A 54024-nucleotide genomic window follows, 5' to 3' on the forward strand; every position below is an offset into this window, starting at 1 on the left:
CAGGGCCCAGGCCGTGAAAGTGGAAGGCGGAGCGGAGATTGCCCCCCAGGTTCGCGCCATGACGGCCTCGGGCATCCCCGTGGTGGGCCACCTGGGGCTTACCCCCCAGCACGTGGCGGCTTTCGGGGGGTTCCGCGTGCAGGCCCGCACGGCGCGCGACGCCCGCAGGCTCCTGGACGACGCCCTGGCCGTGGCCCGGGCGGGAGCGTTCGCCCTCGTGCTGGAGTGCGTCCCCCGCGAGGTGGCCCGGATCGTGACTGGGCGCGTGGACGTGCCCACCATCGGCATCGGCGCGGGACCGGATTGCGACGGCCAGGTGCTCGTCTACCACGATCTCCTGGGCCTGGGAGGCGGCTTCTCCCCGCGCTTCGTCAAGCGCTACGACGACCTGGGCGCGCGCACGCGGGAAGCCCTTTCGCGGTTCGCCGCGGAGGTGCGCGACGGAACGTTCCCTGGGCCGGAACACGGCTTCGCCATGAACGAGGCCGAGTGGGAGCGCCTTGCCTCAGATCTGGAAGAATCCTGAGGCGGCGTCGACGGACGGTCTCCGGTCTTCCTCCCGCAGGCCCTGGCAGTGCACGCAGAGAGTGGCCATGGGCTGGACAGCGAGTCTGGCCGGCGCGATGTTCTCGCCGCAATCCTCGCAGATGCCGTACTCCCCGGCCTCGATGCGGGCCAGGGCTTCGCGGATGGCTTCCAGGGCCTGGCGGTCGCGTTCGCGCATGAGCAGGGTGAAATTGCGGCCGGACTCCATGCTGGCGCGGTCCGCGATGTCAGGCGGAAGGCCTTCCGCGTTGGCCAGCGCGTCCACGGACGAGCGTAGCTTGTCGGTTGTGTGGGCCATCATGGCGTTGAGGGTGGCGGCATACGACTGGAGCATCTGGGCTGTCATGGTTTCCCTCCCGTTTGATGCGGTCGGCGCGGAGGGGCCGCGCCGGACTTCCTTGCCGTGTGCCGTATGCCCTGGCGGTGTTTCGCCGCTGTTTCGGGTGAGTGACAATGCCGGGACGCTCGGGGAATTCGCCTTCCGGTGGCCCGGCGGTCTTGATTTTTTCGGCTCGTCATTTCATGAGAAGGCGTCGGCGAAGTTCCCGGAGTTGCATGGGAGCTTCAATCCGCATCCGAGGTGGTATTTGGAATGAACGTTAAAGTCTACGACGAGGATGTCCGGGAATTTATCCGGCAGCAGCGCGGCGTGTTTCTGGTTCTCTCGCATGATCCGCATTTCAACAAAAACCTCCGCAGCACGCTGCTCAGGCATTTGCACGTCAAGGATGATTGCGTGTTCAACGTGGTCAATCAAGAGCAGCTGTACAAAGAACTGAGGCAGCTTACAGGCCAGAGCTACAGGGTCGTCTTTTTTGTAGAGCGCGAGATCAACGGAAAATTCTGCAACGATCTCGTTCAATTCATCAAGAATCAATATCCCGAGGTGCTCACCATCATCCTCACCAACGAGGTTGCCCGGGAGATCCTCATCTATCTGCATGAGATCGGCGCCAACAACGTGATCACAAAGCCCATCTCAGCAGACATGCTCATCGAGAAGATCGCCTTCACCATCAAGCCGCGCGGACAACTGGGCGATCTCATCGATACAGGTAAGAAACTCAACGAAAACGGAAAGTTTGAAGAGGCGCGGGCCATTGCGGCCAAGATTCTCGAGATCAAGCCCGGCAGCCCTGCAGCCCTGCTGCTCCTGGGCGACGCCTACAAGGGGCAGGGCAGGATGGAGGAGGCCCTGGGCGCTTTCACCGAAGCCGCCAAAAACGGCAAGCTCTTCCTGGACCCCATCAAGAAGATCGCCGACCTCCACAAGGAGACCGGCAACGTCAAGGAAGAAACGAAGTATCTCGAAAAACTCGATAAATTGTCGCCGCTCAACGTGGACCGCAAGATCGCCATCGGCGACAACTACATGGCCCTGGGAGAACGCGACAAGGCCGTTGGCATCTTCGACGACGCCATCAAGCTGGCCACCAAGGAGGCCATGGCCCAGGTGGGGCGCGTCACCCGCACCATCGCCGACCGCTGCATCGCCAGCGCCCCGGAACTCTCCGAGAAGTACCTGCGCCAATCCCTGGAAGCCAAGAAGGGCATGCTCGACAAGTCCGACATCGAAACCTTCAACCGCCTGGGCATCACCCTGCGCAAGCAGGGCAAGTGGGACCACGCCGTGGAGGAATACCGCAAGGCGCTCAAGATTTCCCCCAACGACGCGGGCCTCTACTACAACATGGCCATGGCCCACGGCGAAGGACGCCAATTCCAGGACGCCTACAACTTCCTGGACAAGGCCCTGCGCATCAATCCCGATTTGTGGAGCGCCAACGAAACCGTCTGCTTCAACATCGCCATGATCTACTACCGCGCCGCCAAGAAGGAACAGGCCGCCGATTTCCTTCAGAAGGCGTTGTCCATCAATCCCAATTTCGAACGGGCCAAGGCCATGCTCCGCGAAATGCAGTAACCGCCCGCGCCTCGAGGAACAGATGATCATCCATCCCGATTTTGACCCCGTGGCCCTGCGCCTGGGGCCTCTCCAGGTGCGCTGGTACGGCCTGATGTACCTCTTCGGCTTCGCCGTCGGCTGGCTGCTGGGGCGGCATCGGGCCGCGCGGCCCGGCTCCGGCTGGACCCCCCTCCTGGTGGACGACTACATCACCTGGTGCGTGCTGGGCCTCGTGCTCGGCGCGCGCCTGGGCTACGTGCTCTTCTACGACCTGCCCACCTACCTGGCCGACCCCCTGGCCGTGCTCCAGGTGTGGCACGGGGGCATGAGCTTCCACGGCGGCCTGCTGGGGCTGTGCGCGGTCACGTGGTTTTGGGGCCGCAAGCACGGCAAGGGCTTTCTGGACATCGCGGACTTCCTCTGCCCCCTGGCCCCGCCGGGGCTGCTGTTCGGGCGCATCGGCAACTTCGTCAATGGCGAGCTTTGGGGCGCGCCCACGGCGCTGCCCTGGGGCGTGGTGTTCCACGAGGCCAGGGCGGGCAGCCTGCCGCGCCACCCCTCCCAGCTCTATGAAGCCGGTCTGGAAGGCCTGGCGCTCTTCGTCATCCTATGGATCTACTCGTCGCGGCCCAGGGCGCGCGGGCGCGTCACGGGCCTCTTCCTGGCCCTCTACGGGGCCTTCCGATTCCTGGTGGAGTTCGTGCGCGAACCCGATCCCCAACTGGGCTATCTGGCCTTCGGCTGGCTGACCATGGGCCAGATCCTCTGCCTGCCCATGCTGGCCGCCGGGGCCTGGCTGCTGCTGCGCGCCTTGCCGGGGGAGGCCGGCCGCACGCCCTGAGGCCCATACCCTGAAGGAGGCGCTTTTGAGCAACGCCTTCGCATGCTGCCCCGGTCCGGGACCGGACCTGCGCCTGGAGGACTGCGAGACCCAGCTTGAGATCATGGAGAGCTGGTTTCGCGGACACTTCGAGTACCCCTCGGCCCGCACCCCCTACGACCAGGACCAGGGCCGCCACCAGTGGATCTGGGGCGGTCCCTACAGGGCCTGCGACGTGCTGGCCGGACACTTCGGGGGGATTGTCCCCGACGATGCCATCCAGGACCTGGCCGCGCTCCTGGACGCCGAATGCCCCGAGTGGGCCCCGCGCTGGGACGCCGACGGGCTCGACGCCTACCTGGCCCGGGATGTCTGTTCCATCGCGGACTGCCTCCCGGTATGCCTGGACGCCATCGACTCCGCGGCGGAACTCGCCCGGCAGGAGGCCGCAGCCGCCAGCCCGGCGCTTTGCCGCGCCCTCTACGTGCAGCTCATGGCCTCCCTGGAGACCTACCTGGCCGACGCCTTCCTGGGCATGGTCATGCGGCATACGGAGCTTTTGCGCCGCTTCGTGGAGAACCATCCGCCGTTTCAGGCCGAAACCATGCGCCTTGCCGACGTGTTCGCGGAGTACGAATCCATCCGGGAGCGGGCCAGGACAGCCCTCTACGACATGGGCTGGCACAACGCGGAGCGCGTGCGCCTGCTTTACAGGAACGTTCTGGGCCTAGTGTTCCCCACGGAGCAGGCGGAGCTTCTGCGCGCCGTGCGCCGCCGCCACGACATCCTGCACCGGGGCGGCGCGGGCAAGGAAGGCGGATTGCCCGCCGTGGGGCCTGCCGAGGTGGCCGAGCTGGCCGGGCTGGTCCGGGGCCTGGCCCTCCATGTGGACGAGGGGCTCCAGCGCATCCACGGCCAACTCGCCCGTGGCGAGGGCCGCGCGCGCCTCTGAAGGATCGTTTCCGTCCCGGAGTTGCGCTCGCCCGAAGCCGCGTCCTCCGCCGGGTTGCGTCTGCCGTGATCCTGACCCGCGTGACGTCAGGATCGGCCCGGGATGCGCGGGCCGCTTTACGCATCCCAGCGCCGCAAGGCCTGAAGGCGTTACCGGGGGGCGGCGTCCACCGTCTGAGCCGGGTCCTGGGCATGGTCGGCGTCATCCCGAAGCATGGCCAGGAGTCTGGCCGGGTCCTCCACCGGCGGCTCGCAGCGTCCACGGCGGCAGACGAAGGCCTGGGCTCGGCCCTCCGGCGCGTTCATCGCGGCCGTGTGCGGGGCCAGCCCTGCCAACAGGCCCCGGGGGTCCGCCTCCGGGCAGGCCAGGGCGACGAGGACGCCCGGCAGCCACGCGCCGCGCAGGGCCTCCAGCAGGGGACGCGCGTCCTTCCGGCTCCGCGCCGCCACCACCACTTCCGTGCCGGGGTGTTGCAGCAGGTCCAGGCCGCAGAGAAGCATGGTGAACCCGGCGGGATATTCCTCCAGGGGCCGGCCCGCCGAGCGGGCCAGCGCCTCGGCGCGCTCCGTCAGGTCCGGCCGGGCGCACAGCCGCCCGAGACGCTCCAGCACCAGCAGGGCCGCCGAGTTGCCCGAAGGGATGGCCGCATCGTAGTACTGCTTCTGGCGCGTGAGCGGCGTGCCCGCGTCGGCGGCGCTCAGGTGGAAGCCGCCGTCCGAGGGGTCCTGGAAGCGTTCGATCATGGCCTCGGCCAGCTCCAGGGCAGCCCGGAGGCGGCCGGGGTCGAAGTCCGTGAGGTAGAGTTCAATGAGGCCCCAGGCCAGGAAGGCGTGGTCGTCCAGGGTGGCGGGCACGGCGGCCTGGCCCTCGCGCCAGCGGTGCAGGAGCGCGCCGTCCGGGGCGCGCAGGTTCGCCAGCGCGAAGTCCGCCGCCCGCGCGGCCGCCAGGGCCATCTCCGGGGCGTCCAGGGCGCGCGACGCCTGGGCCAGGGCGGCGATCATCAGCCCGTTCCAGTCGGTGAGCACCTTGTCGTCCTTGTGGGGGTGCACGCGCCGGTCCCTGGCCTCCAGCAGACGAAGGCGCAAGGCTTCGAGGCGCGCCGACTCCTTCTCGCCGGGGTCGCGTTCAAGGTGCGGGATGTTGCGCCCCGTGGCCTCGCCGGTGGCCTCCTCCAGGTAGTTGCCCCCGGGCGCGAACCCGAAGCGCTCCGCCCAGAAGGCGGCGTCCTCCACGCCCAGGGCGTCGCGGAGCTCCTCCTCGGTCCAGACGTAGTAGCGGCCTTCCTCGCCCTCGCTGTCCGCGTCTTCGGCGCAGAGGAAGCCTCCGTGATCCCCGGTGAGTTCGCGGGCAACGTAGTCGGCGATCTCGCGGGCGGCGCGCCCGAGGAGCGCGTCCCCGCAGGCCTGCCAGGCCTCGGTGCAGGCCATCAGGAGCATGGCCTGGTCGTAGAGCATCTTCTCGAAGTGGGGCAGGAGCCATCGCCTGTCGGTGGCGTAGCGGTGGAAGCCCAGGCCCACGTGGTCGAAGAGGCCGCCCAGGCGCATGGCGCGCAGGGTCTCCCGGGCCATGACCAGTGCCTGGGGGTCGACGGTGCGGGCGTGGCGACGCAGCAGGAAGACAAGCTGGTGGGGCGAGGGGAACTTGGGGGCCTGGCCGAAGCCTCCGTGCAGGGGGTCATAGCTTGCGGCCAGCTGCTCCCGGGCCTTTTCCTGCACGCCTTCGCCGGGCAGCGCGTCCGAGGGCCTGGCCTCGCTGCGTCCGGCCAGGGCGTCCCGCACGCCCATGGCGGCCTGGTGCACGTCGGCGCGCCTGGTCTTCCAGGCCTGGGCGATGGCAGGGAGCAGGTCCATGAGCCCCCTGCGGCCCAGGCGCGTGCGCTTGGGAATGTAGGTGGCGGCGAAGAAAGGGCGCAGTTCGTGGTCCACGAAGAGCGACAGGGGCCAGCCGCCGGAGCCGGTCATCATCTGGCAGGCGGCCATGTACACGGCGTCCAGGTCCGGGCGCTCCTCGCGGTCGATCTTCACGGGCACGGTGACGGCGTTGAGTAGCGCGGCGGCCTCCTCGTCCTCGAAGCATTCGCGCTCCATGACGTGGCACCAGTGGCAGGTGGAGTAGCCGATGGAGAGGAACAGGGGCAGGTCGCGCTCCCTGGCGGCGGCGAAGGCCTCCTCCCCCCAGGGGAACCAGTCCACGGGGTTGTGGGCGTGCTGGAGCAGGTAGGGACTTATTTCCCCGGCGAGACGGTTGGCGCGCGCGGCCATGAAACCTCCTGAGGGGTTGTTTCGGCAGACTGGTGAGACAAAAAGAAACAGAACTCTTCGTGTTTCTCTCCTGGTGGAGGAAACAGATCTACTGTAAGAATGACTTAAGGTTTAGGAAAGATGAAACTCAGCACCAAGGCCTCATTGCTTTTGACGGCACTCCTCCTGCTGGTGGTCGCGTCCACGGGCTTGTTCGTGTTCGTCACCCAGCGGAGCGCCGTGCTGAGCCTGGTGCGCCAGGACATGGAGTCCATCGCCGAGTCCGTGGCAACGGAGTTGCGGGCCTTCACCCGCGACAACCTCCAGAACCTGGCGGCCGTTGCCGGGAACCTCCCCGCCGATGCCCTGGAACAGGGCGACCGGGAGGCCGTGGAGCGCTACTTCAAGCGTCAGTTGGAGTTCTTCCCCAAGTTCGAGAACGGATTCTTCCTGCTGGACGCCCAGGGCCGCTTCGTGGCCGACTACCCGGCCCATCCCGATCTGGTGGGGCAGTCCTTCGCCCACCGCGAGTACTACCAGAGCACCGTCGCCCGCGACACGGGCGTGGTGGGCACGCCCTACATCTCCGCCCGCACCAACCTGCCCGTGATCACCTTCACCTGGCCCGTGTTCTCCCGTCAGGGCCGGGTGGAATACGTGGTCTGCGGATCGCTCAACCTGCTGTCGGCGCACGCGCTGGGCGAATACCCCAGGCGTCGCATCGGCAAGACGGGCTTCCTCTACGTGGCGGACAGGGAGCGCACCATCATCGTGCACCCGGACAAGGCCCGCATCCTCAAGGATGTGGAACAGGGCCGCAACGTCTTCCTGGACAAGGTCGTCAACGGCCTGGAGGGATCGGCCGAGACGGTGGATTCCGGGGGCGTGTCCATGGTGGCGGGCGCGCGCTTCATCCAGGACCCGGGCTGGGCCGTGCTGGCGCAGATTCCCTCGGCCGAGGCCCTCGCGCCGCTCCACGAGGCGCTCTATGCCCTGGGTTCGTTCTTCCTCGGGGTGCTCCTGCTGGCGCTCCCGCTGGGTCTCCTGGCCATGCGTCGCCTCACGCGGCCCCTGGACAGGCTCGAAGAGGCCGTGCAGGTGGTGACCCGGGACCTGGGCGAAAACGGAGGCAAAACCGCGCGCCCCTTCGCTCCCCAGGCCCTGGAGGCCCTGCGCTCCATGCGCTCCAACGACGAGATCGGCATGCTGGCCCGGGCGTTCTTCCAGCTCTCCCTGCGCCTGAAGAAGACCCTGAGTTCCCTCAAGGCCTCCGCCGATGATTGGGAGCGCACCTTCGCTTCGGTGCAGGAGGCCCTTCTGGTGCTGGACGGCGAGGGCCGGGTGCTGCGCCTCAACAGCGTGGCCCAGGGCCTTTTGCGGTTGCCCAAGGGGGCGGGCGTCTCCCGGCACTGGCGGGAGATGCTCTCGGGCGGCTTTACCCCCCCAGGGGACTGGCCCTCGGACGAAAGCCTCCAGTACTCCCCCCGCTACCGGGCCGTCACCCGACTTCCGGGCCGCAAGGGCCGTTTCGAGATCGCCTTCGCGTCCATCCAGGGACGTGGCGCGGGCTCCACCGGAATGCTGCTGGCCATCACCGACGTGACCGAGAAGCTCCAGGCCGAGGAGCGCATCCGCGAACTGGCCTTCAAGGACGCGCTCACCGGGCTGCCCAACCGCGTGCTCCTGGCCGACCGCCTGGACCAGGCCCTGGCCACCTCCCGGCGCAACGCGACGCGCACGGGCGTGTTCTTCCTGGACCTGGACGACTTCAAACGCGTCAACGACACCCTGGGACACGACGCCGGGGACGAACTGCTCGTCCAGGTGGGGCGCAGGCTCTCGAACTGCCTGCGGGCCAACGACACCCTGGCCCGCTACGCGGGCGACGAGTTCGTGGCCGTGCTCATGGACATCAGGAGCCCAGAGGAGGCCGCCGAAGTGGCCGGGCGCATGCTCGAAAGCCTGAAGGACAGCTTCCTGGTGGCGCGCGGCGAGGCTACCATAGGCGCGAGCATCGGCATCGCGCTGTACCCCGACCACGGCGAGAGCGCCCATCAGCTGCTCAACCACGCCGACACGGCCATGTACCGCGCCAAAGGGCGCGGCAAGAACAGCTTCCGCTTCTCCCCGGCCCTGGAGGCTTCCGCCCCGGACGGCCTTCCCAGACAGTAGCCCGTCCGGACCGCATCCTCAGGATTCGGTCTTACGGATTGTCGCGGCGGGTCTTCCAAACCATCCCATGGTGAAGAACGCTTCCCGTTGACCAGCAGCGCGAGGCTATGGTCGGGATATGGTTTTGGTTGCTTGCCTTGACAACCCCTAGGGAGGGATTTTGAGGCCGCGACACTAGCGCGGGAACGAGCCGTTGTTGAGGTCGATGCACACGCCGTTGATGTATTCCGGACTCTCCAGGGCCAGCCAGGCGATGGCCGCCGCCACCTCGTCGGCGCGGCAGAAACGCCCCGTGTAGACCGCCTCCAGCACCGCCTTGCGCCTGGGCTCGGGGATGGTGTCCAGCATGTCGGTCTCTGCCGGGCCGGGGGCCACGGCGTTCACCACCACGCCCCGGGGACCAAGCAGGCGCGCGAAGCTCTTGGTGGCGTTCTTCAACCCGGCCTTGGAGATGCCGTACCATACGTCGGGGTGCCCCGTGTGGGCCGCCAGGGAGGCGTTGTTCACGATGCGCCCCGCGCCGCGCTCCGCCATGCCCCGGCCCGCCTCGCGCATGAGGGCCAGCGGAGCCTCCAGGTTGACGCGCAGGAGCGTCTCCATTTTCTCGCGGGGATAGGCGTCCCAGGGCAGGGCGTGCATGATCCCGGCGTTGTTCACCAGGATGTCGATCTCCCCGATCTCGGCCACAAGGGCGGGGATGTCCTCCACGCGGGACAGGTCGAAGGGGACGGCGCGCACGCGCGCCTCACCGGCCAGGGGAAAGCCGGTGAAATCCCTCGCCACCACGGCCACTTCGCAGCCAGCCTCCAGAAGCCTTCTGGTGGTCGCCAGGCCGATGCCCTTGTTGCCGCCGGTCACCACGGCAAGCCTGCTCATGCGTACTCCTCGCGGCGGTAGCCCGCCTTGTCGGCGCGTTGTAGAAGTCGTTTCGTGCGGTCGGTTTCCCGATTCGTCGGCATGACGCGGGGAAAACCCAGAATCCGGGCGTGGCCCCCCGCCGTGAGGGGCTGGAGTCTTGCCCGCGACGCGTCCGACGAGGAGGCTCCGCAGGCTGCTAGTGTCGCGATGTTGAAAAACATGAAGATGCTTTCCAGAATGAAATTCAATGATGTTAGTTAGTTGCCCTGACAGCACGTATGGGCGTGTTTTGAGAACGCAACCCTAGCCCCGTGCTGCCCCGGAGCGGAAGCGCCCGCCCAGTTTGTAGAAAAGGATCTTGGGCAGCTCCAGCAGCACCATGCGGGCAGACTCCTGGTCGGACCACCATGCGGGCTGGAGACGCTCCGTGGGCGCGCCCACCACGCGCACGTCCCAGCCGGGGAGGGCGTCGCGGAAGATCATGCCCGCGCGGCGGGTGTGGTAGGGGGACGTGACCACCATGATCGAGCCCGGCCCGGGGCCCAGATGCGCGGCCAGGGCCTCGGCCTCCTGGGCCGTGGAGAGCAGTTCGTCCCCGTAGTATTCGATGGCTTCGGCGGGCACGCCCTTCTTGCGCAGGAGGGCGCGGAAGGTCTCTTCCTGGCGGGGATAGGGCACGTGGCTTTCGTCCAGGAGGCGTTCGCCCCGGCTGCGGTAGGCCCGCCCCACGTAGACCTTCTTGGCCAGGCCCAACTGGTGGAGCTCGGCCGCGTAGGCCGGGCGGCTGAAGTTGCCGCAAAGCACCACCAGGGCGTCGCAGGTGGCGGGCGGGTCGCTGGCCTGGAGCCAGAACCCCGCTGTGACGAGCAGCCCCAAGAAGATCACCGCGCCTGCAAGGAGCAGGTGCTCGGCCACGTGGAACAGGGCCTTCACGCCGGGTTTCATGTCGCCTCCGCCGGTTGGAAGATCTCGCGGAACCGGGCCTTGTAGACCTCGAAACGGCCGTGCGCCACGGCTTCGCGCGCTCCTGCCGCCAGATCCAGAAAGAAGCGCACGTTGTGGATGGTGTTCAGACGGTAGGAGAGCAGTTCCTTGGCCACGTAGAGGTGTCGCAGGTAGGCCCGGGAAAAGTTACGGCAGGTGTAGCAGGAGCAGGCCGGGTCCAGTGGCTCGTCGTCCTCGCGGTACTGGGCGCGCTTGATGTTCACCTGCCCCTGGCTGGTGTAGAGGGTGCCGTTGCGGGCGTTGCGCGTGGGGAGCACGCAGTCGAACATGTCCACGCCGTGTTCGATGCCCTCCAGGATGTCCAGGGGCTTGCCAACGCCCATGAGGTAGCGGGGTTTATGGGCCGGGAGCAGGGGGGCCGTGTGGGCCAGCAGGTCGTACATCTCGGCCGTGGATTCGCCCACCGAGAGCCCGCCGATGGCGTGGCCCTCGAAATCCATGGAACAGACGGCCTCGGCGCTTCGCTCCCGCAGATCCTTGAAGAAACCGCCCTGCACGATGCCGAAGAGCAGCTGGCCGTTGCGCCCCGGCGCGTGGTTCTCCCGGGAGCGCGCGGCCCAGGCGTGCGTAAGGTCCAGGGACTTGAGGGTGTAGGCGTGGTCCGCGCCGTAGGGCACGCACTCGTCCAGGACCATCATCACGTCGGAGCCCAGGTTGCGCTGGATGTCCAGGACCTTCTCCGGCGTGAACAGATGCTTCGATCCGTCGATGTGCGAGCGGAACTCCACGCCGTCCGGGGTGAGCTTGCGAAGCCCCGAGAGGGAGAACACCTGGAAGCCGCCGGAATCCGTGAGGATGGGGCCGTCCCAGCGCATGAAGCGGTGCAGGCCGCCCCTGCGGGCCACCAGCTCGTCGCCGGGACGCAGGTAGAGGTGGTAGGTGTTGCCCAGGATGATCTGGGAGCCCGCGTCGCGCAGGTCCTGCGGGCAGAGGGACTTCACCGTGCCCACGGTGCCAACGGGCATGAAGGCCGGGGTGCGCACGATGCCGTGGGCCGTGTGCAGTTCGCCCAGGCGGGCCTGGCCGTCGGTGGCGTGGATGCTAAAATCTCCGATCATGTTCACACTAACTGCTGGATGCGATTGGTTCAAACAGTTCACCAGAACAAGGCTTGAAGTCTTGAGGCCATGGGTAGGAAATTTGACAGAGCATACGGAATTGAATTGGTGCGTCGGGGTTAGTTTGATGTAAAGTGATGGATGGCGAAATGAGTTGCGATGGTGTATGCTTAATGCTTCTCAAGAGATTCGTAAAGTCGTGGACAAGGTAACGTGGGACATAGCCGACAATCACGGGAGGGTCGCAAGTTCTTAAGGCGATAGCTCGAGGGTCAAAACGATTTTGGAAGTCCATCATCATCAATAGGGGCTCCCCTTTCGGAAGACGAGCGACTCGCGCGATGGTTTCATCAGACATATGCCTCATTCCGTGGCAAAAAAACCTCAGCTCATACTTGTTGTCTGGGGTAGGTGTGGGGCAGGGAAAGAGTTCATAATTGTCGGTTTCCCGGCGTCCTTCGGTTAGTGCTAGCATCTCAAATTCAATGTCATTCGAGTTCTCAAGATTTAACCAAGTAATGTATTTTGAATATTCAGGTCGATTTTTTTGGAGCAACCTGTTTGAGAAGAAAGGGAAGAGTTCGCTTGATTTGTAGAGAATTGAAATGTTGCTCATGTTACTAAAAGGAGAGAAGGTGGCGGACTTGTTTGCGCCTTTCGTGTAAACAAAAGTATATTCACCGTCGTATGAAAGTCTGCCGATGGGAGTCCATTCACGAGTTTTGGGGTCCTGCCAAGCCAGAAAAAGAGTTTTCATTTGATGGTCTCCGCTAGCTTATTAATGCGTTGGGTGTTGAGGGCTAGCATTGCCAGTGAAAAGTTAATAGCGTTGTCATTTATCCAGTTCCTGTCTATGTTGGAGAAGATTGTTAAAAGTTGTTGTTTTTTAATTGTGTTGAGCCTGTTCGTCCAGTAGTGAAGTGCGTCAGGGGCCTTCGATCCAATCCATTCGAGTGCGTTTATTGTTGTGAGGGTTGATTTTTCTGTTTGCTTTGTATAAAATGGGGTTCTTGCTTTAGTGACATATGCTGTAATGTGCTGGCGCATGTCTTTCGTTGTTAGTATTGTGGTTCGTTTTCTGTCGGATTCATTGCGGCCGAGGCTAGATGCATGGTCGAAAGTTGGGGCTAGGTAAGCTTTCCCTTCTGGGTTTAATATTAGACCCCAGTTTTCATGGTGGCGATCTTGGTTTGCGATCAGTGCGTCGAGCAAAATATATCCAACGAAACATGACAAGGCTTGGTTAGTTGTAAATGCTGAGGGAAATCCAATCGGATATTGTATGATTTCGTTGTTTAGAAAGTGAAACACTCGGCCTATTGTATATTGTGTTTGTTTGTATCTTTTGTTGGCGTCGTATTCATGGACAAACTTTGACATGATGTCGTTGCCCAAATACAGGGAATGACCGTCAGGCACGAAACTCCTAGTTATTACACCGCAAGTATCTCTCCAGGTCGCTAAACTGTATTCAGCATGTGGTAGGCAAAGTAGGCGACATATCTCGTAGCTGACAATTTCCGCCCAGTTTTCTCCTGTGCCAGGTCTGCCAATTTTGTATAGGTACTTATACCCATCAATCCCAAGTAGCCAAAATTTCTCCTTTGTACCAATCTGCTCAGGGAACCCAGGAATATTAGCAGGGATGTGAACGATTGGGTACATTACTTTCCCACCCCCCGCTTTGGGCAGACGTCTCCCAGCTCGCACGCGGGGCAGCGGGGCTTGCGCGCCGGGCAGACCTCGCGGCCGAAGTAGACCAGCATGTGGTTGATCTCGCCCCACTGTTCGCGGGGAAAGAGGGGCATCAGGTCGCGCTCGATCTTCACGGGGTCGTCGGAGTTCGTGAAGCCCAGGCGGTAGGCCAGGCGCGTCACGTGGGTGTCCACGGCGATGCCCTCGTGCACGCCGAAGGCGTTGGAGAGCACGATGTTGGCCGTCTTGCGGGCCACGCCCGGCAGGGTGGTCAGTTCAGCCATGGTGCGGGGCAACTCGCCGCCGAAGTGTTCCATGACGCGCACGGCCGAGGCGATGAGGTTCTTGGCCTTGTTGCGGAAAAAACCGGTGGAGCGCACCACCTCTTCCACTTCCTCCTGCGTCGCGCGGGCCAGTTGGGCGGGGCCCGGCCAGCGGCCGAAGAGCACGGGCGTGACCTGGTTGACGCGGGCGTCGGTGCACTGGGCGGCCAGCACGGTGGCCACCAGGAGCTCCCAGGCGTCGCGGTGGTCCAGTGCGGGGACGGTGACGGGGTAGCGGGCGCGCAGGCGCTCGAAGACGACGGGGGCCAGTTCGCTTGCGGTCATGGCGTGGGGGATACCGGAAAGAGGCCCCGGGGGCAACGCCAGGGGCGTTGCGGACCGTCGGGTCGGTATGCGGATCGTAAAAGGACTTCGCCCGAAATGATCGGTGCGGCCGTCGGGTACGGCGCATGCGGCTGAGCAAGGAGCCGGACGATCTGAACGTCACACCGTGTATCCCGGAGAGTCGGGGGAGGGAGGGCGTCCGTGCGCATCCTCCCGTCAGTCCAGGGTCCAGGCCGCGCCCGGGTCCGGGGCGGCGAAGGCCCCGGGCTTCAGGCCGTGCCGTAGCAGGGCCTGGTCCAGGGCGCTGGCCGGGTCGTCGTGGGCCTCGTCGGTGAGCTGGAACACGCCGTGGTGCAGGGCCAGGGCGTGTTGAGCTTCCAGGATGCGGACGGCCCGCACGGCTTCGTCCGGGTCCATGTGGGCGGGAGCCATGAACCAGCGGGGCTCGTAGGCCCCGATGGGCAGGAGCGCCAGGCGCGCCGGGCCGAAGCGTTCGCGGATCATCCCGAAGGGCTCGCCCAGGCCGAAGCCCGTGTCCCCGAAGAAGACCACCGGGCCGCAGGCCGCTTCCAGCACGAAGGAGCACCAGAGGGAGCGGCGGCGGTCCAGGAGCCCCCGGGCGGACCAGTGGCGCGCGGGTGCGGCGTGGACGCGCACCCCGGCCAGCTCCTGCTGTTCCCACCAGTGTAGCTCCCGAATGCGCGCGCGGGGGGCGGCCCTGCGCACGAGGCGGGCGTCCCCCGGGGGAACGAGGAAGAGCGGATCGTGGGCGCGCGCCAGGGCGGCCAGAGTGGGAAGGTCCAGGTGGTCGTAGTGGTTGTGGGTGACGAGCACGGCGTCCAGGGACGGCAGCGCGTCCAGTTCCAGCCCCGGGGCGCGCACGCGCCGGGGGCCGCGCCCGAAAGGCCCGGTGCGCTCGGACCAGACCGGGTCGGTGAGCAGGTTCGCTCCCCCCGTCTGGAGGAGCACGGTGGAGTGGCCCACCAGGGTGACGCGCAGGCTGTGGCCATGAACGCGCTCCGGCGGCGGAGCGCACGGTGCGACGGGCAGCTTCACGGGCCATGGCGCGGGCCTGCGAGAGAGGCCCCAGCGCAAAAGGTCCAGGAAGGAGCGGTCCTCCTCGGGCCAGGGGGCGCGCCAGCGGCCGGAGCGCTGTGTGGGGGAGGGGGGCGGCGCGGAGGCGGAGTCGGGGGGAGAATCAGAATGTCGCATGGGGTCCGGGAACGAGTGGTTGAAATGGATGAGGCTTGTACGGTTGACGTCCAGCGTAACACGATCGATCCACTACGCCTGATCCAGGGCTTCAAGTGCCGTCTGACAGCCCAGATCGCGAACGAAGGCCGCTGCGACAAGCGGTTTCGCGCCTTCCAGCGCCAGGCCGAGAGGCGGCTGCGCATCCTGGATGCGGCGGACACCCGCGATGCGCTGCGCATGCTGCCGAGCAACCGATTCGAGGCCCTCGGCGGCGACAGGAAAGGCCAATACAGCATCGCCGTGAACATGCAATGGAGGATCTGCTTCCTGTGGGGCGACAACGGCCCCTACGAAGTGGAAATTGTTGACTATCACTAGACGGCGAGGGAGACTTCGAACATGCGCGACCCCATCCATCCGGGGGAAATCCTGGCCGACGAGCTGTCGTTCATAGGTTTTTCGGCCAACCAGTTGGCCAAGGCCCTTCACGTGCCGGCCAACCGAGTGTCCCAGATCGTGGGCGGGCGACGGGGCGTGACTGCCGACACGGCGTTGCGCCTGGGGCGCTTCTTCGGCGCCGGCCCGGAGCTGTGGCTCAACCTCCAGAAAGCCTACGAACTGGATATGGCCCGTCGCGACGCGGGGGACTTGGAGAGCATCGTCGCGTACGACAAGTCCGCCTGATGGCGGCTGCGGGGTGAGCCTCGGCGCGCGAGCGCGGGATCACTCTTCGCGTACGGCAAGTCGGTCGCGGCGTGCCAGCCTGGCGGGGCAGCCCGACCGGCCCAACGCAAAAAGCCCCGCTCGCGCGGGGCTTTTCGTTTCAACGCGGTCCGTCGGGTTGTCCGCTAGGGCAGGAAGACCACGGCGGAGATGGTGGTGGTCCACATGCCGGCGACGCCCTGGGTGACGCTCGGGAGCGACTTGGACTCGATGATCTTGCCCGACATCAGGTAGATCTCGCGGCGCTCGTCGTAGGCGGTCTCGGGGTCGAAGTCGATGCCCAGGGTGGTGGCGAGCATGGTGGAGGCCAGGTCTTCCGCGAAGTCCCCGATCTCCTTCTCGTCCTTGCCGAAGGCGGTGTGCTCCGAGATGTAGCCGTAGTTGTCCTTGCTGCCGGGGAAGGCCATGCCCACGGCCGAGCCCACGAGGCGTCCCTTCTCGTCGGTGGCGTTGCGCGCCATGACGCAGAAGGTGATCTGCCCGGGGTTCAGGAGCGTCGAGCCCTCTTCCACGGTCAAAAGGGTGCAGTTGGGCGGGTAGATGCTGGACACGTACACGAGGTTGAGCTTTTCGATGCCGGCATCGCGAAGAGCCAGCTCGAAGGATTGCAGCTTATTCTTGTGACGGCCAATGCCCCGGGTGAAAAAGGCCTTGGTCGGGACGAACGTTTGTCCGAACATTCGAGTCCTCCGTGGGAGAGCCTCCCCGCCTTGGCAGGGGAAACGTCTCATAAAGATTTTTTATCGCGAAGTATAGGCTTTTTTGCCTTAGCTTTCTCAAGCACTTGCTCGATCTCCGCCTCCGTGCCCTTGATGCGCGCCAACACCCGGTACAAGGGTTTGCCGCCCACCGCGGCCTCCTCCACGGACGTGGAAAGCCCTTTCTTCTTGAGCTTTTCCGCCTCCTCCTCCGCCTGGGACTTCTTGTCGAAAGCCGCCAGCTGGTAGGTGACGCGGTAGGACTTCTCCTTGGTCTCCTTCTGGTCCTTGGGGTCCTTTTTGGCGTCCTTCTGGTCCTTGGCGGATGGGGCCGTCTTGGGGTCCACGGCCTTCTTGTCGGGCTGCGCCGGGGCCGTGGGCACCTGGCCCTTGGGCACGGGGCCGGGGGTCTTCTCCAGGGTGGAGGTGGGGCCGCCGCCGCCAGCCAGGGACGCCACGGGAGGTGCGGGGACCGGAGGCTGGGCCTGCGGGCCCGGCTGGGCCGCGTCCTTCTTGCCGGAGTCCACGGTGACGGTCTCTGGCGGTTTCCTGCCCTGGAGGGTGTCGGGGAACTGAAGATCCTCGGCCTTGAGCACCGAGGGCGGGTCTTTGGCCTCCTGCTGGGCGGGGGCCGGCGTGGGCGTGATGATCTGGGCCATCTGCGGCACCACGGCCTCCGGCTTCATGCCCCGGCCCACCAGCACCCCCAGGATGAACACCCACACGATGCCCAGAACGGTAACCACCAGCACGGAGACGAGCCCCGCGCCGGAGAATTCGAAGGTGAACTTGCGGGGGCCGCCCTTGGGCTCCTTGGAGGTGTTGAAGCGGTCCACGACCTTCATGCGTTCCTCCCGCTACATTTTGTCCGGGGCGCTTACGCCCAGGAGATCCAGGCCGTTGTGCACCACCTCACGCACCGCCTCCAGGAGGAACATCCGGGCCAGCACGGTGTCCTGGTCCGGCGCGGTCAGCACGGGGTGCGCCGAGTAGTAGCGGTGCAGCAGACCGGCCAGCTCCCGCAGGTAGAAGCTCAGCACATGGGGGCTCATGCTGGACGCGGCCGAGGCCAGCGTATCGGGATACTGCTCCAGGAGGCGCATGAGGTCAAGGTCTTCGGGGGTGTCCAGGCGCGAAAGAACCGTGCCGGGCGCATCCGGGAGGCTCACGCCGCGTTCGGCGGCCTTGGCGAAGAGCGAGCAGACGCGGGCGTGGGCGTACTGCACGTAGTAGACCGGGTTGTCCATGGTCTGCTGCTTCACCAGTTCCAGGTCGAAATCCAGGTGGCTGTCGGACTTTCGCGAGAGGAACATGAAGCGCGCGGCGTCCACGCCAACTTCCTTGCAGACGTCCGAGAGGGTCTCGAACTGTCCGGCGCGCGTGCTCATGGCGATCTGTTCGCCGCCGCGCAGGAGGTTCACCAGCTGCACCAGGATCACCTTGAGGTCTTCCGGGTCGCGGCCGAGGGCTTGCACGGCGGCCTTCATGCGCGGCACGTAGCCGTGATGGTCCGCGCCCCAGATGTCCACCACGGTGTGGAAGCCCCGGGCGAACTTGTCGGCGTGGTAGGCGATGTCGGAGGCGAAGTAGGTGAGTTCCCCCGTGGACTTGCGCAGCACGCGGTCCTTGTCGTCGCCGAACTGGGAGGTGCCCATCCAGAGCGCGCCGTCCTTCTCGTAGGCCAGGCCCGAGGTCTTGAGGGCGTCCAGGGTCTTCTCCACCTTGCCTGCCGCCACCAGCGATTTCTCGGAGAACCACACCTGGTGCTCCACGCGGAAGTCCGAGAGGTCCTTCTGGATGCCCTCGAGGATGGACTTCATGCCGTAGTCGTAGCACACGTCCTGCCCGGCCTCGGGGTCGCCGTCGGCCAGGGCCTTGCCGTGGAGGGTGTGCAGCTCACGGGCCAGCTCGATGATGTATTCGCCCTTGTACCAATCTTCGGGGTAATCCACGGGGCGGCCCAGCAGCTCCAGCAGGCGCACCCAGATGGAGCGGCCCAGCAGGCGCATCTGGCGGCCCGCGTCGTTGATGTAGTATTCGGTGGAGACCTCGAAATCCATGGCGCGCAGGATGCGCGCCAAGGCATCGCCCACGGCCGCGCCGCGCCCGTGGCCGATGTGCAGGGGGCCGGTGGGGTTGGCCGAGACGAACTCCACCTGCACCTTACGCCCGCGCCCCAGGTTGAACTTGCCGTAGCAGTGGCGCAGCTCCAGCACGTCCTCCACGGTCTTCTGCCAGAAAGAGGGCGCGAAGGTGACGTTCAAAAAGCCCGGCCCGGCCACGTCCACCTTGGCCAGCCCCGGGTCCATGGCCAGGAGCTCTTCGCGCAGCTCCAAGGCCAGGTCGCGGGGCTTCTTGCCCAGCTTTCCGGCCGTTAGCATGGCCACGTTGCAGGCCATGTCGCCGAACTGCTTGTCCTTGGGCGGTTCGATGGTGGCCTTGTCCGGCCACTGGGCGCCCTTGCGGGCGAGGATGGCCTCCAGAAGGCCCCTGAGATGGGTGAGCGCGCGCATAACGGTCCTTTCACGATGCGTTCGGCCGCGCAGGGCGCGGCCGGAAAAGTCCTGGACGGGTACGGTCCCGTCCGTTGTCCGACGGTACGGTCACCCGGCCCTAAGGCAGGGTGAAGCCTTCCAGGGCCTCGCGGGTGGCCAGGTTCACGGCCTGGGCGTCCTCGCGGCCCTCCAGGCAGGGCTTGACCATCTTGGTGAGCACGCCCTTGGGGCCAAGTTCCACGAAGGTGCGCGCCCCGGCCTCGTAGAGGGCGGTCATGGTGTCGATCCAGCGCACGGAGGAGGTCATCTGGCGGGCCAGGAGCTCCCGGAGCTTTTCGGGATTGGACTCGCCCAGGCCCGTGACGTTGGCGAACACCGGGGCCGATGGGGTGCGCCAGTCGGCCTTGGCGAGCACCTTCTCCAGTTCGGCGGCAGCCTCGGCCATGAGGGGCGAGTGGAAGGCCCCGCTCACGGCCAGGGGCACGGCGCGTCCCTTGGCCTCCTTGCACAGCCCGGCGGCCTGGTCCACGGCCTCGCGGTGGCCGGAGATCACGTACTGGCCGGGGGTGTTGTAGTTGGCCACGATCAGGGTGCGCCCGGTGGCCTGGGCGGCGCGGGCCACGATGTCCTCGACGCCTTCCAGCGACACCTTGAGCACCGCAGCCATGGCCCCGTCCGAGCCGCCGGCCTCGGCCATGAGGCGTCCGCGCAGGCTGGTGAGTTCCAGGACCTGCTCCACGGGGAGCGCGCCCGAGGCGGCCAGGGCGGCGTATTCGCCCAGGCTGTGTCCGGCGAAGCCCGCGGGGGCCAGCTTGCCCCGCACGGCCAGCCAGCAGCCGAGGGTGACGGCAGTCATAGCGGGCTGGAGGTTGCGGGTGTCGGCCATGGCGGCGTCGTCGCCGTCCCAGTAGATTTCGCGAAGCGGCAGGCCGGAGGCCTTTTCGGCCAGCTTCCAGAGGTCCATGGCGTCCTGGACGGCCTCGGCCAGGCCGCGCCCCATGCCCTTTTCCTGGGAGCCCTGGCCGGGGAAGAGCACGGCCTGGGCGGGAGTGATGACGGTCACGTGTGAAGGCTCCTTGCGGGGTGAGATCGGTTCCGCCTGGGTTGGTAGAGCATCCTTTGACGGGCGTCAATTCTTGGGCCATACCCCGCTCATGCGAGACGACCTGCCCGATGCCGCCCGCACGGCGGAACTGGCCCGTTCCCTGGGCCGTGAACTGGACTCCGGACAGGCCGGCGGGCTTGCCGCCTACCTGGGCCTGTTGCAGACATGGAACGCCCGGACCAACCTCGTGGGGCCGCGCCGCTGGCCGGAGATGCTCACGGAGCTGGCGGCCGACAGCTGGTGGCTGGCGGACCTGCTGGCGGACCTCCAGGCCTCGGGCGCGCTGCCCGCCGACCCCGTGAGCCTGGATTTCGGGGCTGGCGCGGGCATCCCGGGGATACCGCTGCGCCTGTTCTGGGGCGCGGGGCGCTACGTGCTGGTAGAGCCCCGGGCCAAGCGGGCGGGTTTTTTGCGCCAGTGCACGGCCATGCTGCGCCTGAAGGAGACCGAGGTGTTCGAGGGCCGCGCCGAGGCCCTGCGCCGCGAGGCGGACCTTTGCCTCTCGCGGGCCTTCATGCCCTGGCGGGATTTCCTGGAGCTTGCCGCGGGATACGGACGCAAGGGGGCGGAGGGCGGCGCGCGCGCGCCCTTGGCGGTGGTGTTCGCCAACGATCCCGAACCAGGGGGCGATTCCCCGGCCGGGTACGGTCCGGCCCTGGTCCGGGAGTATCACCGGACCGGCGGGACGGGCTATTTCTGGGTGTTCTCCCCGAGCATGGCCTCCAGCTGATCCCGGAAGATGAGCTTGGTGGCCAGGGCGTCGGCCTGGTCGGCCAGGTCCATGAGCTTTTCGAGGAAATCGAGGATTTCGCCGCGTTTCTCTTCGTCGGCGTTGTCGAAATCGAACTGCAGATCGCCGGAGGCGAAGTAGTCCTCCAGCCTGGCGAGGTACTGGGCGTCGAGCAGGGCCATGGCGTCGGGATCGGGGCTAGGCCCCGGCGGCCACGGCCGCGTCGTACTCGGCCTCCAGGGATTCCATGAGGCGCTTCACGGAGACGATCTCCTGCACGCGCCAGGCGTTCTGCCCGGCAAAGGCGAAGCCGTGGTCCAAAAGCCCCTTCTTGGCGTTCATGAGCGCCAGCATGATGCAGTAGGGCGCGGTGGTGCCGTCGCAGTTGTGGGTGCAGTTGAAGGGGCAGACCTTGGGGATCTTCTCGCCGCGCTGCACGGCGCGGATGAAGTTGTTGATGATGGCGCGCCCGGGCAGGCCCACGGGGCTCTTGATGATGGCGATGTCTTCCTCGCGCGCGTCGATGTAGGTCTGCTTGAAGGCCATGTCGGCGTCGCATTCGTCGGTGGCCACGAAGCGGGTGCCCATCTGGACGCCCGCCGCGCCCATGCGCAGATACTTGAGGATGTCCGCCCCGGTGTACACGCCGCCGGCGGCGATTACCGGGATGGGCTTGCCGTCGGGACCGCGATAGGCCCCAACGGCCTCGATCACCTGGGGGACCACGGTCTCCAGGGAGTGGCCGGAGTCGAGGATGTCTTCGGGTTTGAAACCCAGGTGTCCTCCCGCCATGGGCCCTTCCACCACGAAGGCGTCCGGGGTGCGCCCGAAGCGCGAAAGCCACTTGCGGCACAGGATCGCCGCGGCCCGGGCCGAGGAGACGATGGGGATGAGCTTGGTGCGGCAGCCCTCGGGCAGGAGCGAGGGCATGTCCAGGGGCAGGCCCGCTCCGGAGATCACGGCCTCAACGCCCTCGCGCATCGCCGTGGAGACGAGTTCCGCGTAGTTGGTGAGGGCCACCATGATGTTCACGCCCAGGGGGCCGTCGGATTTGGCGCGCGCGGCGCGGATTTCGTCGCGCAGGGCATCGTTGTTGGTGCGCACGAAGTCCGTGGCGTAGCCTGGACGGCCCATGCCGATGCCCGCCGCCGCGATGACGCCGATGCCCCCGGCAGCGGCCACGGCGGATGCCAGGCCGGACAGTGAGATGCCCACGCCCATTCCGCCCTGGATGATGGGGGTTTTGACCTTGAGGTCGCCGATTGAAAGGGAAGGAAAGGCCATTTGGTCTCCACTTGAGGCGTATACGGCATGCAGTCCCCGGCCGCGTCGAAGCGCCGTGGGGCGCTAGAAATCATGTTCCGCGCAAAAAGTCGAGCGCGGAGAATGCGCCGGGTCAACCGTGGTGGTAGGGATGCCCGGCGAGGATGCTCATGGCCCGGTACAACTGCTCCAGAAGAACCACCCGGGCCAGTTCGTGCGGCAGCGTGCAAGGCCCCAGGCTCAGGCGGTGGTCGAAGCGGGCGCGCGCCTCGACGCCGAAACCGTAGGGGCCGCCCACCACGAAGCAGGGCATCCGGCCCGGATCGTCCAGCCAGCGGCCCAGCTGGCGCGCCAGACCCTCGGAACCGGGGGCTTCGCCCTCGATCTCCAGACCCACCACGCGTTCCCTTGGCCCCAAGGCCGCCAGGAGGGCCTGTCCTTCCTTGCGCAACCGGGCGGGCACGTCGCGGGATTCGCGGGCGTCTCGCACCACGGCAGTCTCCACGCGCACGAAGCGCGCCAGGGCTTCCTGGTAGTGTCGGCAGGCCTCCTGGGCCCAGCGGGCCTTGAGGTCGCCCACGAAGACGAGTCGCACTCGATGCATGGACGGGGTAGGATAGCCTCGGGATTGGCAGTTGTCAAAGCCCCCGGCATTGAGGTAGGCCCCGAATGGGCGAAAAGACCAAGGAATCTTCATGCACCGCGCCGCCGCCTTTCTGCTCCTCGTGCTCGTGGCCGCCCTGGCGGTCTCGCCGGGAGAGGTGCGCGCGCAGCGTCTGGGCCTGGCCAACATGGTCCTGGACAACCAGGGCGGCCGGGCCAAGCTGCGCTTCGGCGTGGACGTGCGCGACCCCAAGCTCGTGGAGGCCGTGGACCAGGCCCTGCGCCAGGGGCAGGTGCTGGCCCTGGAGTGCAAGGCACGGCTTTCGCTCAAGCGGGACTATCTCTGGAACCGCGAAGTGGCCCAGGCCACGCTGCTCTCCCCCCTGATCCTGCACGACGGCGGCCCCTACGAGGTGGTGCTGCACAGGGGCGGCGAGGAGCGCGTGCGCGGCCGCGACCTGGGCCTTTTGATGCGCGAGGCCTGGAACAAGCTTTCCATCGACCTGGGCGCGTGGAGCGTGCTGGAGCGCGGCAAGGCCTACGCCGTGACCCTGGAGATCCGCATGGTGCGCCAGGACGTCGGCGACTGGCTCCAGGGCGCGCTTTTCTTCTGGGGGTTCGATCCCGTGGGACCGGTCACCTACCAGCTCGATTTCTCCTATTGACCGCGCTTCTGCTTCCTCCTATTTTCCCCACCATGCGGAGACACCTGTGAACGGCAACGGCCGCCACGTCGTCGTGGCCGGCGGCGGCGGCTTCATCGGCCGGGCGCTGTGCCGCGCCCTGCTGGCGAGGGGATGGCGCGTGACGGCCCTCACGCGCGGCAAGCCCCGCGCCCCCGGCGCGGACCCCGACGGCGCGCGCCCCGCCTTCGCCGCCTGGGACGGCCGCACCGCCGACGGCTGGGGGCATCTGGCCGACGGCGCCTACGCCCTGGTCAACCTGGCCGGGGAGTCCATCGCGGACGGCCGCTGGACCAGCCGGCGCAAGCAGGCCATCGTGGAGAGCCGAGTGTTCGCGGGCCAGGCCATGGTCCGCGCGGCCACCCAGGCCGCCGTGCGTCCGGCGGTGCTGCTCCAGGCCTCGGCCGTGGGCTTCTACGGAGACACGGGCGACGACCCCGTGGACGAATCTTCCCCCCCGGGCCGGGGCTTCCTGGCCGACGTGTGCCTGCAGTGGGAGGCCTCCTCCCGGCCCGTGGAATCTTTGGGCGTGCGCCGCGTGGTGGCGCGCACGGGACTCGTGCTGGGTCGCGGCGGCGGGGTGTTCGAGAAGATGCTTCCGCCCTTCCGCTATTACATGGGCGGCCCCCTGGGGCACGGCCGCCAGGCCTTTCCATGGATACACCTGCGCGACCAGGTCGAGGCCATGGTCTTTCTTCTGGAGCGCGAGGACCTCTCGGGGCCGTTCAATCTCTGCGCCCCCGAGAGCGCCGCCAACCGCGACTTCTGCCAGGCCCTGGGCCGCGCCCTGGGCAGGCCCTGCGGACTGGCCGCCCCGGCCGCCGCGCTGCGCCTGGCCTTTGGCGAGATGGCCGAGGAACTGCTTCTTGGCGGCTGCCGGGCCTTCCCGAAAAGGCTCATGGAGAGCGGCTATGTTTTCCGCCACCCCCGGCTGGCCGAGGCCTTGGCGAACCTCTTGGCCAGGGAGGCAAGGTGAGCGCACGCAAAATCCTCGTGGTCGAGGACGAGGCCATCGTGGCCCTGGACATCAAGAGCCGCCTCAAGCGCATGGGCTACGAAGTGGCCGGTTCCTGCGCCACCGGCGAGGAAGCCGTGGCCCTGGTGGGCAGGCTCAAGCCCGACCTGGTGCTGATGGACATCATGCTCGAAGGGGCCATGGACGGCATCGAGGCCGCCGGGGAGATCAACGAAGGCTTCGGCCTGCCCGTGGTCTACCTCACGGCCTACGCCGACAAGCAGACCCTGGACCGGGCCAAGATCACCAACCCCTTCGGCTACATCATCAAGCCCTTCGAGGACCGCGAACTCCAGACCACCATCGAGATGGCCCTCTACAAGTTCGACGCCGAGAGGACCATGCGCCTCTCCGAGCGCTGGCTGGCCACCACCCTGCGCAACCTGGGCGAGGCCGTGGTCACGGCCGGGTCCGACGGGCTCATCCGCTTCCTCAATCCCGTGGCCGAGCGCTCCCTGGGCCTGGTCCAGGACGCGGCCCGCGAACTGTCCCTCCAGGACGCCTTCTGGAAACGCACGCGGCCCATGGACGACGCCGGGCCGGACAAGCACCTGCTCCGGGCCGCTGACGGCGGCGAGATTCCGGTGGAGATCCACCTCTCGCCCATCATCGACGACTGGGGCAAGGACATGGGGTCGGTGCTGGTCTTCCGCGACATCTCCGAGCAGGTGCGCAACGAGCGCGAGCTGCGCGACTCCCTTGACCGCCTGCGCGTCACCCTGGAGGCCACCGTGGGCGCGCTGGCCGTCACCGCCGAAAAGCGCGACCCCTACACCGCCGGGCACCAGCAGCGCGTGGCCGCCCTGGCCTGCGCCATGGCCCATTCCCTGGGCCTGGACGAGGAACGCAGCGAAGGCCTGCGCGTGGCGGGGCTTCTGCACGACATCGGCAAGATTTACATCCCGGCCGAGATTCTGGCCAAGCCTTCGCGCCTCAACTCCATTGAGATGGGCCTCATCAAGACCCACTCCGAGGTCGGCTTCGACATCCTCAAGGACGTGCCCTTCCCCTGGCCCGTGGCCCGCATGGTGCTTGAACACCACGAACGTATCGACGGCACCGGCTACCCCGGCGGACTCTCCGACGGCCAGATCCTGGAGGAATCCAAGATACTCTCCGTGGCCGACGTGGTGGAGGCCATGAGCTCCCACCGGCCCTACCGCGCCGCCCTGGGCCTGGAGCGCGCCCTTGCCGAGATCCGCAAGAACCGGGGCGTGCTCTACGACCCCGCCTGCGTGGACGCCTGCGTGGACCTGCTGGAATCGGGACGTTTCAGCTTCGAGACCGACCAGAGACTCCCCGTCTGAGCCGCCCGTCCCCTGTCCGCCCCGCCTTTCCGGAGGACCCGTGACCCCTTCCCCCGAGCACCGCGCCGCATGGCCCTTTCGCGCCCTTGCCCTGGCCCTCTCACGGGGCCAGCTCGATGAGGACGACACCGCCGTCATCGTCTACGACCTGGAAGGCCTGGACGCCCGCCTGGCCGAACTGAACCGCCTCTTTCCCGCCGGGACCCTGCACGCCGCCGCCGTGAAGGCCGCGCCCCTGCGGGCGCTGCTGGCCCGCCTGTGCCGCGCCGGTGCGGGGCTCGAAGCCGCCTCCGGGCCGGAGCTGCATCTTTCCCTGCGCGCCGGGTGCCCCCCGGAGCGCGTGGTCTTCGACTCCCCGGCCAAGACCCTCCCCGAGTTGCGGCAGGCCCTGGCCCTGGGCGTGCACCTCAACGCCGACAACTTCCAGGAGCTTGAACGCATGGACGCCCTTGACGCCGGGAGCTCCCCCGCCGCGAGCCTGGGGCTGCGCGTGAATCCGCAGGTGGGCGAGGGGAGCATCGCGGCCACCAGCGTGGCCGGGCAGTATTCGAAGTTCGGGGAGCCCCTGGAAAAACGCGGGGAGATCGTGCGGGCCTTCCAGAAACGGCCCTGGCTGCGGGGGCTGCACATGCACGTGGGCTCCCAGGGCTGCGGCATAGGGCTCTTCACGGCCGGGGCGCGGGCGCTCCTGGATCTTGGCCGGGAGATCGACCGGGCCTGCGGCGAGCGGCGCGTCCTGCGCCTGGACATCGGCGGCGGCCTGCCCGTGAGCTACGGCCCTTCGAGCCCCGCGCCCTCCATGGAGGACTATGCCACGGCCCTGCGCCGGGAGTGCCCTGAACTGTGGGATGGCCCCATGCGCGCGTTCACGGAGTTCGGGCGCTGGATGTTCGCGGGCCAGGGCTTCGCGGCGGCGCGGGTGGAGTATGTGAAGGAGCAGGCCGGACAGCGCACGGCGGTGGTCCACCTGGGGGCGGACATGTTCCTGCGGCCCTGCTACCTGCCCGACACCTGGCGGCACGAGCTGGCGGTGGCCGCTCCGGACGGAACGCCCAAGCAGGGGTCGCGCTCGCCCTGGAACGTGGCCGGGCCGCTGTGCTTCGCGGGGGATTTCCTCGCGCGCGGGAGGGAACTGCCGGATATGGCCCCGGGCGACTGGCTCGTCGTGCGCGACGCCGGGGCCTACACGCTCTCCATGTGGTCGCGCTACAACAGCCGCCAGGCTCCCAAGGCGCTGGGCGTGGAGGCGGACGGCGTGGAAGTGCTCAAGGCGCGCGAGTCCGTGGAGGACGTGCTGCGCTTCTGGGGATGAGCAAACGCCCGGACGGCGGGCCGGACGGAACGGCCGCGGGACGGGGTGAACGCACGGGACGCGCGGGGGAGCCATGCGACGCGGGAAGATCGTCTGGGCGGGGTTGATGCTGGCGGCGGGGCTGGTCCTGGCCTCCGCGCCCGTCAGCCCGGCAGCGGAGGTGGAATCGCTCCAGGACGCCTGGAGGGTGATCAGCGCAAAGCGCTTCGTGGACCTCACCCACGCCTTCGGGCCGGGCATTCCGCACTGGAAGGGCTTCCCCGACGAGCGGCGGGAGGTTCTCTACGGGTACGATCCGGGCGTCGGGTCCCTGGGCAGCGGCTTCTTCGCGCAGCGCTATTCCCTGCCCGGCCAGTGGGGCACCCACGTGGACCCGCCCGCGCACTTCGTGCAGGGCCTGCGCACCGTGGACCAGATCGACGTGAAGGAGATGATCCTCCCCCTGGTGGTGCTCGACGTGCACGAGGCCGTGGCCGCCGACCCGGACTACGTGGTCACCCTGGACGACGTGCGGGCCTGGGAGAGCCGCAACGGCGAGATCCCGCGGGGGGCGTTCGTGGCGCTGCGCACGGACTGGTCCAGGCGCTGGCCGGACGCGGCGGCCATGCAGAACAAGGACGAGGCGGGCGTGTCCCATACTCCCGGCTGGAGCCTGGAGGTGCTGGAATTCCTCTACGAAGTCCGGGAGATCACCGCCTCGGGCCACGAGACCACGGACACCGACCCGGGCCTCGCCACCTCGCGCGACGACTATTCCCTGGAGGCCTACGTGCTAGGGAGGGACCGCTACCAGATCGAACTGCTGGCCAACCTGGATCAGGTCCCGGAGTCCGGCGCGCTGGTGGTGGCGACGTTCCCCAAGCCCAGGGACGGCTCAGGGTTCCCGGCGCGGGTGTTCGCCATCCTGCCCTGAGGGGGGGCTTCCTGCCGGTCTACTTCGCGCCCTTCAGGTCAACCTCCAGTTCGCCCAGCACCTGGGCCAGGGCCTGGTTGTAGCCCTCTGCCAGGCCTGAGGCGTCCTTGAAGTTGGCGGGGATGGGCACTTCCTTGCGATAGCTTTTCGAGAAGGCCACCTGGTAGCGCTCGTTCTGGTTCTTCAGCAGGAAGAACTGGATCTCCAGCACGGCCTTGGGCGCGGCGCGGTCGCGGAAGTCGCCGTAGAGGGCGTTGACCATGCCTTCCAGCAGGTGGGTGTCCTGCACCTGGCTGGTGGAGTCCACCACGTTGCCGAAGAGCCCCGCGCGGCCCATCCACTGCTCGGTCTGCTGGGTCAGGTTCAGGGCGGGCTGCACGAAGAAGGCGTGGTAGTAATCGGCCTCGAAGCTCACCTCGTCCAGCCTGTAGACCATCTCCTTGCCCTGGTAGGCCGGGCTCACCTGGAGCGGGCGCACTTTGAGCACGCTCTTGTCCCGGGCCGGGGCGGCGGCCTCGGCCCGCACGGCCGTGATGTTGAAGAGCCTGCGCTCCGGGGCGGGGCGGTTGAGCGGCGTGGCGCACCCGGCGGCCAGGCAGGCCAGGGCCAGGCAGAGCGCGGCCAGGGCGGGCAGTCCCGGCAGCCGCCGGGCGCCTGGCGTCCGTGGGCTGTGGGCGCTCGCGAGCCGGAGGCGGGCTGCCGGACCTTCCGGGCGGCGGGCGCGGGTCGGGGCGCGGTGGAGCGGGGCGGCTGACCGGTTCATTTGGTCTTCTCCGGGTTGGTTTTGGACGGGGGCGCGCCGAAGAACAGCCGGGAGGGGTTGCGCTTGGCGTCGCCGGTGAGGTCGTTGAGGTTCTCGAAGGCCTGGCGTCCCTGCTGGAGCAGCCCTTGCACCTCGTCGCGCTGGCTGGCCAGGATGGTGCTGGCCTCGCGCAGGAGCTTGCGCAGATCGGCGATGGCCTGGGGCAGGTTGTCCGTGGAGACCTTGATGTTGGCCAGGGCCTCGCGCAGGTGGGAGAGGGCCTCCTTGGACTCGCGGCTGCCCATGAGGTGCTGGAGGTGGTCGTTGGTCTTGCGCAGGTCGGTGATGAGGCTGTCCACGTTGGCGGAGAGTTCGCCCACGTGGGCCTCCTTCACGGCGTCGCGCAGGCCCACCAGCAGACCGTTGAGGTTGCCCACGGCAGTGTCCACACCGGCCTCCTCGATCTTGCGGATGAGCTTGGAGAAGTTCTCGAAGGTCTCCTCCAGGCGGGCCATGGTGGAGGGGGAGGAGGGCACGTAGTAGTAATCCGGGGTCCAGTCGATGGGCAGGGGGGTGTTGGTCCGGGGGTTTACGTAGTCCATCTCCAGGTAGCCCGTCCCCGTGACGCCCTGGGGCGCGATGCGCACGCGCAGGCCGTTTTCCACCTCGCGGCGGATGGCCTCGCGCAGGTCCTCGCGGGTTTTGATGGCCAGGGCGGATTCGCGGTCCAGGCTCATTTCCACGAGCACGTAGCGGAAGGGGATGTCCTTGATGTCGTGGTATTTGTTGAAGACGAAGCGGATGCGTTCCACCGAGCCGATCTTCACGCCCTTGAACTTGAGGGGGGAGCCCACGTCGAGCCCCTGCACGGACTCGTCGAAGTAGCTCTCCAGCATGATCTTGTCCTTGCGCAGGGAGCCCAGCCCGAAGAACACCAGGGCCAACACCGTGAGCGCGGAGGCGCTCAGGATGAAAAGGCCCAGCTTGAAGTAGTTGGCGCGCGCGCTCATGGTCTTGCCTGAGCCTCCCGGTTGAAGAACTGGCGCACCTTGGGGTTCGCGGCGCGGTCGCGCAGCTCGGCGGGATTGCCCATGGCGATGACGCCCTTGGAAGCCCCGTCGAGCATCACGGCACGGCTCGCGATGGCGAAGATGCTGGCCAGCTCGTGGCTGACGATGATGAAGGTGATGCCCATGTTGGCCGAGAGGGTCAAGATGAGCTCGTCCAGCCCCGCCGAGGTGACGGGGTCCAGGCCGGCCTGGGGCTCGTCCAGGAAGAGGATGCCCGGGTCCAGGGCCATGGCGCGGGCGATGGCCGCACGCTTCTGCATGCCGCCCGAGAGCTCCGAGGGCAGCTTGGCCTCGGAGCCGGCCAGGCCCACCTGCTTGAGCTTCATGCGCGCCACGGCCTCGCGGGCATCGCGCGGCAGTCGCGTGAATTCCTCCAGGGGCAGGCAGACGTTCTCCAGCAGCGAGAGCGAGCCGAAGAGCGCCCCGGACTGGTACATCACCCCGAAGGATCGCAATATCTCGCGGCGCTCCCGCCCCTGGGCCCTGGCGATGTCGCGCCCGTGGATCAGGATGCTGCCGGACATGGGCGGGTAGAGCCCGATCAGGTGCTTGAGCAGCGTGGACTTGCCGCACCCCGAACCGCCAAGGATCACGAACACTTCGCCCTGTTCCACGCTGAAGGTCAGGTCCTTGAGCACCACGGTGTCGCCGTAGCCCAGGGTGAGGTTCTCGACTTCCAGGCAGACGGCCATCACCAGCCCATCACGTAGAAGACCACGGCGAACACTCCGTCCGCCACGGCGATGAGGATGATGCCCGAGACCACCGCGCTGGTGGTGGCCGCGCCCACGGAGCTGGCCCCGCCGCGCGTGCGCAGGCCCCGCTGGCAGCCGATGGCGCACACCAGCAGGCTGAACACGAGGGCCTTGAACATGCCCCCGGCGAAGTCCCCCAGGGTCACGTAGGCCTGCACCTGGTTGACGAAGCTCACCAGCGGATAGCCCAGCGAGAGCATCACCAGCGCGCCGCCCACCAGCCCCGCCAGGTTGAAGAAGATGGTGAGCAGGGGCGTCATTGCCATGGCCGCCAGCACCCGCGTGACCACCAGGAAGCGCACGGGGTCCAGCCCCATGGTCACCAGTGCGTTGATCTCCTCGTTGACGGTCATGGTGCCGATCTCGGCGGCGAAGGCCGAGCCGGAGCGCCCCGCAAGGATGATGGCCGTGACCAGCGGACCCAGTTCGCGCAGAAGCGACAGGCCCAGCAGGTTGGCCACGAAGATCTCGGCCCCGAACTGCTTGAGCGGCATGGCCGACTGGAAGCTCATAATGAGCCCCATGAGGAACCCGATGAGCACGATGATGGGGAAGGCGTCGGCCCCGGCGGTCTCGGCCACGCGCAGGGCGTCGCGCCAGCGCACGCGCCGGGGGTTGGCGGCAGCGCCTGCCAGGGCCGTGGCGAATTCGCCCACGAAGGCCACCAGGGCGAAGATGTCCTCGAAGAGGATCATGGCCTTGCGCCCAACCTCCTCGGGCAGCCCCGGGCGGGATCGGGCAGCCTGGGGGGCGTCCAGGTCGGCGGGGGAGAACTCGTCGTACAGGGTCTGGAAACGCGCGTTCAGCCCCGAGAGCCGGAACGAGGCGCCCGCGGCCTCGGCCTTGCGGCGCATCTCCAGGAGCAGCGCCAGGCCCGAGCCGTCGCAGTAGTCCACGCCCGAGGCGTCCACCTCCAGGCGGGGACCGGGACGGGAGGCCAGGCGCTGGGCGTCGCTCCAGAGTTCCGCGACGCCCGTGGCGTCCAGGCGGCCGGACAGGTTCACGCGCTGCCCCCCCTGGGCGGGCGTTGCGGCGAGTCTGGCGGTGGGGGGGCTTGGCATGGCGAGTCCTTCTTGCGGGGCCGAGCCCTGCCTACGCCAAGGGCGTGGGCCGGTCAATGCGCGGGCCGCTGCCGACGATCATGAAATATTGTTCATCCGGCGTCGCGGATACGGGGAGGGAGCGATCCGGTCCTTGCGGGCGTGCGTGGAAAGGGGCATATCATTCAGTGTAACCCCTTCACCCCAAACCCATCGGAGGACACCATGCCCAGATTCCTGCTCGCGGCCAGCCTCGCCGTTCTGCTGGCTGTCTCCGTGCAACCGGCCCAGGCCGCCAAGAAGGCCGCGCAGTTGACCGAGGCCCAGATGATCAGCGCCACTTACGCCCAGGGCGTGGACCTGATGAACGCCCGCAAATGGAACGCGGCCATCGAGGCCTTCACCAAGGTGATCGACAACGCCAAGACGCCCAAGGACATCCTGGCCAACGCCTACGCCGATCGCGGCGCGTGCAAGGCCAACAAGAAACAGACCGACGAGGCCGTGCTGGACTTCAACAAGGCCCTGGAGTTGAATCCGGATCTGCAGAACGCCCTTTACGAGCGCGGACGGGCCCTGGCCATGCAGGGCAAGCATGCTGAAGCCTACAAGGATTTCAGCAAGGCCATCGAGAAGTCGCAGCCCAGCATCATCACCGCGGGCTACTACTACAACCGGGGCATCTGCGCCATGAACATGTCCCCGCCCAACCCCGAGCAGGCCAAGCAGGACTTCGCCATGGCCAAGAAGCTCAACCCCAAGTTGAAGATTCCCGAGAAGTACAAGAGCCTCTAAACGACCGAGTGGCGGCCGGGCGCGTTGCCGCGCGTTCCGGCCGCCGGGCCGGGGCTTGGCCCCGGGGCGCGCCGGACGGCGGCGGCGCGGAGGCCGAGACGGACGAATGGGCCGTCCCGGCGCAGCGCCGACGTTGCTGCCCTCGATCCCGGGAGGGCTCCGCGAGACCGCGCGAGGGAACGCCAGCGCCGCTATTCCCCGATGATCTTCACCAGTACGCGCTTCCTGCGTCCGCCGTCGAACTCGCCGTAGAAGATTTGCTCCCAGGGGCCGAAGTCCAACTCGCCGGCGGTGACGGCCACCACGGTCTCGCGGCCCATGATCTGGCGTTTCATGTGGGCGTCGGCGTTGTCCTCGCCCACGTTGTGGCGGTACTGCGCCACGGGGGCGTGGGGGGCCAGTTTCTCCAGCCAGACCTCGTAATCGTGGTGCAGGCCGGACTCGTCGTCGTTGACGAACACCGAACTGGTGATGTGCATGGCGTTCACCAGCACGAGCCCTTCGCGCACGCCGGACTCGCGCAGACACTGGCGCACCTGGGGGGTGATGTTCACGAACGCCCGGCGGCCGGGGACCTCGAACCAGAGTTCCTTGCGGTAGCTTTTCATGGAGGCTTTGTAGCCGGGCGTGGCCGGGGCTTCAATCCCCGCTGCGCGTGGACTTCGACGGTGCCGTTCAATCCCCGCGTGGCGGGGGATCAGGAGTCCGGCATGGTGAAAAGGCTAGGCATCGTCCATTCAATTCCCGCTGGGCGCGGGATCAGGTCTTGTACTTGACGAGCTTGCCCGTCTCGCCGTCGATGTCTGGCGTGACGTGCACGGTGTTCTGGAGCACGTCCGGGGCCACGGCCTGGTCCTTGACCATCTCGCCCACGTAGGTGCGGATGAGTTCGCTGGGCATGGACTTGTCGTAGCGCAGAAACTCGGCGATGTCCTGCAACAGCTCCAGCTGACCTTCTGCCACTTTCATACGACACCCCTTTGCGCCTGACGCCCGTGCGGCCGTTGATTCCTCGGGCGTAATAAACCTATTCGCAAACCTTATCGGCTGCTCCGGGGCCGGACTTTAGAGGGGCGGGGTATTTTGTTGGCGCTTCGGACGTCCGTCGCGCCTGGAGCCGCGTGGAGAGCTGTTCCGGCCTGGAGAAAAGCCCGTGCGGGGACTCGGGGACTGACCGCGATCGGCTGCCGGGTAACGCCGCGGCAGAAGGAAAAGGCCGCCCCCTTGCGGGAGCGGCCTTGAGGCTGCTGATAAAGTCGGCTTTGCGGCTTTTTCAGCAGCCCTGCGCGAAGCGCAGCCTGGAGCAGGGCGGCTTTGCCGCCCGTAAGCGTATCTCACAAACCCCGCCTCGGGGTTTGTCATCAAGCAGAAGGCCGCCCCCTTGCGGGAGCGGCCTCGTTTCGTCCTTGGTTCTTCGGCCGCGCTTAGCGGATGAAGAGCATTTCCTGGTAGGAGGGCAGGGGCCAGAGGTCGTCGGCAACCACGGACTCCAGGGAGTCGGCGTAGCCGCGCACGGCCAGCATGGCGGGCAGCACCTTCTCGCACATGAACTTGGCGTGGGAGAGGGTGTCGCCGCCCTCGTGGGCCAGGAGCTTCTCCAGCTTGTCGGCCTCGACCTGCAGGGAGCGCAGCTTGGCGGTCACGTCTTCCAGGGTGGCCATCTTGAAGTCGTGTCCGATGGCCTTGAGGCTGGCGCAGGTTTCGGCCAGCTGGCCCTGGTAGCGCATGGCGGCGGGGAAGATCACCGTGCGGGCCATGCGGATCACCAAGTTGGCCTCGGTGGTCACGGTCTTCACGTACTGCTCCAGGTAGATCTCCTGGCGGCTCTTGAGTTCGGCCTCGGAGAAGATGCCGTACTTGGTGAAGAGGTCCACCACTTCCTTGGTGGTGAGCACGGGCAGGGCCTCGGGGGTGGTCTTCATGTTGGGCAGGCCGCGCTTGGCCGCTTCCTTGTGCCATTCCTCGGAGTAGCCGTCGCCGTTGAAGATGACGGCGTCGTGCTCCTGCATGATCTTCTGGAGCAGCTTCTGCACGCCTTCGTTGAACTGGCCCTTGTTCACCTTGCCCAGCTTTTCAAGCTCGGTGGCGATGTAGTCCAGCGACTCGGCCATCATGGCGTTCAGGGCCACTTGGGCACCGGCGATGGAGTGGGAGGAGCCCACGGCGCGGAACTCGAAGCGGTTGCCGGTGAAGGCGAAGGGGCTGGTGCGGTTGCGGTCGCCCGGATCCATGGGCAGCGGGGGCAGGGTGTCCACGCCGATGTTCATGACGCCCTTGGTCTTGGAGCCCTTCACCTCGCCCTTCTTGATCTGCTCGAACACGTCGGCCAGCTGCTCGCCCAGGTAGGCGCTCATGATGGCCGGGGGGGCCTCGTTGGCGCCCAGGCGGTGGTCGTTGGAGGCGCTGGCCACGGTGGCGCGCAGCAGGGCGCCGTACTTGTGCAGGGCGCGGATGGCGGCGGCGCAGAACACCAGGAACTGGGCGTTGGCGTGGGGGGTGTCGCCCGGATCGAAGAGGCTGCCCAGCTCGGCGTTGCCGATGGAGTAGTTGAGGTGCTTGCCGGAGCCGTTGATGCCCGCGAAGGGCTTCTCGTGCAGCAGGCACATCATGCCGTAGCGCTTGGCCACGGAGCGCAGGGTGGTCATGACCATCTGGTTGTGGTCGCAGGCCAGGTTGCCCTGCTCGTAGATGGGGGCGATCTCGAACTGGCTGGGGGCCACTTCGTTGTGGCGGGTCTTCACGGGGATGCCCAGCTTGAAGAGTTCACGCTCCACTTCCATCATGAAGGAGAGCACGCGGCGGGGCACCACGCCGAAGTACTGGTCCTCGAATTCCTGGCCCTTGGCCGAGGGCGCGCCGAAGAGCGAGCGACCGGCGATGAGCAGGTCGGGCCGGGAGAAGACGAAGTTGCGGTCGATGAGGAAGTATTCCTGCTCGGGGCCGGCGAAGCTGGTCACGGGCAGCTTGGTGTTCACGCCGAAGAGCTTGAGCACGCGCTTGGCCTGCTTGTTGAGCGACTGGAGGGAGCGCAGCAGGGGGGTCTTCTTGTCCAGGGCCTCGCCGGTCCAGGAGAGGAAGGCGGTGGGGATGCACAGGAAGGTGCCGTTGGGGTTTTCCAGGATGTAGGCGGGGCTGGTGACGTCCCAGGCGGTGTAGCCGCGGGCTTCGAAGGTGGCGCGCAGGCCTCCGGAGGGGAAGCTGGAGGCGTCGGGCTCGCCCTGGATGAGCATCTTGCCGGAGAATTCGGCCAGGGCGCCGCCTTCGCCGTCGGGCACCAGGAAGGCGTCGTGCTTTTCGGCGGTCAGGCCGGTGAGGGGGTAGAAGACGTGGGTGAAGTGGGTGGCGCCTTTTTCGATGGCCCAGTCCTTCATGGCGTTGGCCACGATGTCGGCAACGGAGGCGTCGAGCTTTTCGCCGTAGGCGATGGTCTTCTTGAGCGACTTGTAGACGGCCTTGGGCAGACGCTCCTTCATCACCTTGTCGTTGAAGACGTTGGCTCCGAAGATGTCGGTGGGCTTGGTGTCGTGGAAGTTGAGGTGGTCGTGAGCCGGTTTGTAGTTGATGATGGCCGAGATGGCGTTCAAGCGGGCCTGGATTCCACTCATAGGGCGCTCTCCGTCATGGGGTTTGGGATGCCATGTCCTACAAAATTGTAGCAGTTGCCAGCCAGCCGGACGTTCCGCCGGGAGCCGCGCGCGTTTTGGCGTCGCTTCACCCCCTTGGGAGGCCTTCCCGGGCCGGTTGCCGGGCGGCTCATGCAGTGAACGGGGTGGAGGGCGTGGGGATGTCCGCGTCATGGACCCGATCCGGGTGGTGCGGAAGCCTCGGGGCCCATCGTGCGGGACTTGCCCGCTTTCCCCGTTTGCATTTTCAATAATGTAAATAAGCCTCGAAAAAAAGTAAAGACGGGAAATCCATAAATCGACAAATTTTTGGTTCGGCGCGGAAAAATGAGCCATTGAGAGGCCTTCTGTCCGACCCGGGAGGCCCAACAAGTGCCTCTCGGAGCATTTTGAAGGGCGATACGGCCGTGGAGCGGGACCATTCGGCTCGCAATCGCGAAAGAGCCTCGGGAACCGGCCGGGGGCGCTGTCGGGTGTTTTGGTACGGAAAATGCTAAAAAGGTTCAAACCGTCCCTTCCCGGAGGACACCATGGCGACGCCCTACAGCCCGCGATCCGACATTCCGCCCTGGCTGCCGCACCTGCTCAAGGCCCAGGCCCTCATGGACGCGGGCGTGCGCCTGGCCGCGCGCGAGGAATCCGCGCTGAGGGGGGAGCTTCCGGCCTGCCGCATGGGGTGCGCGGGTTGCTGCGCCTCCACGATGCCCCGGGCCACCCCCGTGGAGATGGCCGGGGCGCTGCGCAGCCTGGCGCGCCAAAGGCCGGACGCCCTGCGTCTGGTCTCCGACGCCATGGAGGACGGCCGGTCGGGAGGGGCCTGCCCCTTCCTCGTCGAGGAAGGTTGTCTGGTCTATCCCATGCGTTTTTTGTCCTGCCGCCAGTTGCTGGTGTTCGGGCGCTCCTGCCTGCACGGGGAGAACCCCCTGCGCACGCGACCCTCGGACGTGCTGGTGCCCCTGCGTCGTCATGCCGGGCGGGCGTACGCCCTGCTCCTGCCCTTCCTGGGGGAGGGAAGCGAGTTCGCTGACCCGCAGGAACTGGAGGCCGCCCTGGTCCGGCATCTGCGTCCCGTCTCCTCCTACGGCGTGCGTGACTGCCTGTTGCGCGACGCCTACGGCGAGCGCCAAACCGTGCGGGCCGCCTGAACCCCGACAGCCGCGCGCAGGATTTCCAAAAAGCGGAAGACCCCGGCGAACCGGGGTCTTTTGTTTTGCGGCATCCATCAGGGACGGGGGGGGGGGGGGCGGTCAGCCGGAGAGCACTGGGTGGCGCACCCCCTGAAAGGGCAGGCCGGGGGGGAGGCAGGATGCGCCCCCCCACGCCTTGCTAGCCGATCTTGTCGTTGATCACGGCCACCACGCGGTCCATGACCACCGAGACCCACCACGTGAGCAGCCCGCAAACGCCCGTGAGGAAGATGAAGGCCGGGAAGGGCTCCATGGCCGGGATCACCCAGGTTCCGAAATAGGCCAGGATGGGCTGGTGCATCAGGTAGATGCTATAGGAAGCCGCCGCGACCTTGGCGATGGGGGGCCACACGCCCAGGCGGTCCATGGTGTCGGAGAAGAAGAACAGGAGACCCACGCAGAGCACGCAGGACAGCCAGTAGAGGTGCGTGGCCAGGAGCACGAACTTGGGCACGCCGAAGGCCAGGCCACAGATCGTCAGGGCGATCAGGGCGATCCAGGCCGCGCGGCGCTTGCCCTTGAAGGCTTGGCCCGCAGTGAGCCCCAGGGAGAGCACCGGGTTTGCCGCCGGGTCGCGCCAGAGGCAGGCCAGGTACATGCCCATGGCGAACTCGCCCAGGCGGTAGGGCAGGTTGAAGTAGAAGAGGTAGTTGCACATGGCGAAGAACGAGCCGGGCATGGCCTGGGCCAGGGCCTCCAGGGCGGCCCAGAAGACGAAGCAGCCGCCCACCAGCCACAGGGCCGCCTTGTGGGGGCCCACCTTGCGGAAGAGACCGAAAAGCAGGGGATAGGCCAGGTAGAACTGCGCCAGGAGACCCATCCACCAATAGGCGGGCACGATGTCGAAAAACACCGAGGGATTGAGCGTGTGCACGAAGATCACGTGCTGGAAGAAGCTGCTGGCCAGGTTGGCCCCGGCCTTGCCCGCGACGACGGCCACCAGGGTCCAGAAGATCAGGCCCAGGTAGTAGTTGGGGCAGATGCGCAGCAGGCGGTGGCGCAGGAACTGGAGGTAGGAGGGCACGGGCCTGCCGGTGGGACCGGCGAAGGGCAGGGTGAGCACGAAGCCCGTGACGATGTTGAAGAGGATCACGCCCATCCAGCCCTGGCTCAGGATGGCTCCCAGCGCCGGTCCGAAGGGGTTCTCCACGCCCGCGCGCGGCACGTCGGACCAAAGATGGTAGAGGAAGATGCCCGTGACGGCCACGACGCGCATCACTTCGATCTGGCCGAGGGTTTTGCGTTTGGGGGCTGGGGCGCTCATGAAACCTCTCAGGAGTTTGGGGTGGTGAAGTCCGAATCCTCGAACCAGACGCCCCGCACCCGGCTGGAACGTCCGGGCTGGTAGCCGGGCTCGTCGCCGCCGCCGTGGTGGAAGACGCAATAGTAGCGGCCGTCCGGGAGGACGGTCCAGCCGGAGTAGCCGTAGTCTCCAGGGTTGGCCAGGCGATCGTTGGCCAGTTCCAGCACGCGGGCGTCCACCCAGGCGTCGGGGTGGCCCCGCGTCGGCGTCCAGGACCAGCGGTAGGCCCGCTCGAAGCGGGGTTCGTCGATGCTGAGCGACAGGGCCTTCCAGAGGTGGCGGCCGCCGTTGTCCTCGCGCACCGAGGCGTTGCCCGCCAGGATGGCCCGGGTGTCCGCCGCGCGGGCGTCGGCCGGGTAGGTTCCGCACGCGACGCCGTTGACCACTGCCTCCACGCGCCCGGGTTCGTAGCGCAGCTCAAGGCGGACGGTGGTTCGGGCGTCGCAGGGGATGGCAGGGGCGTCGTCCGGGGGCAGCACGGCCCCGGGGGCAAGACGCCACCAGCCGCCGAAGTGCAGGGCGCAGGCCTTTCCCTGGGCCTCGGCCACCAGGACCTCGGCGGTGAGCGTGGCGCGTGCGCGCTCGGGGTCGGTCATGGGGCGCAGGGCGTAGCGTACGCAGGCCTCGCGACCGGGAGCGTTCTCGATGAGGAGCCCTTCGGGCGTCAGGCGGGGATTTTCCGGGTCCGGGTGCAGGCCGTGCACGGCGAAGTCCTGGTCGAGTTCGTCGAGGGTTCCAGTCCAGGCGGCGGTGCCGCCGTCGGGCCCCACGGCGCGGTAGGTGACCAGCAGGCGGCCCGAAGGCGCAAGCCCCAGGGTGGGTCTGTGGCCAAGGAGCGGCGTGGGCCGGGGCAGGCTCCAGGTGACGCCCTCGTCCTCCGAGAGGCAGAGGTACATGGGTTCGTAGACGTGGGAGTTCTCGCGCAGCACGGCCAGCAGGCGGCCGTCGGGCAGGCGGGTCATGGAGGCCTCGCAGAGCACGAGGCTTCTGTCGTTGGCCAGCACGGAGCGCATGCGCCAGAGCGCCCCCTCGTCGGAGGAGACGTAGACCGTCTGCTCGGCCGGGGCCTGGCGGATCTTGGAAAGGGGGGACTCGCCCCGGTGCACGTGGCAGGTGGTGAGCCACAGGTCCGGGCGCAGGGCGAGCACGCGGTCCGGGATGGAGAGGGGCGGCCCGGCGCAGGGCTGGCGGGCGAAGGAGTGGCCTTCGTCCAGGCTCCAGTACTGGCTGGCCGAGGTGTCGTCGATGACCAGCAGACGTCCGTCTTCCAGGCGCGTGATGCGCGGGCAGTGCCCCTGCCCGGCGCGCAGCAAACGCGGACCGGACCAGGCGCCTCCCAGATCGTCCGAGGTGGAGACCAGGAGCGCCGCGCGGGTGGCCACGTGCCGGTCGGCCTGCCGGTAAACGCAGACAAGCCGCCCCTGGGGCGTGGCGACCACGTCTGGGAAACAGAGATAATGGCCGGGTCGGGCGTCCACCACGGCGTGTCGTCCGGCTTGGAAGGTCAGGCTGGGCATCGGGACTCCTTGATGTGAATGTGCCCGTAACGCCTGGAAATGTCAAAACTAGAAGGGCGCTTCACCTTGAAGGGCGGCGTCTTCGCCGCCCTGGACGGGGAAACTCACCTCGAAGGCCGCCCCGCCGGGACCGGTGTGCACGCGCAATGTGCCGCGGAGTTGGCGCACGAGGCTGGTGACAAGCTGCAGGCCCAGGGAGGGCGGGTTGTCCAGGTCGAGCCAGGAGGGCAGGCCGTTGCCGTCGTCGGAGACGGCGATGAGGGCGTGCCCATCGACCAGGGCCGCGCGCAGGCGGATGACGCCGGTCGAACGCCCGTTGAAGGCGTGCTTGAGGCTGTTGGTGACCAGTTCGTTGATGATCAGCCCACAGGGCACCGCGGAGTCCACCGCGAGGTGGAACGACTGGCAGTCGAGGTCCGGGGTCACCATGAGGTTGCGGGAACAGTAGGCCTGGACGAGGAAAAGTGTCAGCTCGCTCATGTAGGCGGCAAGGTCGATGCGCGAAAGGTCCTGGGAGCGGTAGAGCTTTTCGTGCACCAGGGCCATGGCGCGCACGCGGGCCTGGCTGTCCTGGAAGGGGGCGGCCAGGCGGTCGTCGCTGTAGCGCAGGGCCTGGAGCGAGAGCAGGCTGCACACGATCTGAAGGTTGTTCTTGACCCGGTGATGCACTTCCTTGAGGAGCACGGTCTTCTCGGCCAGGGCCGCGCGCAGGGCCTCCTCGGCGGCGGCGCGTTCGGCGACTTCCTGGGTAAGGCTGCGGGTGCGCTCCTCCACCATGATTTCGAGGCGTTCGCGATGCTCGCGGTTCTCCTTGATGAGCCGCGAGCGTTCGGCCACGGTATTCACGGAGTGCAGGAGGATGGCCATGTCCTCCACGGGCTTGGTGATGAAATCCGCCGCGCCGAGGCGCAGGGCGGAGATCACGTCCTGGATGTTGCCCGTGCCCGAGACCACTACCACCGGCAGTTCCGGGGCCAGATCGCGCAGGCGCTCCAGGGTGGCCAGGCCGCCCATGCCGGGCATGTTCAGGTCAAGCAGGACGGCGTCAAAGGCGTTCAGGTCGGGAAGCTGGAGGCACTGTTCGCCGTCCGGGGCGAGGGAGACGTCGTGTCCGAGGTCATCCAGATAGGCCTGGATGGTCATTCGGATGGCGGCGTCGTCGTCGACACAGAGGATGCGCATGACGAAACCCTTGTCCAGGCGAACACCCCGGTCTCAGAGCGGCCAGGGCGGGCGTATCACGGTTTGCCTACGGCCAGGGCGGACTGGCTGGAGTCCCCGATGATGAGGTATTTGCCTGGGTAGGCAGTGGGCTTGCGTTCCTTTTTGAAAAGCCAGGAGTCGGGGCGGGATTTGGCCCATTGCTCGTAGTGGCTGTCCAGGATGGCGTGGGTGTCCAGGAAGCGGTTCAGGCCTGCGGAAATGCGCACGCAGCCTTTGGAGTCGGTGCGGCCAAGGCGGGGCTCGCCCCGTTCAGGGTCGGTGGAGTGCATGAGCAGCCGCAGCTGGCTCATGGTGTTGCCGTCCTTGTATTTCTTCAGGCCGCGCTGGTAGCCGAAGTCCCAGACGCGGCTGTCCTTGGCGCCGAGGCCGCGCCAGCCCTCCTGGTTGGGGGTGCCCTGGGCGCGGTAGGAGAAGTTGTCCAGGAGGTTCTCGAAGACGCCGATGGGGGTCTCGAAGTAGTCGCCGCCCTTTTCAATGTTGCCCGAGGAGATGAGGTCAGCGCCGAGGATGTCGATGCGTTCGGAGCGCGCGTCGTAGAGGCCCACCACGATGAACTGGGCTTTGGGGTTGCGGTCGGCGTAGGCGAAGAACTGCGTGCCGTCGAAGCGCAGGCCGGAGCGGGCCATCTGGGCGGCCACGTCGCGGCGAACGAAATCGAAGTAGCGCTCGCCCAGGCTCAGGAGCCGCTGGCGGCGCTCTTCCAGGATGTCCTGGAGCTTCGGTGATTTGGACCAGAGCTTCTTGTAGCGGTCGATGCGCTCGAGCGTGGGCTTGCGGACCTCGTCCTGGAAGGTGGCACGCAGGGCGGAAAGTTCCTCGTCGGGCTCGGGGGGCCGCTGGTTCTGGCCCTGGTCGGAGAGGGAGGCCAGCCGCTGGCCCGCGGGGTCCTGCTGTCCCAGGGCCGCGTGCCAGCCCAGCGCCAGCACGAGCGGCAACACGAGGCCTGCGGAGAAGGCTGTGAGGGCGCGCGAACGCGGCGATCGTTTACGGGATGATCTCGAAGACGCCATGTCGAATATCCGGATCAGGAATCAATTTCGCGTAAGGTAACTCAAGCTGATGCAAAAGAAAAGGGGCGGGAGCGCGCGCTCCAGCCCCGAAAGGTCATTGGGAGGGGCGTCGTCTAGAAGACTCGCCGCGCGCCGGTGTATTTTCGTTCCCAGGTGGGTTCGTCGAGGCTGGAGATCTTGACGGTGTCGCCGGAGCTGGAGCTGTGGATGAATTTGTTGTCTTCGAGGTAGATGCCGACGTGCGTGATGCGTTTTTTATTGCCGAAGAAGACGAGGTCGCCTTTTTTCAGCTGGCTTTTGGGAATCACCTTGCCTTCCTGGAACTGCTCGCGGGAGCTGCGGGGCAGGTTTACGCCCAGCTTGCCGTAGACCCAGGTGGTGAAGCCGGAGCAGTCGAACCCGGTGCCGGGCTCCACGCCGCCCGGGCGGTAGAGGGTGCCGATCTGGCTGAAGGCCAGGGCCACCAGCTGCTGCTGGTTCTTGGGACCCTTGAAGCTCAGCTCGAAGGGGTTGCTCGCGCCGGAGATCGCGCCGGGCACGGGCAGGGTGCAGAACTGTCCGTTGGAGAAATGCAGGAAGGGGGATGTGGGCTCGAAGGCCTCGGCGATGGAGGCCGTGGACTTTTCGGTGTCCGCGAGATTCTGGCGCGACGAATACTGTTTGGATCCACAGGCGGTGGTGGCAAGCAGGATGGCGAACACAAACAGGTTGCGGACGGTCATCCAGGGGGCAAGGGGTGTGGTGCCTAGCATCTCTTCCTCGTCTCCGTGTGTTTTGGCCGTAACGGCGGTCGATGAAACGCTCAATAATCCTCCGCATTCATGCGGTAAGTGGCATACGGAAAGGCTCTTCGGGTCCTAGTGAGGTCGGCCTGGAGGCGGTCATGTCCGGCGGCGCGGGCCGCGCAGGTGGACATGCGAAGCGGGGACGGCGTGGTGGATCGAGTCCTGCCGGGAGCCTCGCTTGTGCCGAACCTTTGATGGGATTTCTAGGCGGCCGGGGGAAAATTGTCCAGCATTTTTCAGCAAATTGACGATGAAATTCATAATTGCCGCGAATCAAAAACCTTTTTGGGCTTGCGCGGGCGCGGCTTTCTGGTAGAGTCCCAGCGCCGCGAAAGCGCCAAAATCCTTGCGCTCGGCGCGTCAAGCGAGCATCCTTCCCATGCCGATGAACATCTTCACCATCGTTGACAAGGCAGGCGGGCCGGACCGGCCCGTGAGCGTCTCGCCCGGGCTCACCCTGGCCCAGCACCTCTACATCGAAGGCGCTTTCGATGGCCGCCCCCTGTGTTCGGGCGCGGGCCGTTGCGGGAAGTGCGCCGTGCTCTTCGAGCCTGGCGCTCCCGCGCCGGAGCTCGCCGAGGAGCGCGTGCTCGAACCGGAGCGCCTGGAGCAGGGCTGGCGGCTCTCCTGCGCCCGCCCCCCGCTGCCGGGCGCCAGGGTGCGCGTGCGCCTTGCCCCGGAACGCACCCCGCCTCCCGCCCCCCGCGAGGTCTGCCCCGGGGCCGTGCTGGGGGTCGACCTGGGCACCACGTCGCTGCACTGGCGCTTCGAGCGCGGGGACGAGGCCCTGGGCCGGGCCCTGCCCAATCCGCAACTGGGCGCGGGCAGCGAGGTGATGTCGCGCCTGGCCCTGGCCCGTGTTCCCGACGGGGCCCGGAGATTGCGCCGGGCCGTTGTCCTGGCCGTGCGCGAGGCCGTGGCCGCGCTGCCCTGCCTGCCCGGCGGGCTCTGCCTGGCGGGCAACTCCTGCATGACCTTCCTGGCCCTGGGCATGGACCCCTCGGGTCTGGCCGCCGCCCCCTACCGCCTGGACTGGCCGGGAGGGGACTTCGCCGAGCTTGACCCAGAGCTTCCCCGGGTCTACATCCCGCCGCTTCTCGCGCCCTTCGTGGGCGGCGACGTGTCGGCGGGTCTGGCCGCCCTGGAGTTCTCCGGCGCGGCCCCCCGCGCCCCCTTGCTCCTGGCGGATCTCGGCACCAACGGCGAGTTCGCCCTGACCCTGCCCGACGGCCGGGTGCTGGTGGCCAGCGTGCCCATGGGCCCCGCCCTGGAGGGCGTGGGCATGTCCCGTGGGATGCTGGCCGGACCGGGGGCCGCCGTGTCCTTCGCACTCACCCCGGCGGGGCTCGCGCCGCGCCTCTATGAAGGAAGCGCCGGGCCGCTCCGGGGCGTTTCGGGCACGGGCTACGTGAGCCTGCTGGCCAGGCTGCGCGCCATGGGCGCGGTGGAGGCCACGGGGCGCTTCGCCCGCGAGGCCGCCTCGCCCCTGGCCGCGCGCGCCCTGGCCGGGCTGCGCAGGGAAGCCGACGGAGCGCCGGTCCTGGACGTGGCCGGGGTCCCACTGCATGGGAGCGACGTGGAGGCCCTGCTTGCGGTGAAGGCCGCCTTCGAGTCCGCCGTGGGCATCCTGCTCGAAACGGCAGGGCTCCGCTTCGCGGACCTTCACGAGGTGCTCCTTGCCGGGGCGCTGGGCGAGCACGTCTCCCCGGCGGACCTGGAGACCCTGGGCTTCTTCCCTCCGGGCGGGAGCGCCCGCGTGCGCGCGGCGGGCAACACGTCCCTGGCGGGGGCCTGCCTGGCCGCCGGGCGGGCGGACGTGCGGGAGTGGCTGGCGGGCCTGCCCGGCAGGACCAGGCCGGTGGACGTGGTGTCCTCCGGCGGCTTTCAGCGGCGTTATCTCGACGCCATGAGGTTCGATCATGCCCGATGAGCGCGGGGTCCGTCCCGGACGGTGCGTCCCCCTTTTCCCCCGGCCGGGGGCCAAGGCCATGCAGGCCCTGGAAGGCTACCGACAGGTGCTGGCCCAGGCCCATCCCCTGCGGCCCAGGCACCAGGCCGAGCTCCCCGGGGAGATCAAGCGGCTCTCCCTGGCCCTCACGGCCGAACGCGGCCCCGGGCCCCAGGCCAACTACCTGGCCGCGCCGGGCGCGCTGGCGGCCTATCTCCATTATTTCCTGCCGTGGAACCTCTACCGGCTCTCGCGCCTCTTCGCGGGTCTTGCTCCGGATCTGCCCGAGGGATCGAGCGTGCTCGACCTGGGCTGCGGCCCCCTGACCATGGTCCAGGCCCTGTGGATCGCCCGGCCGGAACTGCGCGGGCGCAAGCTGCGCTTCGTCTGCGTGGATCAGACCGGGCAGGCCCTGCGCGCCGGGCGCGCCCTCTTCGAGGCCCTCTCCGGAGAGGCTGGCCGCGCCTGGAGCGTGGAGACTGTGCAGGCCCCGGCCCACAAGGCCCCCCAGGAGCCCTTCCGGGCCGTGTGGTCGGCCAACGCGGCGGGCGAGATGGTGCGCGGCCGGGGCGAGGAGGGGCACGAGTCCCTGGAGCGCTCGGCCGGGCTTTTCCTCTCGCGCCTGGCCCACGACGGCCACGTGCTCCTGGTGGAGCCGGGCACGCGCCACGGCGGTCGACTGCTCTCGCGCCTGCGCGAGGTCTTCCTTGAAGAAGGGCTGGCCCCGCAGGCCCCCTGCACCCACCACGACGCCTGCCCCATGCTGGCCCCGCGCTGGCGCTCCTGGTGCCACTTCGTTTTCCCGGCCGACGACGTGCCCCGCTGGCTGGCCTCGCTGACCCGCGCCTCCGGCCTGGAGAAGGATCGCGCCAGCCTGAGCTTCCTGCTGGCCGGGGCCGAGGTCCCCGAACCGGCTGTGGACCGCTGGCGGGTGGTCTCCCACCGTTTCCCCCTGGCGGGGGGGCAGGGGGCCTACCTCTGCGGCGGGGAAGGCCTGCGGCTCCTGGGCTTTTCGACGCCCCCGCCGGGACTCGTTTCCGGGGCGCTCCTGGAGGCCCGGCTGCCCGAGCCCCGCGAACGCGACCCCAAGAGCGGGGCCTGGCTGGCCGCCCTGGACACGGAGCCCGAGCGGGAACGGACTGCGGAGGCCCCCGAGGCCCACGGGGCCGGACCGCGCGAGGAGCGCGGCGTCTCAACGAAGCCCGGCGTTCAGGCCGACCCCAAGCCCGGTGGCGCGCCCGGTTCCTCGGCCGGTCGGGGCGGCGGGCCGTCGCGTCCGTCCGGCGCTCCGCGCCCGAAAGGCGGACGGGCGACCGGCCCTGCCGGGGGCGCGACGGGAACCGGCAGGGAGGAGCGCTCCCGCGCCCCGGCACGGACTTCCGGGGACGCCCCGCCTCCCGCGCGGCCGCACGGCCGGGGCCCCGCCCCCGGCAAGACGCCCGGCGGCAAGCCCGGCGGCAAGCCCGGCGCGCGCCGCCCGTCCGCTCCGGCGAGGGGCAGGGGCGGCCGGGGCGGGGGAGGCAGGCCCTGATGCGCGTCATCGATCTGGGACGCCTCACCTTCGCCGAGGCCCTGGCCATCCAGGAGGCGGCGGTTGAGGAGGTCCGGGAGGGAGGCGAGGAACGCCTCTACGTGCTGGAACACCACCCCGTGATCACCTTCGGACGCCACGGCGGCGAGGCCTTCCTGCTGGCCTCGGCCCCGGAGCTGGCCCGGCGCGGCGTGGAGGTGGCCAAGGCCACGCGCGGCGGCAGCGTCACCTGCCACTTCCCGGGGCAGGCCGTGCTCTATCCCATTCTGCGGCTCTCGGGCAGGCCCGGGGGGTTGCGCGCCCACTTCGAGGACCTGGAGCAGGCGGCCATGGACGTGCTGGCGGCCATGGGCGTGCCTTCCGGGCGCTCCGAGGGCCGCCCCGGCGTGTGGTGCGGCCCGCGCAAGATCGCCAGCGTGGGCGTCGGCGTACGCCGCTGGGTGAGCTACCACGGCATCGCCTTCAACGTGGAACCCGACGTTTCCCTCTTTTCCCTCACAACCCCATGCGGACTCGCAGGGGTGGAGATGACCTCGGCCTGGGCGGAACTGGCCCGGCTGGGGTTGGACACCGCCCCCGCAGAGGTCCAGGGAGTCAAGCATGCTCTCGCCCACGCCTTCGCCCGGGCAGTCCTCGCCCGGCGGGAAGCCTAGCCCGCGCCTGCCGGCCTGGCTTCGCGTCAAGCAGCCCCGGGACGGGGTTTTCCCCGGCACGGCCCTGGCCGTGGCCGAACACGGCCTGCGCACGGTCTGCCGTCAGGCGCGCTGCCCCAACATGTTCGAGTGCTTCGGCCGTGGCGTGGCCACGTTCCTCATCCTGGGGGGGGCCTGCACGCGCTCCTGCGGCTTCTGCAACGTCGCCCACGGCGTCCCGGAGCCCCCGGAGCCCGACGAGCCCCTGCGCGTGGCCCAGGCGGCCGCGCGCCTTGGGCTCAAGCACGTGGTGATCACCTCCGTGACGCGCGACGACCTCCCCGACGGCGGGGCCATCCAGTTCGCCGCCTGTGTGCGCGCCGTGCGCGAGGCCCTGCCCGGGGCCACGGTGGAGGTGCTCGTGCCGGATTTCCAGGGCAGCCGCGAGGCCCTTCAGATGGTGCTGGACGCCGGCCCCGACGTGGTGAACCACAACCTGGAGACCGTGCCCGAACTCTACTCCCTGGTGCGTCCCCAGGCGCGTTACGAGCAGAGCCTGGAGCTTCTGGAGCGCGTGGCGAAAAGCGGGCGCGCCTCGGCCAAGAGCGGGCTCATGCTGGGGCTTGGCGAATCGCCCGGCCAAGTGGAGCGCACCCTGGCCGACCTGGCTACGGCGGGCTGCCGCATGGTCACGGTGGGGCAGTACCTGCGTCCGGGGCGGCGCAATCTGCCCGTGGTCCGCTACGTGCCGCCTGAGGAGTTCGAGGACGTGGCCCGCATGGGCCGCGCCCAGGGCATCCCCGTGATGTACTGCGGCCCGCTGGTGCGCTCCAGCCACAACGCGGGGGACTTCACGGACGGCATGCGATCGCAGGGTTCGCCATGTTGCCCCTGACCCGCTCTTAGGCTACAAGCCGCGCAACGTTTCGCGCAACGAGGAGGTGCACCCGTGGGCTTTCAGGCCGCTGGCATGCCGGGACTCTGGCTCTACACCCCCAAGGTCTTCAAGGATGACCGGGGCTTCTTCATGGAAAGCTACAACCAGGCGGGCTTCGCGGCCCAGGGCCTGGAGACGGCCTTCATCCAGGACAACCACGCCCTCTCGCGCAGCAAGGGCGTGCTCCGGGGACTGCATTTCCAGAACCCGCCCAAGGCCCAGACCAAGCTCGTTCGCGTGACGCGCGGCGAGGTGCTCGACGTGGTGGTGGACCTGCGCAAGGGCTCCCCCACCTTCGGGCAGTGGAAGTCCTTCCTCCTGTCGGAGTCCAACTTCCTCCAGCTCTACGTGCCCAAGGGCTTCGCCCACGGCTACCTGACGCGCACCACCGACGTGGAGTTCCTCTACAAGGTGGACGAACTCTACGCCCCTGAGCACGACTCCGGCATCGCCTGGAACGACCCGGACCTGGGCATCGACTGGGGCTGGACCGAGCCCGTGCTCTCCGCCAAGGACGCCCAGCTGGGCCGTCTGCGCGATCTCGACTCCCCCTTCGTCTTCGAAGGCTGAACCACAAGCCAGAGGCTCCCCGCATGCAGGCCACCCAAGACCCCAAGGCTCCCTTCGCTGGTTGTCACGCCGTGATCCTGGCCGGAGGCTCCGGAACCAGGCTCTGGCCCCTCTCGCGCACGCTTTTGCCCAAGCAGCTGCTCTCCCTGGACGGCGGGCAGACGCTGCTCAAGCGCACCGTGGCCCGCGCCCTGGGCGCGTTCGACCCCTCTGGAGTCTGGGTGGTCACCAACGAGGAGCACGTCTTCGAGGTGCGCAGCCAGTTGCGCGAGCTGGGTCCGGACCTGGAGCGCGGGGCGCTGGCCGAGCCCATGGGCCGTAACACCCTGGCCGCCATCATGCTGGCCCTGGACAGGATCGTGGAGCAGGACCCCGACGCCCTGGCCGCCGTCTTCCCCTCCGACCACATGATCGAGCCCGCCGACGGCTGGCGCGAAACCCTGGCCAAGGCCCTGCCCCTGGCCCGCGAAGGCCGCCTGGTCACGTTCGGCATCCGCCCCGCCAAGCCCGAGACCGGCTACGGCTACATCCGCACGGGCCAGCCTCTGGGCGAAGGGGCCTTCGAAGTACGCTCCTTCGTGGAGAAGCCCGGCCAGGAGCAGGCCCAGGCCTACGTGGAGAGCGGCGAATACTATTGGAACAGCGGCATGTTCGTCTTCCCCGTGCGCCTCTTCCTGGAAACCGTGCGCGACAAGCAGCCCGTGTTCTGGGAGTGGTGGGAAACCCGCTCCGGCGCGGGCCTGGCCGCAGGGTACGGCCTGCTCCCCGACATCTCGGTGGACTACGCCGTGGTGGAGAAGATGGAGCGCATCGCCGTTGTGGAGGCCCGCTTCGACTGGGACGACCTGGGCAACTGGGAGGCCATCCACCGCCTGGGCGCGAAGGATGCCAGGGGCAACTCCGTGCAGGGCGACGTGATGGCCCTGGACTGCGAGGGGAGCCTGCTCATCTCCCAGGGCGGCAAGCTGGCCTGCGTGGGCCTGAAAGACATGATCGCCGTGCAGACCCGCGACGCCACCCTGGTCTGCCCGCTCTCCGAGGCCCAGAAGGTCAAGGACGTGGTGGGCGCGCTCAAGGGCGAGGGCAGCCAGCTGGTCAACGCCCACGTCACGGTACGCAGGCCCTGGGGCAGCTACACCGTGCTGGAGGAAGGCCCCCACTACAAGATCAAGCGCATCCAGGTGCCCTCGGGCGGCAAGCTCTCCCTGCAGATGCACCACCACCGCTCCGAGCACTGGGTGGTGGTGACGGGAACGGCCCTGGTGGAGGTGGACGGCAAGGAGATGCTCCTCACGGAGAACCAGTCCGTGGACATCCCCAAGACCGCCACACACAGGCTCTCCAACCCCGGCAAGGTGCCCGTGGAGATCATCGAGATCCAGACCGGCCCGTACCTGGAAGAGGACGACATCGTCCGCTTCGAGGACGTGTACGGCCGCAAGGCCAAACCCTAGGGTGGAGCGGACTCCGCGCAGGGGCGCTCTCGCCCTGGCCGCCCTTGGCCTGGCCCTGGGCCTGGCCGCCGGGTGGATGGCGGCCCCGCGCTTCGCCTGGACCGCCCTGAGCCAGCCCGTGCGCTTCAGCCACAAGGCCCACCTGCGCCAGGACCTGGACTGCGCCCGCTGCCACTTCGCCGGTCCCGGGGGGGGCTACTCGGGCTTCCCCCGGGTGGGCGTCTGCGCCGCCTGCCACGCCGAGCCCACGGGCGGGCGCTCCGAGGACGAACGCGAACGCGACCGCCTCACCGCCCTGTACGTGCGCCCCGGGCGGGACGTGCCCTGGCTCTGCGCCCTGCGCCTGCCGGGCCACGTGCGCTTCGTCCACGCCCCGCACCTGGACGCCTCCTGCAGTTCCTGCCACCCCGACATGCGCCGGGAGGACGCCCTGAACGTCACCGTGAACCGTGTCTCCGGGGCCTCCCGCCAGGCCATGACCATGGACCGCTGCCGGTCCTGCCACCTTGAACGGGGCGCGCCCTCGGGCTGCGCCGCCTGCCACGGGTAGACCCCGTGGGCTTCGGGCGCAGACGCTTCGTGGGCCTGGCCGCCGGTTTCGCGGCCGCGACCGCCGCCGGAACGGCCCTCTCGCCTGCCCCCTGGCGGCTGGCCCGGGACGCCTACACCCGCGCCCAGGACCGGCCGGACCTCCCCCAGCCCCCGCGCGAGCCCCTGGAGGAAGCCTTCACCACCAGCCTCGCCTGTCCCTCGGGCCAGGGCCTGCGCGTGCTCCTGGCCTCGGGCCGCCCCGTGCGCTGCCTGGGCCGGGAGGACCACCCCTTGAGCTTCGGCGCGGCCACGCCCCTCGCCCAAAGCGAGCCCAGGGAACTCCACAGGCCCGACCGCGTGCGCTCGCCGCTGCTCAAAAAAGACGGAGCCTTCGTCCCGATCTCCTGGGCCGCCGCCATGGACCTCCTGGTGGAGCGCCTGCGCGCCGCCGGGGGCGACATCCTGGCCGTGGGGCCCCCGCGCCCGGGGACCCTGGCCGCGCTCCTGGACGTCTTCCTGGAGCGGCTGGGGGCCGCGAGCGCCCCGCGCATGCCCTCCGAAGGGCTGCAGGCCGCGCGCGCCGCGCGCATCATGGGCCTGGACGCCCGCCCGGGCTACGACCTGGACAACGCCCGGGACGTGGTGGCGGCCGGGTCGGACCTCTTCGGCTCGCTGCCCGCCTCGCCGCACCTGCGCCGCGCCTGGGCGGGGAGGGCGGGGCGGGGGATCTGTCTGGCCCCGGTCCGGCCGGACTGGGCCTGTCTCTGCGAACGCTGGGCGCCCATGGCCGCCGGGTCCGGCGCGTTCCTGGCCCTGGGCGCGGCGCGCGACCTGGCCTCCATGGGCCGCATCAAGGGCGACTGGCCCGACCTGGCCGAGTTCCTGGCCCTGGTCCAGGCGCGTTTCGGTCCCGTCGAGGTGGAGCGCGCCACGGGCGTGCCCGCGGAAGTCCAGCGGGAGGTCGCCCTGCGCGTGGCCGCCGGGGCGCTTTTCGCGCCGGGCGCGCCAGAGGGCGCGGGGCCGGGGCTGGCCCCCTTCGTGGCCGGCTACGCCCTCATGGCCCTGGCCCAGGGCGTGAACCGGCCCGGGGGGCTCTTTCTGACGCGTCCCCTGAGCCCCCTGGCATCCGGCGGCGACCTGCCCGCCGTTTTGCGCGCCCTTGCCATGGGGCGCGCGTCCGCGCCCGGCGTGCTCCTGCTCGTCGAGGCCGATCCCCTTTCCGCCCTGCCCAGGCCGGAACTCACGGCCCGAGCCCTGGCAAGGGCCGCCTTCCGCACGGCCTTCACCCCGGTGATGACCGCGTCGGCCCGCCTCTGCGACCTGATCCTCCCCGCGCCCATGCCCCTGGAGCGCCATGGCGACGTGGAGACACCCCACGGCTTGGCCTTCGCCACATACGGGCTGGCCCTGCCCCTGGTCCGCCCCCAGGCCGACGCCCGCCACCCCGGCGACGTGCTGGCCCATCTGGCGCGGCGTCTGGGCGTGCCTCTGGAGCATGGAAGTTTCCCCGAGGCCCTGGAGTCGCGCGTGGCGGACCTTGAAGCCTCGGGCGGCTACGTGGCGTCTGGCACGCCGCCCTGGCGCGTGCTGGCGGGCGAGCCCCTGCCCGCGCCCCAGGCCGGGCTTCAGGAGGCCCTGGTCAGGGGGGGGCTGTGGTGCGATCCCCGTCCCGTCCCCGCGCGCGGCATGTCCCTGGGGGCGCGCTTTCTGGCCCGGGCCCTGGCCCCGGAGCCCATCGATCTCGGCCTTCCCTTGCGCCTGGCGGTGTCGGGCTCGGGTTTCCCGGGGCCGGAACCCTGGAGGCCAGAGGCGGACGGGGCGCGCTGGCCGGAGGTCCGCGTGAGCGGGGCCACGGCCGCCGCCAGCAGGGTGAAGGCGGGCCAGACGGCGCTCTTGCGCGGCAGGGAAGGGGAGGCGCGCGTGCGCGTGGCCCTGGACGAGACGGTCATGGACGGCCACGTGGCCGCCCGCGCGCGCGATGTCCTGGCCGCGGCGGCGTTCGCCTCCGGCCCGGAGGGATCGGTACCGGCCTGGGACGGCACGCCCCTGGCCCTGGAGAAGGCATGAGCGCGATCGAAGACCGTGGATTCGGGCTGCTGGTGGACCTGGACCGCTGCACGGGGTGCGGGGCCTGCCGCACGGCCTGCGCCCTGGAGAACAACGTGCCGCCCTCGGCCGGCGCCGAGGGGGAATGGCTCGCGGTGGAGCGTCTCGAGAGCGTCGGAAAGGGCGAGCAGCTCGACGTGCTCTTCGTGCCCCGCCCCTGCATGCACTGCGACGCCCCGCCCTGCGTGGCGGCCTGCCCCACGGGGGCCACGTGCAAGGACCCCGCCTGGGGCGTGGTGAGCCAGGTCTACGCCCGTTGCATCGGCTGCCGCCTGTGCATGAGCGCCTGCCCCTACGGCGCGCGCCGCTTCAATGCCGCCGATCCCGTCTGGCCAGGCGGCATGGAGCGGGCCTTCACGCCGTGGGCCTCGTCGCGCCCCCGCTTCGTGGTGGAGAAGTGCACGCTGTGCGCCCACCGCATCGGCGCGCAAGGGCTGTTGACGGCCTGCGCCGAAGCATGCCCCACGGGGGCCATCCGTTCGGGCGTTCCGGGCGAACTGCTGGAGGGGCGGGAGGCTTTCGTGCTCAGGCCCGGGACGGGCGCCAGCCCGCGCGTGTGGTACGTCTCGCGCAGGGATTGGGCGCGCGATGCGGGGTAGGGCGGGGGAACTTTCGAAGAAATGCGGCGAATCCGCGAAGGACGCTTGACAAGGCGGGTTCCTTCTGTCAGATGGGCCGTCGCTCTTTGAGAGATTGTGCGTTGGGCGCAAGGCGGAAAAAAACGCTTGCGCGCTGTTCGAAGATGGGCTAATCCTCCGCGTCTTGGCGCTGGCGTAGCTCAACTGGTAGAGCAGCTGATTTGTAATCAGCAGGTTGCGGGTTCAAGTCCCTTCGCCAGCTCCAGGAAAAAGGTTTGGTGGGGTTCCCGAGTGGCCAAAGGGAACAGACTGTAAATCTGTCGGCGTCAGCCTTCGGTGGTTCAAATCCACCCCCCACCACCACGAACAATTGAATACGAGGCGCAGGAGACGGGGTGACCGTCGTTCGGACTGCGGGTACGACGCGGGAATAGCTCAATTGGCTAGAGCATCAGCCTTCCAAGCTGAGGGTTGCGGGTTCGAGTCCCGTTTCCCGCTCCAACGTCACGTCCCACCGGTCGCGCTTCTTTGACGGGCCCACGTAGCTCAGTAGGTAGAGCACTTCCTTGGTAAGGAAGAGGTCACCGGTTCAATTCCGGTCGTGGGCTCCATACATCACTCAAAATAACTGGCGGCAGCCACTCCAAGAACGACCACTCGAGAGGGGGATCACCATGGGCAAGGCGAAATTCGAGCGCAACAAGCCGCACGTCAACATCGGCACCATCGGTCACATCGACCACGGCAAGACCACGCTGACCGCCGCCATCACGAAGCTTTCGCAC

General features: G+C 68.1%; 54 protein-coding genes and 4 tRNA genes (1 of these 58 cut by a window edge). 29 read left to right on the forward strand and 29 right to left on the reverse strand.

Annotated features, from left to right (window positions below):
- A protein-coding gene (gene panB / locus NNJEOMEG_RS14185; protein WP_173085586.1) for a 3-methyl-2-oxobutanoate hydroxymethyltransferase crosses the window boundary here: on the forward strand, window positions 1–526 show its 3' portion. 326 nt of this gene lie to the left of the window's left edge; the window shows 526 of its 852 coding nt (coding positions 327–852); its start codon lies off the left edge, out of view; its stop codon occupies window positions 524–526.
- Here panB and NNJEOMEG_RS14190 read toward each other — a convergent pair.
- Together NNJEOMEG_RS14190 and NNJEOMEG_RS20730 are read right to left on the reverse strand one after the other, a co-directional pair.
- On the reverse strand, window positions 506–892 hold the full coding sequence (locus NNJEOMEG_RS14190) for a TraR/DksA family transcriptional regulator (RefSeq protein WP_173085588.1): 387 nt from the start codon (window positions 890–892) through the stop codon (window positions 506–508). The two genes, panB and NNJEOMEG_RS14190, sit on opposite strands and share 21 nt — an antisense overlap.
- A gap of 174 nt (window positions 893–1066) precedes the next feature.
- Window positions 1067–1489, reverse strand: a complete 423-nt coding sequence (locus NNJEOMEG_RS20730) for a hypothetical protein (RefSeq protein ID WP_235956970.1) — start codon at window positions 1487–1489, stop codon at window positions 1067–1069.
- On the opposite strand from NNJEOMEG_RS20730, the gene NNJEOMEG_RS14195 reads away from it, so the two are divergent.
- Genes NNJEOMEG_RS14195 through NNJEOMEG_RS14205 form a run of 3 tightly spaced genes read left to right on the forward strand, consistent with a single transcriptional unit; the run spans window position 1433 to window position 4224 of the window.
- Entirely contained in the window at window positions 1433–2470 is a 1038-nt protein-coding gene (locus tag NNJEOMEG_RS14195) for a tetratricopeptide repeat protein (protein WP_235956971.1), read from the forward strand. The genes NNJEOMEG_RS20730 and NNJEOMEG_RS14195 overlap by 57 nt on opposite strands.
- A gap of 22 nt (window positions 2471–2492) precedes the next feature.
- Window positions 2493–3293 carry a prolipoprotein diacylglyceryl transferase gene (lgt, locus tag NNJEOMEG_RS14200; RefSeq protein ID WP_173085592.1) on the forward strand — a complete coding sequence of 267 codons (801 nt, stop codon included), beginning with the start codon at window positions 2493–2495 and terminating at the stop codon, window positions 3291–3293.
- A 25-nt stretch (window positions 3294–3318) separates the two neighbouring features.
- The gene (locus NNJEOMEG_RS14205; RefSeq protein ID WP_173085594.1) at window positions 3319–4224 is read left to right on the forward strand and encodes a hypothetical protein; all 906 of its coding nucleotides are present in this window, start codon (window positions 3319–3321) and stop codon (window positions 4222–4224) included.
- Between the two features lie 149 nt (window positions 4225–4373).
- On the opposite strand, the gene NNJEOMEG_RS14210 is transcribed toward NNJEOMEG_RS14205, so the two are convergent.
- Window positions 4374–6485, reverse strand: a complete 2112-nt coding sequence (locus NNJEOMEG_RS14210) for a thioredoxin domain-containing protein (protein WP_173085596.1) — start codon at window positions 6483–6485, stop codon at window positions 4374–4376.
- Window positions 6486–6605: 120 nt separating this feature from the next.
- Between NNJEOMEG_RS14210 and NNJEOMEG_RS14215 the strand changes: the two genes are divergently transcribed.
- Complete coding sequence (locus NNJEOMEG_RS14215) at window positions 6606–8636, forward strand: diguanylate cyclase domain-containing protein (RefSeq protein ID WP_173085598.1); 2031 nt, start codon at window positions 6606–6608, stop codon at window positions 8634–8636.
- A gap of 174 nt (window positions 8637–8810) precedes the next feature.
- On the opposite strand, the gene NNJEOMEG_RS14220 is transcribed toward NNJEOMEG_RS14215, so the two are convergent.
- The 7 genes from NNJEOMEG_RS14220 to NNJEOMEG_RS14250 all read right to left on the reverse strand — a co-directional run bounded on the left by NNJEOMEG_RS14220 (window position 8811) and on the right by NNJEOMEG_RS14250 (window position 15072).
- Window positions 8811–9512 carry an SDR family NAD(P)-dependent oxidoreductase gene (locus tag NNJEOMEG_RS14220; RefSeq protein ID WP_173085600.1) on the reverse strand — a complete coding sequence of 234 codons (702 nt, stop codon included), beginning with the start codon at window positions 9510–9512 and terminating at the stop codon, window positions 8811–8813.
- Window positions 9513–9797: 285 nt separating this feature from the next.
- Window positions 9798–10439, reverse strand: a complete 642-nt coding sequence (locus NNJEOMEG_RS14225; RefSeq protein ID WP_173085602.1) for a YdcF family protein — start codon at window positions 10437–10439, stop codon at window positions 9798–9800.
- Window positions 10436–11557, reverse strand: coding sequence for a tRNA guanosine(34) transglycosylase Tgt (tgt, locus tag NNJEOMEG_RS14230; protein WP_371865498.1), 1122 nt, complete (start codon window positions 11555–11557; stop codon window positions 10436–10438). The genes NNJEOMEG_RS14225 and tgt overlap by 4 nt, the downstream gene beginning before the upstream one ends.
- A 7-nt stretch (window positions 11558–11564) precedes the next feature.
- Window positions 11565–12314, reverse strand: a complete 750-nt coding sequence (locus NNJEOMEG_RS14235) for an HIRAN domain-containing protein (RefSeq protein WP_173085606.1) — start codon at window positions 12312–12314, stop codon at window positions 11565–11567.
- The gene (locus NNJEOMEG_RS14240; RefSeq protein ID WP_173085608.1) at window positions 12311–13222 is read right to left on the reverse strand and encodes a HipA domain-containing protein; all 912 of its coding nucleotides are present in this window, start codon (window positions 13220–13222) and stop codon (window positions 12311–12313) included. Before NNJEOMEG_RS14240 ends, NNJEOMEG_RS14235 begins: the two co-directional genes overlap by 4 nt.
- On the reverse strand, window positions 13222–13860 hold the full coding sequence (gene nth / locus NNJEOMEG_RS14245) for an endonuclease III (protein ID WP_173085609.1): 639 nt from the start codon (window positions 13858–13860) through the stop codon (window positions 13222–13224). Before nth ends, NNJEOMEG_RS14240 begins: the two co-directional genes overlap by 1 nt.
- Window positions 13861–14076: 216 nt before the next feature.
- Window positions 14077–15072: an MBL fold metallo-hydrolase gene (locus NNJEOMEG_RS14250; protein WP_173085610.1), complete on the reverse strand. Its 996-nt coding sequence runs from the start codon at window positions 15070–15072 to the stop codon at window positions 14077–14079.
- On the opposite strand from NNJEOMEG_RS14250, the gene NNJEOMEG_RS14255 reads away from it, so the two are divergent.
- Together NNJEOMEG_RS14255 and NNJEOMEG_RS14260 are read left to right on the forward strand one after the other, a co-directional pair.
- The gene (locus tag NNJEOMEG_RS14255) at window positions 15064–15432 is read left to right on the forward strand and encodes a type II toxin-antitoxin system RelE/ParE family toxin (protein ID WP_235956972.1); all 369 of its coding nucleotides are present in this window, start codon (window positions 15064–15066) and stop codon (window positions 15430–15432) included. The two genes, NNJEOMEG_RS14250 and NNJEOMEG_RS14255, sit on opposite strands and share 9 nt — an antisense overlap.
- 21 nt (window positions 15433–15453) lie before the next feature.
- Window positions 15454–15738 carry a HigA family addiction module antitoxin gene (locus NNJEOMEG_RS14260; protein WP_173085611.1) on the forward strand — a complete coding sequence of 95 codons (285 nt, stop codon included), beginning with the start codon at window positions 15454–15456 and terminating at the stop codon, window positions 15736–15738.
- Between the two features lie 164 nt (window positions 15739–15902).
- Here the strand turns inward: NNJEOMEG_RS14260 and NNJEOMEG_RS14265 are convergent, their stop codons facing one another.
- The 4 genes from NNJEOMEG_RS14265 to NNJEOMEG_RS14280 all read right to left on the reverse strand — a co-directional run bounded on the left by NNJEOMEG_RS14265 (window position 15903) and on the right by NNJEOMEG_RS14280 (window position 20024).
- The gene (locus NNJEOMEG_RS14265) at window positions 15903–16457 is read right to left on the reverse strand and encodes a pyruvoyl-dependent arginine decarboxylase (protein WP_173085614.1); all 555 of its coding nucleotides are present in this window, start codon (window positions 16455–16457) and stop codon (window positions 15903–15905) included.
- Window positions 16458–16504: 47 nt separating this feature from the next.
- Window positions 16505–17320 (reverse strand): SPOR domain-containing protein, encoded by an 816-nt coding sequence (locus NNJEOMEG_RS14270; protein ID WP_173085615.1) that lies wholly within the window; start codon window positions 17318–17320, stop codon window positions 16505–16507.
- Between the two features lie 12 nt (window positions 17321–17332).
- Entirely contained in the window at window positions 17333–18988 is a 1656-nt protein-coding gene (argS, locus tag NNJEOMEG_RS14275) for an arginine--tRNA ligase (protein WP_173085617.1), read from the reverse strand.
- A 100-nt stretch (window positions 18989–19088) separates the two neighbouring features.
- Entirely contained in the window at window positions 19089–20024 is a 936-nt protein-coding gene (locus NNJEOMEG_RS14280; protein ID WP_173085688.1) for an ACP S-malonyltransferase, read from the reverse strand.
- 82 nt (window positions 20025–20106) lie between these two features.
- Between NNJEOMEG_RS14280 and NNJEOMEG_RS14285 the strand changes: the two genes are divergently transcribed.
- Window positions 20107–20805, forward strand: a complete 699-nt coding sequence (locus NNJEOMEG_RS14285) for a 16S rRNA (guanine(527)-N(7))-methyltransferase RsmG (RefSeq protein WP_235956973.1) — start codon at window positions 20107–20109, stop codon at window positions 20803–20805.
- Here the strand turns inward: NNJEOMEG_RS14285 and NNJEOMEG_RS14290 are convergent.
- The 3 genes from NNJEOMEG_RS14290 to NNJEOMEG_RS14300 form a co-directional block, all read right to left on the reverse strand.
- A complete protein-coding gene (locus tag NNJEOMEG_RS14290; protein WP_173085618.1) occupies window positions 20766–20987 on the reverse strand; it encodes a hypothetical protein in 222 nt (73 codons plus the stop codon). The two genes, NNJEOMEG_RS14285 and NNJEOMEG_RS14290, sit on opposite strands and share 40 nt — an antisense overlap.
- A gap of 16 nt (window positions 20988–21003) precedes the next feature.
- Complete coding sequence (locus NNJEOMEG_RS14295; RefSeq protein WP_173085626.1) at window positions 21004–22089, reverse strand: NAD(P)H-dependent flavin oxidoreductase; 1086 nt, start codon at window positions 22087–22089, stop codon at window positions 21004–21006.
- Between the two features lie 112 nt (window positions 22090–22201).
- On the reverse strand, window positions 22202–22672 hold the full coding sequence (locus tag NNJEOMEG_RS14300; RefSeq protein ID WP_173085628.1) for a 23S rRNA (pseudouridine(1915)-N(3))-methyltransferase RlmH: 471 nt from the start codon (window positions 22670–22672) through the stop codon (window positions 22202–22204).
- A 91-nt stretch (window positions 22673–22763) separates the two neighbouring features.
- Between NNJEOMEG_RS14300 and NNJEOMEG_RS14305 the strand changes: the two genes are divergently transcribed.
- The 5 genes from NNJEOMEG_RS14305 to NNJEOMEG_RS14320 all read left to right on the forward strand — a co-directional run bounded on the left by NNJEOMEG_RS14305 (window position 22764) and on the right by NNJEOMEG_RS14320 (window position 27901).
- Window positions 22764–23336 carry a DUF4390 domain-containing protein gene (locus tag NNJEOMEG_RS14305; protein WP_173085630.1) on the forward strand — a complete coding sequence of 191 codons (573 nt, stop codon included), beginning with the start codon at window positions 22764–22766 and terminating at the stop codon, window positions 23334–23336.
- 46 nt (window positions 23337–23382) lie between these two features.
- Entirely contained in the window at window positions 23383–24330 is a 948-nt protein-coding gene (locus tag NNJEOMEG_RS20735; protein WP_235956974.1) for a TIGR01777 family oxidoreductase, read from the forward strand.
- On the forward strand, window positions 24327–25676 hold the full coding sequence (locus tag NNJEOMEG_RS14310; RefSeq protein ID WP_235956975.1) for an HD domain-containing phosphohydrolase: 1350 nt from the start codon (window positions 24327–24329) through the stop codon (window positions 25674–25676). The genes NNJEOMEG_RS20735 and NNJEOMEG_RS14310 overlap by 4 nt, the downstream gene beginning before the upstream one ends.
- A 40-nt stretch (window positions 25677–25716) precedes the next feature.
- Window positions 25717–26988 carry a type III PLP-dependent enzyme domain-containing protein gene (locus NNJEOMEG_RS14315; protein WP_235956976.1) on the forward strand — a complete coding sequence of 424 codons (1272 nt, stop codon included), beginning with the start codon at window positions 25717–25719 and terminating at the stop codon, window positions 26986–26988.
- A 73-nt stretch (window positions 26989–27061) separates the two neighbouring features.
- Complete coding sequence (locus NNJEOMEG_RS14320) at window positions 27062–27901, forward strand: cyclase family protein (protein WP_173085634.1); 840 nt, start codon at window positions 27062–27064, stop codon at window positions 27899–27901.
- A 19-nt stretch (window positions 27902–27920) separates the two neighbouring features.
- On the opposite strand, the gene NNJEOMEG_RS21010 is transcribed toward NNJEOMEG_RS14320, so the two are convergent.
- The 4 genes from NNJEOMEG_RS21010 to NNJEOMEG_RS14340 are packed head-to-tail and all read right to left on the reverse strand — an operon-like array spanning window position 27921 to window position 31529.
- Complete coding sequence (locus NNJEOMEG_RS21010) at window positions 27921–28664, reverse strand: ABC-type transport auxiliary lipoprotein family protein (RefSeq protein WP_173085636.1); 744 nt, start codon at window positions 28662–28664, stop codon at window positions 27921–27923.
- The gene (locus NNJEOMEG_RS14330) at window positions 28661–29653 is read right to left on the reverse strand and encodes an MlaD family protein (protein WP_173085638.1); all 993 of its coding nucleotides are present in this window, start codon (window positions 29651–29653) and stop codon (window positions 28661–28663) included. The genes NNJEOMEG_RS21010 and NNJEOMEG_RS14330 overlap by 4 nt, the downstream gene beginning before the upstream one ends.
- Window positions 29650–30405 (reverse strand): ABC transporter ATP-binding protein, encoded by a 756-nt coding sequence (locus tag NNJEOMEG_RS14335; protein WP_173085694.1) that lies wholly within the window; start codon window positions 30403–30405, stop codon window positions 29650–29652. Before NNJEOMEG_RS14335 ends, NNJEOMEG_RS14330 begins: the two co-directional genes overlap by 4 nt.
- Window positions 30405–31529 (reverse strand): ABC transporter permease, encoded by a 1125-nt coding sequence (locus NNJEOMEG_RS14340; protein ID WP_173085640.1) that lies wholly within the window; start codon window positions 31527–31529, stop codon window positions 30405–30407. The genes NNJEOMEG_RS14335 and NNJEOMEG_RS14340 overlap by 1 nt, the downstream gene beginning before the upstream one ends.
- 204 nt (window positions 31530–31733) lie before the next feature.
- Here NNJEOMEG_RS14340 and NNJEOMEG_RS14345 point away from each other — a divergent pair, with 204 nt between their 5' ends.
- Window positions 31734–32303: a tetratricopeptide repeat protein gene (locus NNJEOMEG_RS14345; protein WP_173085642.1), complete on the forward strand. Its 570-nt coding sequence runs from the start codon at window positions 31734–31736 to the stop codon at window positions 32301–32303.
- A 191-nt stretch (window positions 32304–32494) separates the two neighbouring features.
- Here the strand turns inward: NNJEOMEG_RS14345 and NNJEOMEG_RS14350 are convergent, their stop codons facing one another.
- The 3 genes from NNJEOMEG_RS14350 to NNJEOMEG_RS14360 all read right to left on the reverse strand — a co-directional run bounded on the left by NNJEOMEG_RS14350 (window position 32495) and on the right by NNJEOMEG_RS14360 (window position 35908).
- Complete coding sequence (locus NNJEOMEG_RS14350; protein ID WP_173085644.1) at window positions 32495–32911, reverse strand: secondary thiamine-phosphate synthase enzyme YjbQ; 417 nt, start codon at window positions 32909–32911, stop codon at window positions 32495–32497.
- 151 nt (window positions 32912–33062) lie between these two features.
- A complete protein-coding gene (locus NNJEOMEG_RS14355; RefSeq protein WP_173085646.1) occupies window positions 33063–33272 on the reverse strand; it encodes a hypothetical protein in 210 nt (69 codons plus the stop codon).
- Window positions 33273–33727: 455 nt separating this feature from the next.
- Window positions 33728–35908 (reverse strand): glutamine synthetase III family protein, encoded by a 2181-nt coding sequence (locus NNJEOMEG_RS14360; RefSeq protein WP_173085648.1) that lies wholly within the window; start codon window positions 35906–35908, stop codon window positions 33728–33730.
- Between the two features lie 548 nt (window positions 35909–36456).
- Here NNJEOMEG_RS14360 and NNJEOMEG_RS14365 point away from each other — a divergent pair.
- Window positions 36457–37071 (forward strand): YkgJ family cysteine cluster protein, encoded by a 615-nt coding sequence (locus NNJEOMEG_RS14365; protein ID WP_173085650.1) that lies wholly within the window; start codon window positions 36457–36459, stop codon window positions 37069–37071.
- 181 nt (window positions 37072–37252) lie between these two features.
- Here NNJEOMEG_RS14365 and NNJEOMEG_RS14370 read toward each other — a convergent pair whose 3' ends face one another.
- From NNJEOMEG_RS14370 to NNJEOMEG_RS14390, 5 genes are all read right to left on the reverse strand, one after another.
- A complete protein-coding gene (locus tag NNJEOMEG_RS14370) occupies window positions 37253–38377 on the reverse strand; it encodes an acyltransferase family protein (protein ID WP_173085652.1) in 1125 nt (374 codons plus the stop codon).
- A gap of 8 nt (window positions 38378–38385) precedes the next feature.
- The gene (locus NNJEOMEG_RS14375; RefSeq protein ID WP_173085654.1) at window positions 38386–39933 is read right to left on the reverse strand and encodes a sialidase family protein; all 1548 of its coding nucleotides are present in this window, start codon (window positions 39931–39933) and stop codon (window positions 38386–38388) included.
- 48 nt (window positions 39934–39981) lie between these two features.
- Window positions 39982–41115 carry a sensor histidine kinase gene (locus NNJEOMEG_RS14380; protein ID WP_173085656.1) on the reverse strand — a complete coding sequence of 378 codons (1134 nt, stop codon included), beginning with the start codon at window positions 41113–41115 and terminating at the stop codon, window positions 39982–39984.
- Window positions 41116–41171: 56 nt separating this feature from the next.
- A complete protein-coding gene (locus NNJEOMEG_RS14385) occupies window positions 41172–42095 on the reverse strand; it encodes a hypothetical protein (protein ID WP_173085658.1) in 924 nt (307 codons plus the stop codon).
- A 185-nt stretch (window positions 42096–42280) separates the two neighbouring features.
- Complete coding sequence (locus NNJEOMEG_RS14390) at window positions 42281–42919, reverse strand: C40 family peptidase (RefSeq protein ID WP_235956977.1); 639 nt, start codon at window positions 42917–42919, stop codon at window positions 42281–42283.
- A gap of 412 nt (window positions 42920–43331) precedes the next feature.
- Here NNJEOMEG_RS14390 and NNJEOMEG_RS14395 point away from each other — a divergent pair, with 412 nt between their 5' ends.
- The 14 genes from NNJEOMEG_RS14395 to NNJEOMEG_RS14460 form a co-directional block, all read left to right on the forward strand.
- Window positions 43332–44882 carry an ASKHA domain-containing protein gene (locus tag NNJEOMEG_RS14395; RefSeq protein WP_235956978.1) on the forward strand — a complete coding sequence of 517 codons (1551 nt, stop codon included), beginning with the start codon at window positions 43332–43334 and terminating at the stop codon, window positions 44880–44882.
- On the forward strand, window positions 44872–46431 hold the full coding sequence (locus tag NNJEOMEG_RS14400) for a small ribosomal subunit Rsm22 family protein (RefSeq protein WP_173085660.1): 1560 nt from the start codon (window positions 44872–44874) through the stop codon (window positions 46429–46431). The genes NNJEOMEG_RS14395 and NNJEOMEG_RS14400 overlap by 11 nt, the downstream gene beginning before the upstream one ends.
- A complete protein-coding gene (lipB, locus tag NNJEOMEG_RS14405) occupies window positions 46431–47084 on the forward strand; it encodes a lipoyl(octanoyl) transferase LipB (RefSeq protein ID WP_173085662.1) in 654 nt (217 codons plus the stop codon). The genes NNJEOMEG_RS14400 and lipB overlap by 1 nt, the downstream gene beginning before the upstream one ends.
- Window positions 47032–47958 carry a lipoyl synthase gene (gene lipA / locus NNJEOMEG_RS14410; RefSeq protein WP_173085664.1) on the forward strand — a complete coding sequence of 309 codons (927 nt, stop codon included), beginning with the start codon at window positions 47032–47034 and terminating at the stop codon, window positions 47956–47958. The genes lipB and lipA overlap by 53 nt, the downstream gene beginning before the upstream one ends.
- 75 nt (window positions 47959–48033) lie before the next feature.
- Window positions 48034–48570 carry a dTDP-4-dehydrorhamnose 3,5-epimerase gene (gene rfbC, locus NNJEOMEG_RS14415; RefSeq protein ID WP_173085700.1) on the forward strand — a complete coding sequence of 179 codons (537 nt, stop codon included), beginning with the start codon at window positions 48034–48036 and terminating at the stop codon, window positions 48568–48570.
- A gap of 23 nt (window positions 48571–48593) precedes the next feature.
- Complete coding sequence (locus NNJEOMEG_RS14420) at window positions 48594–50024, forward strand: mannose-1-phosphate guanylyltransferase/mannose-6-phosphate isomerase (RefSeq protein WP_173085666.1); 1431 nt, start codon at window positions 48594–48596, stop codon at window positions 50022–50024.
- Between the two features lies 1 nt (window position 50025).
- A complete protein-coding gene (locus tag NNJEOMEG_RS14425) occupies window positions 50026–50574 on the forward strand; it encodes a cytochrome c3 family protein (protein WP_173085668.1) in 549 nt (182 codons plus the stop codon).
- Window positions 50575–50579: 5 nt separating this feature from the next.
- A complete protein-coding gene (locus NNJEOMEG_RS14430; RefSeq protein ID WP_173085670.1) occupies window positions 50580–52622 on the forward strand; it encodes a molybdopterin-dependent oxidoreductase in 2043 nt (680 codons plus the stop codon).
- The gene (locus NNJEOMEG_RS14435) at window positions 52619–53260 is read left to right on the forward strand and encodes a 4Fe-4S dicluster domain-containing protein (RefSeq protein ID WP_173085672.1); all 642 of its coding nucleotides are present in this window, start codon (window positions 52619–52621) and stop codon (window positions 53258–53260) included. The genes NNJEOMEG_RS14430 and NNJEOMEG_RS14435 overlap by 4 nt, the downstream gene beginning before the upstream one ends.
- Window positions 53261–53428: 168 nt before the next feature.
- Window positions 53429–53504 (forward strand) — tRNA-Thr (locus tag NNJEOMEG_RS14440).
- 12 nt (window positions 53505–53516) lie between these two features.
- Window positions 53517–53602: transfer RNA gene (locus NNJEOMEG_RS14445), tRNA-Tyr, on the forward strand.
- A gap of 61 nt (window positions 53603–53663) precedes the next feature.
- A tRNA-Gly gene (locus tag NNJEOMEG_RS14450) sits at window positions 53664–53740 on the forward strand.
- Between the two features lie 34 nt (window positions 53741–53774).
- Window positions 53775–53850 (forward strand) — tRNA-Thr (locus tag NNJEOMEG_RS14455).
- A gap of 63 nt (window positions 53851–53913) precedes the next feature.
- The coding region (locus NNJEOMEG_RS14460) for a GTP-binding protein (protein ID WP_173085674.1) at window positions 53914–54024 on the forward strand (111 nt) is incomplete at its 3' end.

This window comes from Fundidesulfovibrio magnetotacticus (genome assembly GCF_013019105.1).
GTDB lineage: Bacteria > Desulfobacterota > Desulfovibrionia > Desulfovibrionales > Desulfovibrionaceae > Fundidesulfovibrio > Fundidesulfovibrio magnetotacticus.

Bases quoted from the DNA above. Each gene is read 5' to 3' on its own strand.
- NNJEOMEG_RS14190 (WP_173085588.1), bottom strand. From the start codon at position 892: ATGACAGCCCAGATGCTCCAGTCGTATGCCGCCACCCTCAACGCCATG.
- NNJEOMEG_RS20730 (WP_235956970.1), bottom strand. From the start codon at position 1,489: ATGCAGATAGATGAGGATCTCCCGGGCAACCTCGTTGGTGAGGATGAT.
- lgt (WP_173085592.1), top strand. From the start codon at position 2,493: ATGATCATCCATCCCGATTTTGACCCCGTGGCCCTGCGCCTGGGGCCT.
- NNJEOMEG_RS14210 (WP_173085596.1), bottom strand. From the start codon at position 6,485: ATGGCCGCGCGCGCCAACCGTCTCGCCGGGGAAATAAGTCCCTACCTG.
- NNJEOMEG_RS14215 (WP_173085598.1), top strand. From the start codon at position 6,606: ATGAAACTCAGCACCAAGGCCTCATTGCTTTTGACGGCACTCCTCCTG.
- NNJEOMEG_RS14220 (WP_173085600.1), bottom strand. From the start codon at position 9,512: ATGAGCAGGCTTGCCGTGGTGACCGGCGGCAACAAGGGCATCGGCCTG.
- NNJEOMEG_RS14225 (WP_173085602.1), bottom strand. From the start codon at position 10,439: ATGAAACCCGGCGTGAAGGCCCTGTTCCACGTGGCCGAGCACCTGCTC.
- tgt (WP_371865498.1), bottom strand. From the start codon at position 11,557: ATGATCGGAGATTTTAGCATCCACGCCACCGACGGCCAGGCCCGCCTG.
- NNJEOMEG_RS14235 (WP_173085606.1), bottom strand. From the start codon at position 12,314: ATGAAAACTCTTTTTCTGGCTTGGCAGGACCCCAAAACTCGTGAATGG.
- NNJEOMEG_RS14240 (WP_173085608.1), bottom strand. From the start codon at position 13,222: ATGTACCCAATCGTTCACATCCCTGCTAATATTCCTGGGTTCCCTGAG.
- nth (WP_173085609.1), bottom strand. From the start codon at position 13,860: ATGACCGCAAGCGAACTGGCCCCCGTCGTCTTCGAGCGCCTGCGCGCC.
- NNJEOMEG_RS14255 (WP_235956972.1), top strand. From the start codon at position 15,064: ATGTCGCATGGGGTCCGGGAACGAGTGGTTGAAATGGATGAGGCTTGT.
- NNJEOMEG_RS14250 (WP_173085610.1), bottom strand. From the start codon at position 15,072: ATGCGACATTCTGATTCTCCCCCCGACTCCGCCTCCGCGCCGCCCCCC.
- NNJEOMEG_RS14260 (WP_173085611.1), top strand. From the start codon at position 15,454: ATGCGCGACCCCATCCATCCGGGGGAAATCCTGGCCGACGAGCTGTCG.
- NNJEOMEG_RS14265 (WP_173085614.1), bottom strand. From the start codon at position 16,457: ATGTTCGGACAAACGTTCGTCCCGACCAAGGCCTTTTTCACCCGGGGC.
- NNJEOMEG_RS14270 (WP_173085615.1), bottom strand. From the start codon at position 17,320: ATGAAGGTCGTGGACCGCTTCAACACCTCCAAGGAGCCCAAGGGCGGC.
- argS (WP_173085617.1), bottom strand. From the start codon at position 18,988: ATGCGCGCGCTCACCCATCTCAGGGGCCTTCTGGAGGCCATCCTCGCC.
- NNJEOMEG_RS14290 (WP_173085618.1), bottom strand. From the start codon at position 20,987: ATGGCCCTGCTCGACGCCCAGTACCTCGCCAGGCTGGAGGACTACTTC.
- NNJEOMEG_RS14295 (WP_173085626.1), bottom strand. From the start codon at position 22,089: ATGGCCTTTCCTTCCCTTTCAATCGGCGACCTCAAGGTCAAAACCCCC.
- NNJEOMEG_RS14300 (WP_173085628.1), bottom strand. From the start codon at position 22,672: ATGCATCGAGTGCGACTCGTCTTCGTGGGCGACCTCAAGGCCCGCTGG.
- NNJEOMEG_RS14305 (WP_173085630.1), top strand. From the start codon at position 22,764: ATGCACCGCGCCGCCGCCTTTCTGCTCCTCGTGCTCGTGGCCGCCCTG.
- NNJEOMEG_RS14320 (WP_173085634.1), top strand. From the start codon at position 27,062: ATGCGACGCGGGAAGATCGTCTGGGCGGGGTTGATGCTGGCGGCGGGG.
- NNJEOMEG_RS21010 (WP_173085636.1), bottom strand. From the start codon at position 28,664: ATGAACCGGTCAGCCGCCCCGCTCCACCGCGCCCCGACCCGCGCCCGC.
- NNJEOMEG_RS14330 (WP_173085638.1), bottom strand. From the start codon at position 29,653: ATGAGCGCGCGCGCCAACTACTTCAAGCTGGGCCTTTTCATCCTGAGC.
- NNJEOMEG_RS14335 (WP_173085694.1), bottom strand. From the start codon at position 30,405: ATGGCCGTCTGCCTGGAAGTCGAGAACCTCACCCTGGGCTACGGCGAC.
- NNJEOMEG_RS14340 (WP_173085640.1), bottom strand. From the start codon at position 31,529: ATGCCAAGCCCCCCCACCGCCAGACTCGCCGCAACGCCCGCCCAGGGG.
- NNJEOMEG_RS14345 (WP_173085642.1), top strand. From the start codon at position 31,734: ATGCCCAGATTCCTGCTCGCGGCCAGCCTCGCCGTTCTGCTGGCTGTC.
- NNJEOMEG_RS14350 (WP_173085644.1), bottom strand. From the start codon at position 32,911: ATGAAAAGCTACCGCAAGGAACTCTGGTTCGAGGTCCCCGGCCGCCGG.
- NNJEOMEG_RS14355 (WP_173085646.1), bottom strand. From the start codon at position 33,272: ATGAAAGTGGCAGAAGGTCAGCTGGAGCTGTTGCAGGACATCGCCGAG.
- NNJEOMEG_RS14360 (WP_173085648.1), bottom strand. From the start codon at position 35,908: ATGAGTGGAATCCAGGCCCGCTTGAACGCCATCTCGGCCATCATCAAC.
- NNJEOMEG_RS14365 (WP_173085650.1), top strand. From the start codon at position 36,457: ATGGCGACGCCCTACAGCCCGCGATCCGACATTCCGCCCTGGCTGCCG.
- NNJEOMEG_RS14370 (WP_173085652.1), bottom strand. From the start codon at position 38,377: ATGAGCGCCCCAGCCCCCAAACGCAAAACCCTCGGCCAGATCGAAGTG.
- NNJEOMEG_RS14375 (WP_173085654.1), bottom strand. From the start codon at position 39,933: ATGCCCAGCCTGACCTTCCAAGCCGGACGACACGCCGTGGTGGACGCC.
- NNJEOMEG_RS14380 (WP_173085656.1), bottom strand. From the start codon at position 41,115: ATGCGCATCCTCTGTGTCGACGACGACGCCGCCATCCGAATGACCATC.
- NNJEOMEG_RS14390 (WP_235956977.1), bottom strand. From the start codon at position 42,919: ATGCTAGGCACCACACCCCTTGCCCCCTGGATGACCGTCCGCAACCTG.
- NNJEOMEG_RS14395 (WP_235956978.1), top strand. From the start codon at position 43,332: ATGCCGATGAACATCTTCACCATCGTTGACAAGGCAGGCGGGCCGGAC.
- NNJEOMEG_RS14400 (WP_173085660.1), top strand. From the start codon at position 44,872: ATGCCCGATGAGCGCGGGGTCCGTCCCGGACGGTGCGTCCCCCTTTTC.
- lipB (WP_173085662.1), top strand. From the start codon at position 46,431: ATGCGCGTCATCGATCTGGGACGCCTCACCTTCGCCGAGGCCCTGGCC.
- lipA (WP_173085664.1), top strand. From the start codon at position 47,032: ATGCTCTCGCCCACGCCTTCGCCCGGGCAGTCCTCGCCCGGCGGGAAG.
- rfbC (WP_173085700.1), top strand. From the start codon at position 48,034: ATGCCGGGACTCTGGCTCTACACCCCCAAGGTCTTCAAGGATGACCGG.
- NNJEOMEG_RS14420 (WP_173085666.1), top strand. From the start codon at position 48,594: ATGCAGGCCACCCAAGACCCCAAGGCTCCCTTCGCTGGTTGTCACGCC.
- NNJEOMEG_RS14435 (WP_173085672.1), top strand. From the start codon at position 52,619: ATGAGCGCGATCGAAGACCGTGGATTCGGGCTGCTGGTGGACCTGGAC.